Origin of the sequence: Flavobacterium proteolyticum, from assembly GCF_015223105.1 — a bacterium.
Taxonomy (GTDB): domain Bacteria; phylum Bacteroidota; class Bacteroidia; order Flavobacteriales; family Flavobacteriaceae; genus Flavobacterium; species Flavobacterium proteolyticum.
On record NZ_JADFTZ010000001.1, the window covers coordinates 692,059 to 749,729 of the forward strand.

General features: G+C 32.7%; 57 protein-coding genes (2 of these 57 only partly in view). 32 read left to right on the plus strand and 25 right to left on the minus strand.

Annotation, left to right across the window (positions count from 1 at the left end):
- Together IM755_RS03055 and hemH are read right to left on the minus strand one after the other, a co-directional pair.
- Positions 1–465: the 5' portion of a CopD family protein gene (locus IM755_RS03055; protein WP_194093566.1), read on the minus strand. The gene continues 90 nt to the left of window position 1, outside the view; the window shows 465 of its 555 coding nt (coding positions 1–465); it begins with the start codon at positions 463–465; its stop codon lies off the left edge, out of view.
- Between the two features lie 3 nt (positions 466–468).
- Positions 469–1,494 carry a ferrochelatase gene (gene hemH / locus IM755_RS03060; RefSeq protein ID WP_194093567.1) on the minus strand — a complete coding sequence of 342 codons (1,026 nt, stop codon included), beginning with the start codon at positions 1,492–1,494 and terminating at the stop codon, positions 469–471.
- A 214-nt stretch (positions 1,495–1,708) separates the two neighbouring features.
- Between hemH and IM755_RS03065 the strand changes: the two genes are divergently transcribed.
- The 6 genes from IM755_RS03065 to IM755_RS03090 all read left to right on the plus strand — a co-directional run bounded on the left by IM755_RS03065 (position 1,709) and on the right by IM755_RS03090 (position 6,575).
- Entirely contained in the window at positions 1,709–2,437 is a 729-nt protein-coding gene (locus IM755_RS03065) for a hypothetical protein (RefSeq protein ID WP_194093568.1), read from the plus strand.
- 32 nt (positions 2,438–2,469) lie between these two features.
- A complete protein-coding gene (locus IM755_RS03070; RefSeq protein ID WP_194093569.1) occupies positions 2,470–3,255 on the plus strand; it encodes a hypothetical protein in 786 nt (261 codons plus the stop codon).
- 11 nt (positions 3,256–3,266) lie between these two features.
- Positions 3,267–4,091, plus strand: coding sequence for a hypothetical protein (locus tag IM755_RS03075; RefSeq protein WP_194093570.1), 825 nt, complete (start codon positions 3,267–3,269; stop codon positions 4,089–4,091).
- Positions 4,092–4,203: 112 nt separating this feature from the next.
- A complete protein-coding gene (locus IM755_RS03080; protein WP_194093571.1) occupies positions 4,204–4,959 on the plus strand; it encodes a hypothetical protein in 756 nt (251 codons plus the stop codon).
- Between the two features lie 13 nt (positions 4,960–4,972).
- Entirely contained in the window at positions 4,973–5,743 is a 771-nt protein-coding gene (locus IM755_RS03085) for a hypothetical protein (RefSeq protein WP_194093572.1), read from the plus strand.
- A 10-nt stretch (positions 5,744–5,753) separates the two neighbouring features.
- Positions 5,754–6,575, plus strand: coding sequence for a hypothetical protein (locus IM755_RS03090; protein ID WP_194093573.1), 822 nt, complete (start codon positions 5,754–5,756; stop codon positions 6,573–6,575).
- A 27-nt stretch (positions 6,576–6,602) separates the two neighbouring features.
- On the opposite strand, the gene IM755_RS03095 is transcribed toward IM755_RS03090, so the two are convergent.
- Entirely contained in the window at positions 6,603–7,475 is an 873-nt protein-coding gene (locus tag IM755_RS03095; protein WP_194093574.1) for an AraC family transcriptional regulator, read from the minus strand.
- 229 nt (positions 7,476–7,704) lie between these two features.
- On the opposite strand from IM755_RS03095, the gene hemA reads away from it, so the two are divergent.
- The 9 genes from hemA to hemF are packed head-to-tail and all read left to right on the plus strand — an operon-like array spanning position 7,705 to position 16,630.
- Positions 7,705–8,961 carry a glutamyl-tRNA reductase gene (gene hemA / locus IM755_RS03100; RefSeq protein ID WP_194093575.1) on the plus strand — a complete coding sequence of 419 codons (1,257 nt, stop codon included), beginning with the start codon at positions 7,705–7,707 and terminating at the stop codon, positions 8,959–8,961.
- Entirely contained in the window at positions 8,958–9,878 is a 921-nt protein-coding gene (gene hemC / locus IM755_RS03105; protein ID WP_194094453.1) for a hydroxymethylbilane synthase, read from the plus strand. The genes hemA and hemC overlap by 4 nt, the downstream gene beginning before the upstream one ends.
- Before the next feature lie 12 nt (positions 9,879–9,890).
- Complete coding sequence (locus tag IM755_RS03110) at positions 9,891–11,633, plus strand: TrkH family potassium uptake protein (protein ID WP_194093576.1); 1,743 nt, start codon at positions 9,891–9,893, stop codon at positions 11,631–11,633.
- A 10-nt stretch (positions 11,634–11,643) separates the two neighbouring features.
- The gene (locus IM755_RS03115) at positions 11,644–12,351 is read left to right on the plus strand and encodes a potassium channel family protein (protein WP_194093577.1); all 708 of its coding nucleotides are present in this window, start codon (positions 11,644–11,646) and stop codon (positions 12,349–12,351) included.
- A gap of 1 nt (position 12,352) precedes the next feature.
- Entirely contained in the window at positions 12,353–13,012 is a 660-nt protein-coding gene (locus IM755_RS03120; RefSeq protein WP_194093578.1) for a uroporphyrinogen-III synthase, read from the plus strand.
- Positions 13,013–13,041: 29 nt separating this feature from the next.
- Entirely contained in the window at positions 13,042–14,067 is a 1,026-nt protein-coding gene (gene hemE / locus IM755_RS03125) for a uroporphyrinogen decarboxylase (RefSeq protein WP_194093579.1), read from the plus strand.
- Between the two features lie 12 nt (positions 14,068–14,079).
- The gene (locus tag IM755_RS03130) at positions 14,080–14,616 is read left to right on the plus strand and encodes a GNAT family N-acetyltransferase (RefSeq protein WP_194093580.1); all 537 of its coding nucleotides are present in this window, start codon (positions 14,080–14,082) and stop codon (positions 14,614–14,616) included.
- Between the two features lie 6 nt (positions 14,617–14,622).
- Positions 14,623–15,726 carry a tetratricopeptide repeat protein gene (locus IM755_RS03135; protein WP_194093581.1) on the plus strand — a complete coding sequence of 368 codons (1,104 nt, stop codon included), beginning with the start codon at positions 14,623–14,625 and terminating at the stop codon, positions 15,724–15,726.
- Between the two features lies 1 nt (position 15,727).
- On the plus strand, positions 15,728–16,630 hold the full coding sequence (gene hemF, locus IM755_RS03140; protein WP_194093582.1) for an oxygen-dependent coproporphyrinogen oxidase: 903 nt from the start codon (positions 15,728–15,730) through the stop codon (positions 16,628–16,630).
- A 49-nt stretch (positions 16,631–16,679) separates the two neighbouring features.
- Here the strand turns inward: hemF and IM755_RS03145 are convergent, their stop codons facing one another.
- Both IM755_RS03145 and IM755_RS03150 read right to left on the minus strand, forming a co-directional pair.
- Complete coding sequence (locus IM755_RS03145; protein WP_194093583.1) at positions 16,680–18,593, minus strand: hypothetical protein; 1,914 nt, start codon at positions 18,591–18,593, stop codon at positions 16,680–16,682.
- A gap of 7 nt (positions 18,594–18,600) precedes the next feature.
- A complete protein-coding gene (locus IM755_RS03150) occupies positions 18,601–19,083 on the minus strand; it encodes a hypothetical protein (protein ID WP_228063885.1) in 483 nt (160 codons plus the stop codon).
- Between the two features lie 253 nt (positions 19,084–19,336).
- On the opposite strand from IM755_RS03150, the gene hemB reads away from it, so the two are divergent.
- Both hemB and IM755_RS03160 read left to right on the plus strand, forming a co-directional pair.
- Positions 19,337–20,335, plus strand: a complete 999-nt coding sequence (gene hemB, locus IM755_RS03155; RefSeq protein ID WP_194093585.1) for a porphobilinogen synthase — start codon at positions 19,337–19,339, stop codon at positions 20,333–20,335.
- 69 nt (positions 20,336–20,404) lie between these two features.
- Entirely contained in the window at positions 20,405–20,818 is a 414-nt protein-coding gene (locus IM755_RS03160) for a c-type cytochrome (protein ID WP_194093586.1), read from the plus strand.
- Positions 20,819–20,821: 3 nt separating this feature from the next.
- Here IM755_RS03160 and IM755_RS03165 read toward each other — a convergent pair whose 3' ends face one another.
- Both IM755_RS03165 and IM755_RS03170 read right to left on the minus strand, forming a co-directional pair.
- Positions 20,822–21,508 carry a response regulator transcription factor gene (locus IM755_RS03165; protein ID WP_194093587.1) on the minus strand — a complete coding sequence of 229 codons (687 nt, stop codon included), beginning with the start codon at positions 21,506–21,508 and terminating at the stop codon, positions 20,822–20,824.
- Positions 21,501–22,772 (minus strand): sensor histidine kinase, encoded by a 1,272-nt coding sequence (locus tag IM755_RS03170; protein ID WP_194093588.1) that lies wholly within the window; start codon positions 22,770–22,772, stop codon positions 21,501–21,503. The genes IM755_RS03165 and IM755_RS03170 overlap by 8 nt, the downstream gene beginning before the upstream one ends.
- 147 nt (positions 22,773–22,919) lie before the next feature.
- Between IM755_RS03170 and IM755_RS03175 the strand changes: the two genes are divergently transcribed.
- From IM755_RS03175 to IM755_RS03190, 4 genes are all read left to right on the plus strand, one after another.
- On the plus strand, positions 22,920–23,405 hold the full coding sequence (locus tag IM755_RS03175) for a DUF1573 domain-containing protein (protein WP_026725581.1): 486 nt from the start codon (positions 22,920–22,922) through the stop codon (positions 23,403–23,405).
- A 72-nt stretch (positions 23,406–23,477) separates the two neighbouring features.
- The gene (locus IM755_RS03180; RefSeq protein WP_194093589.1) at positions 23,478–23,951 is read left to right on the plus strand and encodes a methylated-DNA--[protein]-cysteine S-methyltransferase; all 474 of its coding nucleotides are present in this window, start codon (positions 23,478–23,480) and stop codon (positions 23,949–23,951) included.
- A 61-nt stretch (positions 23,952–24,012) separates the two neighbouring features.
- Complete coding sequence (locus tag IM755_RS03185) at positions 24,013–25,191, plus strand: serine hydrolase domain-containing protein (RefSeq protein WP_194093590.1); 1,179 nt, start codon at positions 24,013–24,015, stop codon at positions 25,189–25,191.
- 20 nt (positions 25,192–25,211) lie between these two features.
- Positions 25,212–25,925, plus strand: coding sequence for a 3'-5' exonuclease (locus tag IM755_RS03190; RefSeq protein ID WP_194093591.1), 714 nt, complete (start codon positions 25,212–25,214; stop codon positions 25,923–25,925).
- Between the two features lie 45 nt (positions 25,926–25,970).
- Here IM755_RS03190 and IM755_RS03195 read toward each other — a convergent pair whose 3' ends face one another.
- Positions 25,971–28,931: a S8 family serine peptidase gene (locus tag IM755_RS03195; protein WP_194093592.1), complete on the minus strand. Its 2,961-nt coding sequence runs from the start codon at positions 28,929–28,931 to the stop codon at positions 25,971–25,973.
- A gap of 197 nt (positions 28,932–29,128) precedes the next feature.
- Between IM755_RS03195 and IM755_RS03200 the strand changes: the two genes are divergently transcribed.
- Together IM755_RS03200 and IM755_RS03205 are read left to right on the plus strand one after the other, a co-directional pair.
- Positions 29,129–30,568: a nucleoside recognition domain-containing protein gene (locus IM755_RS03200; protein ID WP_194093593.1), complete on the plus strand. Its 1,440-nt coding sequence runs from the start codon at positions 29,129–29,131 to the stop codon at positions 30,566–30,568.
- A 321-nt stretch (positions 30,569–30,889) separates the two neighbouring features.
- Positions 30,890–32,491: a fumarate hydratase gene (locus tag IM755_RS03205; RefSeq protein ID WP_194093594.1), complete on the plus strand. Its 1,602-nt coding sequence runs from the start codon at positions 30,890–30,892 to the stop codon at positions 32,489–32,491.
- A gap of 64 nt (positions 32,492–32,555) precedes the next feature.
- On the opposite strand, the gene IM755_RS03210 is transcribed toward IM755_RS03205, so the two are convergent.
- From IM755_RS03210 to trhO, 11 genes are all read right to left on the minus strand, one after another.
- Positions 32,556–32,993, minus strand: coding sequence for a hypothetical protein (locus tag IM755_RS03210; RefSeq protein WP_194093595.1), 438 nt, complete (start codon positions 32,991–32,993; stop codon positions 32,556–32,558).
- Positions 32,994–33,051: 58 nt separating this feature from the next.
- Entirely contained in the window at positions 33,052–33,450 is a 399-nt protein-coding gene (locus IM755_RS03215; protein WP_194093596.1) for a hypothetical protein, read from the minus strand.
- Between the two features lie 106 nt (positions 33,451–33,556).
- A complete protein-coding gene (locus tag IM755_RS03220; protein ID WP_194093597.1) occupies positions 33,557–34,723 on the minus strand; it encodes a class I SAM-dependent rRNA methyltransferase in 1,167 nt (388 codons plus the stop codon).
- A gap of 79 nt (positions 34,724–34,802) precedes the next feature.
- Positions 34,803–35,462 (minus strand): CoA transferase subunit B, encoded by a 660-nt coding sequence (locus IM755_RS03225; protein WP_194093598.1) that lies wholly within the window; start codon positions 35,460–35,462, stop codon positions 34,803–34,805.
- A gap of 2 nt (positions 35,463–35,464) precedes the next feature.
- On the minus strand, positions 35,465–36,166 hold the full coding sequence (locus IM755_RS03230) for a CoA transferase subunit A (protein WP_194093599.1): 702 nt from the start codon (positions 36,164–36,166) through the stop codon (positions 35,465–35,467).
- Between the two features lie 17 nt (positions 36,167–36,183).
- Positions 36,184–38,478, minus strand: coding sequence for a penicillin-binding protein 1A (locus tag IM755_RS03235; protein WP_194093600.1), 2,295 nt, complete (start codon positions 38,476–38,478; stop codon positions 36,184–36,186).
- Between the two features lies 1 nt (position 38,479).
- Positions 38,480–38,977 carry a gliding motility lipoprotein GldH gene (locus tag IM755_RS03240; protein ID WP_194093601.1) on the minus strand — a complete coding sequence of 166 codons (498 nt, stop codon included), beginning with the start codon at positions 38,975–38,977 and terminating at the stop codon, positions 38,480–38,482.
- A complete protein-coding gene (locus IM755_RS03245; RefSeq protein WP_194093602.1) occupies positions 38,958–40,121 on the minus strand; it encodes a PSP1 domain-containing protein in 1,164 nt (387 codons plus the stop codon). The genes IM755_RS03240 and IM755_RS03245 overlap by 20 nt, the downstream gene beginning before the upstream one ends.
- A 181-nt stretch (positions 40,122–40,302) precedes the next feature.
- The gene (locus IM755_RS03250) at positions 40,303–40,533 is read right to left on the minus strand and encodes a ferredoxin (protein ID WP_026725596.1); all 231 of its coding nucleotides are present in this window, start codon (positions 40,531–40,533) and stop codon (positions 40,303–40,305) included.
- Positions 40,533–41,774 (minus strand): peptidase U32 family protein, encoded by a 1,242-nt coding sequence (locus tag IM755_RS03255; protein WP_026725597.1) that lies wholly within the window; start codon positions 41,772–41,774, stop codon positions 40,533–40,535. Before IM755_RS03255 ends, IM755_RS03250 begins: the two co-directional genes overlap by 1 nt.
- Positions 41,774–43,132 carry an oxygen-dependent tRNA uridine(34) hydroxylase TrhO gene (gene trhO, locus IM755_RS03260; RefSeq protein ID WP_026725598.1) on the minus strand — a complete coding sequence of 453 codons (1,359 nt, stop codon included), beginning with the start codon at positions 43,130–43,132 and terminating at the stop codon, positions 41,774–41,776. Before trhO ends, IM755_RS03255 begins: the two co-directional genes overlap by 1 nt.
- Positions 43,133–43,320: 188 nt before the next feature.
- Here trhO and recA point away from each other — a divergent pair, with 188 nt between their 5' ends.
- The 4 genes from recA to IM755_RS03280 all read left to right on the plus strand — a co-directional run bounded on the left by recA (position 43,321) and on the right by IM755_RS03280 (position 47,037).
- Positions 43,321–44,325: a recombinase RecA gene (gene recA, locus IM755_RS03265; RefSeq protein WP_026725599.1), complete on the plus strand. Its 1,005-nt coding sequence runs from the start codon at positions 43,321–43,323 to the stop codon at positions 44,323–44,325.
- A 91-nt stretch (positions 44,326–44,416) separates the two neighbouring features.
- The gene (locus IM755_RS03270) at positions 44,417–44,824 is read left to right on the plus strand and encodes a hypothetical protein (RefSeq protein ID WP_194093603.1); all 408 of its coding nucleotides are present in this window, start codon (positions 44,417–44,419) and stop codon (positions 44,822–44,824) included.
- 12 nt (positions 44,825–44,836) lie between these two features.
- Complete coding sequence (locus IM755_RS03275; RefSeq protein ID WP_026725601.1) at positions 44,837–45,379, plus strand: RNA polymerase sigma factor; 543 nt, start codon at positions 44,837–44,839, stop codon at positions 45,377–45,379.
- Positions 45,376–47,037 (plus strand): hypothetical protein, encoded by a 1,662-nt coding sequence (locus tag IM755_RS03280; RefSeq protein ID WP_194093604.1) that lies wholly within the window; start codon positions 45,376–45,378, stop codon positions 47,035–47,037. The genes IM755_RS03275 and IM755_RS03280 overlap by 4 nt, the downstream gene beginning before the upstream one ends.
- 89 nt (positions 47,038–47,126) lie before the next feature.
- Here the strand turns inward: IM755_RS03280 and IM755_RS03285 are convergent, their stop codons facing one another.
- Positions 47,127–47,867 carry a lysophospholipid acyltransferase family protein gene (locus tag IM755_RS03285; protein ID WP_194093605.1) on the minus strand — a complete coding sequence of 247 codons (741 nt, stop codon included), beginning with the start codon at positions 47,865–47,867 and terminating at the stop codon, positions 47,127–47,129.
- A 159-nt stretch (positions 47,868–48,026) separates the two neighbouring features.
- On the opposite strand from IM755_RS03285, the gene trpS reads away from it, so the two are divergent.
- Together trpS and IM755_RS03295 are read left to right on the plus strand one after the other, a co-directional pair.
- A complete protein-coding gene (gene trpS, locus IM755_RS03290) occupies positions 48,027–48,995 on the plus strand; it encodes a tryptophan--tRNA ligase (RefSeq protein WP_194093606.1) in 969 nt (322 codons plus the stop codon).
- Positions 48,996–49,050: 55 nt separating this feature from the next.
- The gene (locus tag IM755_RS03295; RefSeq protein ID WP_194093607.1) at positions 49,051–49,581 is read left to right on the plus strand and encodes a hypothetical protein; all 531 of its coding nucleotides are present in this window, start codon (positions 49,051–49,053) and stop codon (positions 49,579–49,581) included.
- Here the strand turns inward: IM755_RS03295 and IM755_RS03300 are convergent.
- Genes IM755_RS03300 through dprA form a run of 4 tightly spaced genes read right to left on the minus strand, consistent with a single transcriptional unit; the run spans position 49,569 to position 54,553 of the window.
- A complete protein-coding gene (locus IM755_RS03300) occupies positions 49,569–50,147 on the minus strand; it encodes a hypothetical protein (RefSeq protein ID WP_194093608.1) in 579 nt (192 codons plus the stop codon). The two genes, IM755_RS03295 and IM755_RS03300, sit on opposite strands and share 13 nt — an antisense overlap.
- Positions 50,148–50,152: 5 nt before the next feature.
- A complete protein-coding gene (locus tag IM755_RS03305; protein ID WP_194093609.1) occupies positions 50,153–50,809 on the minus strand; it encodes a hypothetical protein in 657 nt (218 codons plus the stop codon).
- A gap of 30 nt (positions 50,810–50,839) precedes the next feature.
- Entirely contained in the window at positions 50,840–53,413 is a 2,574-nt protein-coding gene (locus IM755_RS03310; RefSeq protein ID WP_194093610.1) for a phosphoenolpyruvate carboxylase, read from the minus strand.
- A gap of 36 nt (positions 53,414–53,449) precedes the next feature.
- Complete coding sequence (gene dprA / locus IM755_RS03315) at positions 53,450–54,553, minus strand: DNA-processing protein DprA (protein ID WP_194093611.1); 1,104 nt, start codon at positions 54,551–54,553, stop codon at positions 53,450–53,452.
- A 251-nt stretch (positions 54,554–54,804) separates the two neighbouring features.
- Here dprA and IM755_RS03320 point away from each other — a divergent pair, with 251 nt between their 5' ends.
- The 3 genes from IM755_RS03320 (at position 54,805) to IM755_RS03330 (ending at position 57,459) form a co-directional block, all read left to right on the plus strand.
- Positions 54,805–55,746 carry an HU domain-containing protein gene (locus IM755_RS03320; RefSeq protein ID WP_194093612.1) on the plus strand — a complete coding sequence of 314 codons (942 nt, stop codon included), beginning with the start codon at positions 54,805–54,807 and terminating at the stop codon, positions 55,744–55,746.
- A 98-nt stretch (positions 55,747–55,844) separates the two neighbouring features.
- Positions 55,845–56,357: an acyl-CoA thioesterase gene (locus IM755_RS03325; protein WP_153201050.1), complete on the plus strand. Its 513-nt coding sequence runs from the start codon at positions 55,845–55,847 to the stop codon at positions 56,355–56,357.
- A 49-nt stretch (positions 56,358–56,406) separates the two neighbouring features.
- Positions 56,407–57,459 carry a ferredoxin--NADP reductase gene (locus tag IM755_RS03330; protein WP_194093613.1) on the plus strand — a complete coding sequence of 351 codons (1,053 nt, stop codon included), beginning with the start codon at positions 56,407–56,409 and terminating at the stop codon, positions 57,457–57,459.
- Positions 57,460–57,499: 40 nt separating this feature from the next.
- On the opposite strand, the gene IM755_RS03335 is transcribed toward IM755_RS03330, so the two are convergent.
- Positions 57,500–57,671, minus strand: partial view of a glycosyltransferase family 9 protein gene (locus IM755_RS03335; protein ID WP_194093614.1) — the 3' portion only. It continues 866 nt past the right edge of the window; the window shows 172 of its 1,038 coding nt (coding positions 867–1,038); its start codon lies beyond the right edge, outside the window; the stop codon is at positions 57,500–57,502.

Consider the following 57,671-nt stretch of genomic DNA (forward strand, 5'->3'; position numbering starts at 1 on the left):
AATCCAATTAATTGCATTTTTTAAAATTACTAAAAAAACTACAGCAAAAAGAATTATAGTAGCGCCTTCGTTCCATATTCTAAAAAAACTAGATGTGTATTTTACCTCATTGTTTTGCAATTTTTTAAATATTTGATGGCATTTTAAATGATACAAATACAATAAAAACACAAATGCTAATTTTACATGCATCCAAGGTTGAGTTAACCAAACTTTGCCTACTTCAGTAAAAAACAACATCCAAAAAGCAAAAACACTCGCCAAAACAGCACTTGGCCAAGTAATGATATACCACAAACGGTATTGCATTAATTGGTATTGTTTTATTAAAATATCTTGCTCAAGCTGAGGCTTTTGTTTTGCTTCGGCGTGATACACAAATAAACGCACAATGTAAAACAACCCAGCAAACCAAGTGATTACAAAGATTAAATGTAGTGATTTTATGTAGTTGTAAAGTTCCATTTTTTATTGATTTTGAAAAGCCCATTGGTCAATCCAACGGCTCATGGTTTTTACCCAGTCGTCACTATCATTTAAACAAGGAATAGATAAGAAATGTTCGCCTCCATTTTCTTCAAAACTTTCTGCAGCTTCCATTCCAATTTCCTCTAAAGTTTCCAAACAATCTGAAACGAACGCAGGAGTTACAACAGCTAAATTTTTAATACCTTTTTGAGCTAATCCATCAATAGTAGCATCGGTATAAGGTTGTAACCATGGATCGCGACCTAGACGTGATTGAAAAGAAGTGCTGTATTTTCCTTCTTCCAAACCTAAAAACTCTGCAACCTGTCTTGTAGTTTCATAACATTGATGTCGGTAGCAGAACTCATGTGCTTTTGAAGGTGTATTACAACAACTTCCATCTATTTTACAGTGCGATTTCGTGACATCTGATTTTCTAATATGACGCTCTGGAACCCCATGATACGAAAACAATAAATAATCCGATTTAAAATTATCTAAAGCCGATTTAATAGAATTAGACAAATCACGAATGTAATCAGGTTGGTTATAAAAAGCTGGAAGAACCGTGAATTCCATCTTTGGGAATTTTTTTTTACGGATTTCCTCTGCTAATACTAAAATAGTTTCAGTAGTTGCCATTGCAAATTGAGGATACAATGGAATTAATAAAACTTCATCTACACCTTGATTGTATAATTCTTTTAAACCAAATTCGATACTAGGATTTCCGTAACGCATAGCTAAACCAACAGGAATACTTACCTGTTCTTGAACTTTATTTTGTAACCGTTTTGATAAGACAATTAATGGTGAACCTTCTTCCCACCAAATTTTTTTGTAAGCTTTCGCTGATTTTTTTGGACGAGTATTCAGAATAATTCCTTTTACTAAAAGCGCTCTAAGTAAATAAGGGATATCTATAACGCGTTCATCCATTAAGAACTCATCTAAATATTTTCTAACATCTTTAGGTTCAGGGCTATCAGGTGAACCTAGATTAATTAATAGTACTCCTTTTTTCATTTTCTTTTTTTTTCAAAAATACTACATAAATATTAAAAAAAATATATAGTAAGATTAATCTTAAATCAAAAGCAACCATTTGTCGTTAAAAATATGTATTTTATCGAAATTATGTTAAAATTATAGTATTATTAACAATAATATTTTTTTGTATTTAAATATTGTTTAATTTAGTAACAGAATTATTGAATTATTAATAATAAAATATTTGGCTATGGAGAAAAATTACATAACTTTTGCAATATTATTAATATCATGTTCTGTCATTTCCCAAACAAAAGGAGTTGGTATTAACGAAACGGATCCTCAACAAGCATTACATCTTGGTTCATCTAATGGAACCATTAGAGTGGATGGCCTCAATAGTACTAATTCCACTTACAATGGCGGTGGTACAGAAACCTATCCTTTGTACGTGGATGGCAATGGTAACTTAACTTTGGAGTTTAAACCGCTATACAATAGTAATGGCTCTGATGCTTTAGATCATGCTACCTTACCTGGTTCAATAGTAACGCTTCCAGCTGGCGATAACGATGGCACTATTACTGGTGAACTCTTTAATTTTACAATTGCTGTTAACAGAGCTTCTATTCTAGAAGTAAAATACAACGTAAGCATGGATGTCTTCAGCACTCCAGCTGAAGCTGTAATAACAGATAGAAGAGCAAGAAGAATAAACACTTTTTTTCAAGTAAATGGAGTTGGTAGAAAATACGGACATGCCGGAAAGTGCTACACCGGAGGCAGTGCTGATAGTGAAACAGGAAAATTATTTAACACTTCTACTTCTTACATCTCTCTTCCAGCTGCTGGATCATATGTAATACGTTTTTATGGTGAAGTTTCATCAGGAATTACAGGAAGTACAGCAAATACGGGTCTTGCAACTTGTGTAAAATTTGCTAGAGGAAATGATTCATTACTTTTTAGACTGCATTGATTTTTTGTTTATAAATTTTAATCCCCAAAATTATGAATAACAAATACTTATACATATTATTATGTTCGTCTATTGGATTTAGTCAAGTTGGAATAGGAACTACAAACCCACAAGAGGAACTACATTTAACTGGAACAACTTCTACAATTAGAATAGAAGGTCTAAGCACTGCAAATAATCCATTAAATGATGGAGTAAAAAATGCTCGTGTTTACGTAACTGGAAATGGAAATTTAACTCTTACTCCTCCAAGTTATGTAGCTGGGGGGAGTGGAAATGGAAATTTACCAATAAATTTTTTAATTGATGTTCCTAACTTTATTCCAGATAATATTGATGGTCTACCTGCGCCATATGATAGCTTAGGAAGAATTATTAATAGTGATTTAACTCAAGAAACGGTTGAAGGTTTTATTTACAGTGTTACTTTCACTGTTCCAGCTGCTTGCACTGTAGAAGTAAAACACGGAGTAACTTTAGTTGTATCTGGAATAAATATGCTTATACCTCCTCGATTGGCTTACATTAACGATAGCAAAACAAGAACCATCCAAACTTACTTTTGTTTTGACATTAATAATGATGGCTTAAGTGTTGCTGAAAAAGCAATACAATACGGAAACAAAGGTCAATTTTATTGCTCAGTAGCTGGCGGCTCATTAGGATATCCTTATATGAATAGTCAAGGTTACGCAACTTTGCCTCCAGGAACTCACTCAATTCATTTTTTTGGAATTGTTCAAGATTCGCCAAACACATTTACAAGCGTAGGTTTTGGAGGAGCAACAGACTACCTAAAGCTTCGTGTATATAACTAAATCCTACTATTATGAGAAAATATTACGCACTATTTATTTTTACATATTCTTCAGTTTTTTTTGGTCAAGTAGGTGTTAATACAACAAACCCTCAAGAAGAATTACATGTAGGTGGTTCAAATTCAACGATTAGAATTGAAGGATTGAATACCCCAAATAATATAAATAATTTAGGCACAGCATCATCAACACCCGTGTATGTTGATGCTGATGGCGATTTAGTACTAGGAACTTTAGCTGATAATGTAGAAATTCTATTTGACTCAGAAAATTACCTTGTTGATGTTCAAGACCCAACTTCATTAATTAACCAAGTTGGAAGTGGTGCTGGATTTAGTCAAGGAGGAATTCCGATTGGAGGAACCGCAATTTCATTTACCTTAACTAAACCAGCTATTGTAGAAGTAAATTATTCTGTTACTTGGAATGTGGGAAAAAACGTTACAGCAACATCTAGAATTGATGATTTTAGAGCTAGAATTGTTCAAACAGCAATGTATTTTAGACAAAATAATTATCTAGGCCCAGCAGTTATAAATGATTATTATGGAAACCCAATAAATGGAGGGCCATGGTGTATTACAAGTAATTGTATGGAATTAGGAGGTCTATTAGCAATAAATGGACAATTTTATAACAATATTATCCAAAACCAAGGTGAGTGGAAAAATTTTAGAAATACTGCTTCTGATTATGTTGTTTTAGGACCAGGTACATATACTCCAATGTTTGCTGCTCAGTTAGCAGTTGGTGACACTGCAGGTACAGGAGCTGTAAAATTATATTTGGGAGTTGGAATGGATGAAGTTCAAATAGTTGCATATTATTTTAACTAAAACTTTTATTAAAAAACACATTTAATCGAAAAAAAATACATTTAATCGATTTTTAACAACATTTTGTTGATTATCAGAAAAATAATTAGATTTTTGAACAAAAAGGTAGAGCATGAAATCAAAAATTATTTTTCTGATAGTTTTTTTTATTGGAGTAAACTCAAAAGCACAAGTTAGCGGTGTCGGAATCAATGAAGACAATCCACAACAGGCACTCCATCTAGGTTCTCAAACGGGAACAATTCGTGTAGATGGATTAAATTCAACAAACAATACATTCAACGGTGGAGGTGCTGACCAAACCTATCCTTTGTATGTTGACCACAATGGAGATTTAACACTTAAAGTTTCCGCATTCCAAAACAGTGATGGATCAGATGCTTACACAACATCAGGAATTAATGGATCTGTTGCAATTACTCTTGCCCAACTACCAAATGATGGTTATGAAACTGTTGAGATAACTTCATACACTTTTACAGTTGCAAGAAATACAACTTTGGAAATAAAATATTCTTTGAGTGTTGAAGTTTTTGCTAATAGCGCATTAACAATAATAAAAGATCAATATGCCAGAAATATTACAAATTTCTTTACATTAGACGCAGCTACTTTAACTTCTACTACGAGAAGATATGCTCCAAGTTCAAAATGCTACTTTAACAGAAATGACATAGTTTCAAATCCAGTGGCAGTTCCGGATGCTGCTACAGGATATATCTACAATAGCGGCACAACCTATATGAATTTAACACCCGGTACTCATACCGTTAGGTTTTATGGAACAGTTTGCTCAGGCTCCGCGAATAGAGCAACATATGTTAGATTTGCTGGTGGACCAGATTCTATTTTCATTCGTTTATACTAATTCTTGACATTCTATGAAAAAAACAGTATTTTATATAACATTAATTTTTTCTTGTAACCTTTCATTTGCTCAAGTAGGAATTGGAACGAATAATCCTCAACAAGAATTACACATAGCTGGATCAAATTCAACTATTCGTATCGAAAGTTTAAATTCAACAAATGAGCCAGCACTAAACGTTCCTCCTAAATTAGCCCCTGTTTATGTAACTGGAGATGGAGATTTAACACTTAACCCTCCAGGTTTTACTACTGGTGGTGGGGTAGGTACAAATGAACCATTAAACTTTTTAATCAGTATTCCAAATTTTGTTCCTAACGGACCTTTTGGAGATGGAACCGTAGTTGCTAACCCAGTTGGTGTTAACTCTGCATCAAATCAAATTGTTTCTGTCCCATTTTCAAGCCCTCAAGAAGCCTTAATTGAAGTTCGTTATGCTATGACCATTGATCTTTCGGACCAATTTTTACCAGCTGCTTCAGCATCTACTTTTAATGATATTTCTGCTAGAGCTGTTCGCTGTTTTTTCTATATAGATTTAAATAGTGATGGGTTAGATGCAACAGAATTATCAAAACGTTATGGATTACATGGTGAAGCTTACACATCTTATACTCAAGGTTCAGTTGGTTATGCTTTTATCCATGGTGTTGGTTATGGAAATATACCGGCAGGAAATCATTCTTTAGTTTTCTATGGTGAAACCGTTGATGGAAACAATAGAGATACTTATGTTGGTTTCGGTGGTTCTTCAGATTATTTAAAAATTCGTATTTACAACTAAAAGATTACTCATGAAAAAAATATTTTCCATTATATCTATTTTTATATCACTAATTTCATTAGGTCAGGTTGGTATAAATAATACAAATCCTCAGGAAGAATTACATGTTTCTGGAACCAATTCTACAATTCGAATCGAAGGATTAAATGCAACAAACAACCCATTGAACTTAGGAATTAAAGAAAACACTCGAGTATACGCTAACTCTAATGGTGATTTGGTTTTAAATAATGCTCCGACTAACATTGAGGTACTTTTTAATCCAGCTAATTATTTAGCCGATCCATTAGATACAGGAGGTGCGGATTCAAACCAAGTTAACCAAACAGGTGTTGGTTCTGGTTATTCTCAAGCCGGATGGCCTCGACAATCAGGCGCAGGCTTATCAACATTCACATTAACTAAACCTGCAATTGTTGAGATTAATTACGCAATATCTTATGAAATATATAAATCAGGAATTCCAATTGATGATTATCATGCACGTACAGCACAATTTTATGTTTATTTAAGACAAACTGGACCATCAGGTGCAATTGTTACAACCGATTATGACGGCAACGCTATAGACTTCGCTGGAAATCCAGGAGCAATGGGATACAGCGGAAATTTTTATACTAACGGAAGTAGTCTAGGCGCTGGTGGCGGAGAAGGATTTGATAAAAAATTCTATGCAACAGGGCATGATTATGTAAAATTAGGACCAGGCACTTATTGTCCAATGTTTGCAGGAATATTATTTGTTGCAGACACAGGAGGAACTGGAGCTGTTAAAATGCAAATGGGTGGTGGAGAAGACGAAGTTGTTATTATAGCACACTATTATAACTAATAAAAAAAGAGCCTTGGGGCTCTTTTTTTATACATTTGAATTAATAGACATCAAATATTTTTTTGGAGTTGTTCCAAATTTCTTTTTAAAAGCAGCAATAAAATGACTTCCTGTACTGTAACCGATTTTCAATCCCACTTCATTTACATTGTACGAACCACTATCTAACAATTGACGCGCATAATCCATTTTGTAGTCAAATAGAAATCCGTAAACCGTATCACCATAAATTTGTTTGAAACCCATTTTTAGCTTTTTAAGACTCAACCCTACTTGTTCTGACAAAACTTCTAAAGTAGGAGGTTCTGACATATTAGCAATGACAATTTCTTTTGCCTTTTTAATCTTTAAAACGTTTTCTTCATCAATTAAAAATGGGCATTGTTCAGCGTTTGGATCTTCGGAACGATTAAAATACAAACTTAAAAGCTCATATCCCTTTCCTTTATAATATAAGTTTTTGATAAACGAATTTAAATTATAATGGAATATTTGACTCAACACAATTGACATTGAAGGACTAATATCGTTTTCTTTATAATATTTTTTATCCTTATTTTCATCACTTAAAAAAGGAATGTTTTCTGCTTCCGAAGAAAATAATCCATGAAATTTTTTTATCGAAACAATTACCGAAATTATCCAAGTATTAGGAGCCAATTCTAAATGAATAGGTAATTCTTTTTGAGGATTATAAAACAAAAGGGATTTCTCTTCTTTCAAATCCAAAGCATAATTACCTTGATTGAAAATAAATTTACCTTTCCCCTTTAAACCAAAATGAAACTGAATAAGTCCTTGATTTACAGGTTTTTCTATTTTAATTGTTTCGTTACTATCATTCTGAAAACGCAATAAAATAAATTCGTTTTCAATTTTTATTTCTTCTAATGAACCCATAGCGATATTTTTTCGTATATACTTTTGGTTAACAATGAAATATTATTTAGAATTATTCTATATAAACTAATTGTTAGGCCTTGAATACATTACAAATTTAATGGAAATAATAGTAAAAAGATAATATTAGCCTAAAATATCTTTAAGCGACACAAAAAGTACTTTTAGCGTTGTTTTTATAAAATTGGAAAATATAATTTTGTTAAACTTTTAGGAAAGAGTGAGTCATATGGAAAACAATACATTCGCAAAGCATCCAACTTTCTATGCAGTAGGATTGAGTTATAAGAAAGCTGATGCTGAAATGAGAGGGAAATTTAGTTTGGATGAACAAGCCAAAACTAACTTATTACATCAAGCTAAAGCTGAAGGTATTGATAGTTTAATTGTAACCTCTACCTGTAACAGAACTGAAATCTATGGTTTTGCTCAACACCCTTTCCAATTAATCAAATTATTGTGCGAAAACAGTCAAGGAACGGTTGAAGATTTTCAAAAAGTTGCTTTTGTATACAAAAATAGTGAAGCAATTTCACATATGTTTCGTGTGGGAACTGGATTAGACAGTCAAATTTTAGGTGATTTTGAAATCATCAGTCAATTAAAAAACGCATTTGTAAAGAGTAAAGAACTAGATTTAGCCAATGCTTTTTTAGAAAGACTTGTAAATGCAGTTATTCAAGCAAGTAAAAAAATTAAAAACGAAACCGAAATTTCTTCTGGTGCTACTTCAGTGTCTTTTGCTTCGGTTCAATACATTTTTAAAAATGTAGAAGATATTGCTTCGAAAAATATTTTGCTTTTTGGAACAGGAAAAATCGGAAGAAATACTTGTGAAAACTTAGTAAAACATACAAAACACGAACAAATAACATTAATCAACCGAACAAAAGAAAAAGCTGAAAGATTAGCTCGAAAACTTGATGTTATTGTAAAAGACTACGCAGATTTACAAATAGAACTTCAAAAAGCAGATGTGGTAGTGGTAGCAACTGGAGCTCAAAATCCAACAGTTGATAAAGCCATCTTAAATTTGAAAAAACCTTTATTGATTTTAGATTTATCGATTCCTAAAAATGTGAACGAAAATGTAAAAGATATTGAAGGTGTTACGCTTGTTCATATGGATGAGCTTTCGCAAATTACGGATGAAACTTTAGAAAACAGAAAAAAACACATTCCAGCAGCCGAAGCAATTATTGAAGAAATTAAAGACGAATTTATGGCTTGGACCAAACAACGTAAATTTGCACCAACCATACATGCTTTAAAAGCAAAACTGAATACAATTAAAGAGGGAGAATTAAACTTTCAACGTAAAAAATTAGCTAATTTTGACGAAGAACAAGCCGAATTAATTACGGCAAGAATCATTCAAAAAATCACGAATCATTTTGCTAATCATTTAAAAGATGATGAAACTATGGTGGATGAAAGTATTGAATGGATTGAGAAAATTTTCCAATTAGAAACAGTTTCAAAATAATGAGCAAAATAATCCGAATAGGAACTCGTGATAGCGAATTAGCCCTTTGGCAAGCACACACCGTACAAAAAAAATTAAACGATTTAGGTTATCAAACGGAGATTGTTGCCGTAAAATCACAAGGAGATATCATTCTTGATAAACCACTTTACGAATTAGGAATCACTGGAATTTTTACCAAAACCTTAGACATCGCCATGATAAACGGTCAGGTAGATATTGCGGTTCATTCTATGAAAGATGTACCAACTGCTTTACCTATAGGAATTGTTCAAGCTGCCGTTTTAGAACGTGCCAACACAGTTGACATTTTAGTTCATAAAGGCAATTTAGATTTTTTAAATTCGGAAGGAACTATCGCAACTGGAAGTTTACGCAGACAAGCCCAATGGTTAAATAAATATCCAAATCATAACGTCGTAGATTTACGCGGAAATGTAAATACCCGCATGCAAAAACTACAAGATAGCGATTGGAACGGAGCTATTTTTGCAGCAGCAGGCTTAGAACGCATCAATTTAAAACCAGAAAATTATATCGATTTAAGTTGGATGGTTCCAGCACCAGCACAAGGCGCAATGGTTGTAGTCGCTATGGAAAACGATGATTTTTGTAAAGAAGCTTTAGCGAAATTAAACCATACTGAAACCGAAATTTGTACCCACATTGAACGTGAATTCTTAAAAACCCTTGAAGGTGGTTGTACAGCTCCAATTGGTGCTTTGGCAACATTTACTTCAGATAAAATTGATTTTGAAGGCGTTTTGTTCTCTTTAGACGGAAAAGAAAAACACACAATCAAAAAAAGTTGTACTTTTGATTCTTATAAAAACTTCGGAAAAAATTGTGCCGAAGAAATTTTAAACAACGGCGGAAGTGCTTTAATGGAAAGCATTCGTCGTGATTTAAAAAAGTAATTTTATTCCAAAATGGAGAAAGAATCGTTACTCAATTATTTATATCGCTTTTTTGATATCATCGTACTACTTTTTATAGTCTTTGACTTTGGATATGATTTCGAAGAAAACTATAATTCGCCACACGTTATAGGATTAATATTTCTTTCAATAGGTCTATTAGCGTTTAATTCGTTTAAATTTTTTACTTATAAATACAAGAGTAATAAAAAAGTGGCTCTTGCTAACATGATATTATTAGCAGGCATTATGTTGACTTGTGTAATAATTTCATTACTAAATTTAAACTTTTCATCAGATTACATTCTTCAAAAAGTAAAACCAATTTTAGAAGGAGGGCTTATCTTTTATTTTTTACTACGACTTTTAGTTTTAGTACGTCATATTTATGATATTTACTTTAATCCAGCCATTGTATTTGTTGGAAGTTTTATGATTTTAGCCTTAACAGGTGCCTTTTTATTAATGCTACCGAGTGCTACAACAAACGGAATAACTTTTACCAATGCGCTTTTTACTTCTACAAGTGCTGTTTGTGTTACTGGATTAGCAGTTGTAGACACCTCAACCGCTTTTACGACCGTTGGGCAATCCATAATTTTAGTTTTAATTCAATTAGGCGGAATTGGAATATTAACCTTCACTTCTTTCTTTGCTTTCTTTTTTAGAGGAAGTTCATCTTTTAAAGAAGGATTGAATACTAAAGACTTTATTGCACATGAAGGGTTAAGAGATGTTTTTAGAGCAGCCCTTAACGTAGTAATTTTTACCTTGGGAGTTGAAGCCGTAGGTGCTATTTTCATCTATTCCTCTATATTGGAAATTAATACTATAGAAAACAAATTTTTCTTCTCAATTTTCCACTCTATCTCAGCTTTTTGTAACGCTGGCTTTTCAATTTTGTCTGCCGGATTATATGATGAGGCTATACGCTTTGACTATTTTCTTCAATGGATTATTATGACTTTGATTGTTTTAGGAGGATTAGGACACAACATTGTTTTCAATTTCTATCAATACATAAAAAACTATGTCATTGAACTTTTCGAGAAAAAAATAGTACATAAAAAAATTAGAGTAATTACTTTAAATACTAAAATTGTAATCTACACAACTATTATTTTACTTGTAGGCGGTTTTATATTTTTATACATTTCTGAATACAACAACACATTACTAGAACATAAAACATTATTTGGCAAAATAACTGCGGCAAGTTTTAATTCAGTAACTCCAAGAACTGCAGGGTTTAATGCTGTTGACTTTTCTCAAATGAATGTTCCTTCTCTTTTACTAATCATCTTTTTAATGTGGATTGGTGGTTCGCCAGCTTCTACTGCAGGTGGTATTAAAACCAGCACCTTCGCATTAGCAACTTTAAATATATTTGCTGTAGCAAGAGGAAAAAGCAGAATTGAATTTTTTGGCAGAAGAATTTCATCTGAATCTACTTCTCGTGCATTTGCTATTTTGTGTATCTCGTTAATAACAATTGGGATATCAATTGTGGCAATGTTAATTTTTGAACCAAAAGGAACACCATTATTAACCGTTGCTTTTGAATGCTTCTCAGCATATAGTACAGTAGGATTAAGTTTAAACTATACACCAACCGTTACAGAACCAAGTAAATATGTTTTAATTGCTTGTATGTTTATAGGTCGTATTGGAATGCTCAACTTAATGGTCGGTTTATTACGTAGATTGAATCATCAATTTTACGAATATCCAAAAGAAAATATATTAATCAACTAAACTTGTCCAAATGAAAATTATCGTATTTGGTTTAGGAAACTTCGGAATGTCGCTTGCTATCAGTTTAACTGAAACAGGAAACGAAGTAATTGGTGTAGATAAAAACATCGAAAAAGTAAATTTAGTAAAAGATAAAATTTCGCATGCAATTGCATTAGATTCTACTAATGAATTGTCTTACGAAGCTTTACCTTTAAAAGATGCAGATAAAGTAGTGGTAGCCATAGGAGAAAATGAAGGTGCAGCTATTATTACAACAGCCATTATTAAAAAATTGAGTGATGTGAAAATCATCAGCCGAGCTCTGTCGCCTATACACGACACAGTTTTAGAAGCGATGGGAATTCACAGCATTATTCATCCAGAACAAGAATCGGCAGACCGATTAACGAAGCAAATCAACTTTAAATCAACTTTAGAAAACTATCAATTGGATGATAATTTTACCATTTCTGAAGTAAAAGCTAAACCAGAATTCTTTGGAAAAACATTAGCTGAACTTGATTCTATCGATAAATACCATTTAACATTAGTAACCATCATTCGAAAAAGAGAAAAGCGAAATCTTATCGGAAAAAAATCAGTTATAAAAGAAACGATTGGTAGACCCTCTCCAGAAACTGTAGTGTTAGAAGATGATATTTTAGTAGTTTATGGATACAATAAAGATATTGAAACCTATTGTTTAGGGCAAGAAGAACACCAAATTAGAAGCTAAAATGACCCGAATTCTCTCTACAAAAAAACTTTCAAAAGCATTAAAAAACAAACTTTCTGATGCTAAAATTGAACTTGTAGAAAAGAATTTCATTCAAACTAAATCTATTGATTTTGAAACATCTCAACTTAATGAATACTTGGTTTTTACAAGTAAAGAAGCAGTAAAAAGTGTTTTAAAATCGGATGTAAAAAACGTTCATTCCATTTCATGTTTTTGTGTGGGAAGTAAAACCCGAAATTTTCTAGAAAAGAAAGGATTCATTGTTTTGGAAAGTGCCGATTATGCCGAAGAATTAATTCAAATCATCGAATCAAAATATAAAACTAATTCGTTTACTTTCTTTTGTGGAAATATCAGAAGAAATACGATTCCCGATTTTTTTCAGCAAAACAAAATCGTATATAACGAAATTGTCGTATATAAAACCAAGCTGAAACAACACCAAATTAAAGAACCGTTTGATGGTGTTTTGTTTTATAGTCCATCAGGAGTGAATAGTTTTTTAAAGAAGAATTCATTAGAAAACAAAACCTGTTTTTGCATTGGAACCACCACAGCAAAAGCATTAGAAAACAAAACAAACAGCATAATAATTGCATCGCAACCCACCGTTGAAAATGTAATTACCGAAGTAATAAAATATTATAAACGCTTATAGCCAATTGCTTAAAGCATAAAGTATAAAAAATGATTAAGAACGACTTATTTTTACGAGCATTAAAAGGAGAAACTGTTGAACGTCCACCAGTATGGATGATGCGTCAAGCCGGAAGATATTTACCAGAATTTAGAGCTTTACGCGATAAATATGATTTTTTCACCCGATGCGAAACTCCAGAATTAGCTGCTGAAATTACCGTACAACCTATTCGTATTGTAAAACCAGATGCTGCGATTTTATTCTCAGATATTTTAGTAGTGCCGAGAGCAATGGGAATTCACGTTGAATTAAAAGACAATTTAGGTCCGATAATTCCAAATCCTATTCGTACAGCTGAACAAGTAAACCAAGTTTTTGTTCCAAATATTCACGAAACTTTAGGTTACGTGATGGATGCGGTAAAATTAACTAAAGAAATGTTGAACGACGAAGTGCCATTAATTGGTTTCGCTGGTTCGCCATGGACGATTTTCTGTTATGCTGTAGAAGGAAAAGGTTCTAAAAGTTTTGATACAGCAAAAGGATTTTGCTTTTCAAATCCAGTTGCAGCTCACTTATTATTACAAAAAATCACTGATACTACGATTTTATACTTGAAAGAAAAAGTAAAAGCGGGCTGTAATGCAATTCAAATTTTTGATTCTTGGGGCGGAATGCTTTCTCCGGTAGATTATCAAGAATTTTCATGGCAATACATCAACCAAATCGTAGAAGCATTAGCCGAAGAAACAGAAGTAATCGTATTTGGAAAAGGTTGTTGGTTTGCTTTAAACGAAATGTCAAAATCCAAAGCTTCAGCTTTAGGAGTGGATTGGACATGTTCGCCAAGAAACGCGCGTTATTTAACCGGTGGAAACATCACGTTACAAGGAAATTTCGACCCAAGTCGTTTATTATCTCCAATCCCAACCATCAAAAAAATGGTTCACGAAATGATTGACGAATTCGGAAAAGACAAATACATTGTAAACTTAGGCCACGGTATTTTACCAAATATTCCTGTGGATCATGCGAAGGCGTTTGTTGAGGCGGTGAAGGAGTATAAGAAGTAGTTTTTATAACTAATGATAACAACCGATTCATTTCATATAATCACTTTACAAGCAGATGACGCAAAAAGTTTATCTGAAATGATGGTCTTGAATTTTGATAACTTTAAACGGTACTTTCCAATTACGTTGTCAAAAAATCAATCCTTTGCTGATAGTTTAAGTTATATTGAAGAAAAAAGAAAAGAAAACGATTCAAAATCTGAATTTACTTTTGGAATTAAAGATGTTTCAAATTCAAAAATTGCTGGTTTAATTATCATCAAAGAAATAAATTGGGATACCAAACAAGGTGAATTTGCTTATTGTATAAGTAAAGAATACGAAAACAAAGGTTGGATGTCAAAAGCTATTGTGCTAACCTCAAAATATGGATTTGAAGTTTTAGGATTCAATAAATTTCAAATTATTGCTCATAAAACAAATATTGGAAGTTGTAAAGTCGCAGAAAAATGTGGTTTCGATTGGAAAAGAACACTTTTAAATGAATACACACCTCCAAATGAATCTCCATTGGATATGGAATTATATGAATTAGAACATGAAAAATAAATTAAAATGAGAGCAATTTTAACTGTATTTATTTTATTATTTTCAAACTTTATTAATGCGTGCCTTTGGGATAGAGACACTTATGCAATGGAAAAACAAAAGTTTCCAGATGCTTTTGAATTAATAACTGGGAATTTTGACAGGCACTCCAATTCATATTACCAATGGCGTATAGCTAAAATTCAACCTCAAATTGATAAAGGAAATAAAGACCCTTTACTTTTTGATGATTTAGCAGTGGCGTATTCAAAATTAGGCAATGATAAAAAAGCTATTGAGCTTATGAAGCTTAAGGAAAAATTTGCTCCAAATTTATATGAAACATTCGCTAATCTTGGTACTTTTTATATACATGATGGGCAATTTGAAGAAGGATTAATATATATTAATAAAGCTATAAAAATAAATCCTGAGGCGCACTTTGGAAGAGAAATATATCAAAAATACCTTGTTGAATTTATTCTATCAAATAAAAAAAAGGGGTCTGAATCTAACAATTTTTACACCTTTTTATTAGAAAAATACAAAACCAAAAATAATTCAACGAAAGATTTTCTCCCTGAAGATGAAATTAAAAAAGCCGTAAAAGGAATTTTAGGAATGATGCGTTTTGGTAATTATAACTCTCCTATTCTTTTGAATGCTCTTGGAGATGTTTTGCTTAATGAATCATATAGTGAACCTGGAGCTAAAAGGTTATCAGCTATGGCATATATGGCTTCTGATTTATACAATGCCGGTTCAGTTTCTCTCAAAACCAAAGAAAACATTCAAATGTTTTTGAGCATGCAAGAAAGTGATAAAAACACTTACGAAGAATTGCTTAAAGAAGTTAAAAAAGGTATTCTAATTGGGAAAAGCAGATATGCTGAAATTGAAAAAAAAGAATCAAATTGGGTTATCCAAAACAAAGATTTAGATATTGAGTATGCACAAAATTTTTATGCAAAAACAGATTCTACAAATAAGAACAATGTTGCTCAAAATAATCAAAATAGAATTACTAAAAGCGGAGATAAAATATCTAACAAACTAATCATTGGATTAATCATTACATTAGCTATTGTTGGAATTTTTGTAATTGTAAAACTTCGAAAAAAACATATTTAAATTGAAAAATAAATTCTACACCTACATACAAACCCTACAAAATCAAATCTGTAAAGGATTAGAGGACATCGATGGCGGTACCAAATTTCGAGAAGATTTATGGGAACGACCAGAAGGCGGTGGCGGTCGCACACGTGTTATTGAAAACGGAAACGTTTTTGAAAAAGGCGGTGTGAATATCTCAGCCGTTCATGGAAAATTACCTGATACCATGCAAAAAATGTTCGGTGTAGGAGAAGCCGATTTTTTCGCTTGCGGATTGAGTTTAGTAATTCATCCGAAAAATCCGATGGTGCCAACGGTTCATGCGAATTGGCGTTATTTTGAAATGTATGATAAAAACGGCAACATCATCAACCAATGGTTTGGTGGCGGACAAGATTTAACACCATATTATTTGTTTGAAGAAGATGCAAAACATTTTCATCAAACTTGTAAAAATGCTTGCGACAAACATAATCCTGAATTCTATCCCAATTATAAAAAGAAATGTGACGAATACTTTTGGAACGCACATCGATTTGAAGCAAGAGGAATTGGCGGTTTGTTTTTCGATTATCTAAAAGCAACTGAAGTAATTTCAATGGAAGATTGGTTCAATTTTGTAACCGAAGTTGGGAATTCTTTCTTACAAGCTTATGTTCCCATTGTGAAAAAAAGAAAAGATATACCATTTACAGAAGCGCAAAGAACTTGGCAAGAAATTCGTCGAGGTCGTTATGTAGAATTCAATTTGGTTCACGATAAAGGAACACTTTTCGGACTAAAAACCAACGGAAGAATCGAAAGTATCTTAATGAGTTTGCCACCTCATGTACAATGGGTGTACGACCATCATCCAGAAGCAGGAAGTGAAGAAGAAAAATTACTAAAAGTATTAGCAAAACCAATCGATTGGGTATAAAGAAATCCGCTATTTAAATAGCGGATTTTTTTATTTTATGACATTTGAATTAATCTAAAAAATCGATTAAATCTAACATTTGAAGCACAATGTTTTCATTTGAAAAATTAGAATTAATATCCATTTCTAATTTCATAATGTGATTGTTTATCTTATTTGAAGCTTTAAACTCCATGTTTTTAAACTGATTTCCTAAACGTACCATTTTAGCTGTATCACTTCCTAAATCTTGATTTAACAAATAGGATTTGAAGAAACGTTGTATTTCAAAATTTCCGTAAAAATAATTCTTCGATAAATCTTTCTTCACTTTTTTAGTGAAATCTGATTTTGATCCATTATTTAAATAATCCAAACCATTAGTAAATACCATTACATCTCCTCTCTTAATAATCATGAAATCCCCTAGTTCTTCTGATTGATTTACCAAATAATAGTCATCTACTTTTTGTAAAAGATTTTTTCTAACACCTAAATTCAACAATTTATCTCCCATTGTTGGATGAGTAGAAGTCATAATCATAGTAAAAATTGGTCGAGTTTTGGTAATGGTTTTTTCTTCTTCAACTTCTTCGTAATCTTCATCATAAGTTCGCGACATAAAAGTACTTTCATACGTTTCCATAGCATGTAAAAACATTGAAATGTCACCATCAAAAAGCGTTGCAGTAGCTTCTTCATCAACAATAGTTGAAATTAAATCGGTTAAGATTTCTGTATCTTTTTTGTCAATTGGCATATTACCTAAAATTTGCTCCATGATTTCTGGATAATTTTTAAGCAATTCTTCTGTACTTGAATGATATGAAAAATAAGCTAAAGGCTCTTGTTTTGGGAAGTAATTAAAAATATTTTTATTCGGTTTTCTCGCAACTACTTTTTGCATCACATTGGCAAGAGATTCTGAATATTCTACTTTTTGCTCCATTCGGGCTTTATTATTCTCAAAATAGAAATCAACATTCATTCCTTTAATAGCATTCTTAGAATTGTTTACTTCTCTATTTGAATTAATAGAACCTAACAAATAATAAAACGAACTCATTCTGCCATAAATAGCTTCATAATTAATCCAACAAGCAATGTCGGCCTTTGTATTTATTTTTGAAGATACAGGTGTTACAAATCCATTTTCAAATAAAAGTGCAATTTGTTCCTCTTGTTTTTCATGCTTTTGGATTCGCTCTTGTGCTTGTTCTTTTTCAAAAGAAGCTATCCATTTTTTATACTCTTCATCATTAAAATCCGCTTCTTCAATGTCTTCCTCTTCAGTAACACCTTCTGCAACTCCAGCTCTTTTATCAACTAATTCTTCTATTGGAGCACCTTCTCCAGCTTCAATTCTTTTATCTAAAATAACTTTAGTAGGAACTTCTTCTACAACTTCAATAACCTCAACTGGAGCATCATCATAATATTCTTCATCTACAACCACAGCGGCAGTATCTACGGCTATCGTAGCATCAGAAAAGTCAGTATAAGCAAAGTTATTTCTAGTTTCAATAATTTCATAAATGATTAAATTACCATCATTCCATGCCAGAGTAAAATCATCGTTTTTAGGTGAATAAAGAGCCCATTTATCGTGTTTCTTAATAACTTCTTTAATGGAATCTGCTGTGTTTAAATTGTTTTTATTTACCTTGTTTTGGATGAAAGTATTCCAACCTTTAGCATCTTTTAGTGGAAATGTCATTTGATAATAAGCAATACTATCCGTAAAATTTCCATGAATCGTAACCGATTTTGTTTTATCGATGAACGAAATAAAATCGTTTAATTTAAAATCGGAATTAGCTTCGTTTACACTTTTAAAAACCTTGTGATTAAACAAGCTATCCATATCTACTTTTTTAGCAAATTGAGATGTGTTGAATTGCACAAAATAATCATAGTTTTCCTGTTTGCTTTGGCCAAATACGATAACGGGAAATAGGAATAAGAAATAAAAAATCTTTTTCATAATGGAGTTAAGGATTGAAACTTATGGAATTGTTCATCAGTTTATTGTTGTTTAAAACATTCCATATATTCTGTTTTAAAAACACTGTTTTTTTAGATTTTGAAAGTTTACTGTTTGCATTTTGAACCGTTGCCACATCTTTATCAAAAGTATAAACCGCTATGATATTTGCCTTTAGTAAATCTTCTTTTTTATCTTCGTTCTTGATTAAATTTTTTGGTAACGGATAGGAAGCAATTCGCTCAAATTTTCCATTATTGTTTTTAAAATGAACCAAATTATTTTTTTTATCCATTACATTTAAAACCGCATTCAAGGTTTCTAAAGAATTGTATGAAAAATTGATTTTGAAAATGTAAGTATTAAAATCATACGAAGTAGAAATTTTAGAAACCCCTTTAATTTTTGAAGCTTCTGTTCTAAATTGTGCTAACTTTGATTTGATGTCTTCTTCATTTGGAATACTAACTCCATCAACTTCTTCTAACATTACAGCCGACTTGGTTTTGAACCATGAACTCGAAAAATCCACTACCAAACTATAGTCCCCGCTTTGGTCACTATTATGCTTGATTTTTTCGGTTATTTCGAAACAACTGGTCAACAGCAGGCAAATGCTTAAAATAAAAAGCTTCTTCATGCTACAAAATTAAGAATATTTTTACGGATTTACATAGTTTCCAAAAGAAAGAAATCGGTTAAAAATTAGTAACTTTACGCTCTAATTTTTTGAACAACAAATTATGTTTCCAATACACAGAGGTCGTCGTTTAAGAGTAAACGAATCTATAAGAAGTTTAGTTCGCGAAACCAGCTTGAGTCCGGCTGATTTTATGTTTCCGATGTTTATTATGGAAGGCGAAAACACAAAAGTGGAAATCCCTTCTATGCCAGGAATTTTCCGTCGTACATTAGATTTAACGGTGGAAGAAGTAAAAGAATTATTTGCTTTAGGAATTCGTGCCGTAAACATTTATGTAAAAGTTAGCGATGATTTAAAAGACAATACCGGAAAAGAAGCTTGGAACGATAATGGTTTGATGCAAAGAGCCATTCGTGCCATAAAAGCCGCTTGTCCAGAAATGATTGTAATGCCTGATGTGGCTTTAGACCCATATTCGATTTATGGCCATGATGGAATTATTGAAAAAGGTGATGTAGCAAATGATGCCACCAATGATGCTTTAGTAAAAATGGCGGTTTCTCACGCCAAAGCAGGTGCAGATTTTGTTGCACCAAGTGATATGATGGATGGACGTGTTTTACGTTTACGTCAAGGTTTGGATGCGGCAAGATTTCACAATGTGGGAATCATGAGTTATTCAGCTAAATATGCTTCGGCGTTTTATGGTCCGTTTAGAGATGCTTTGGATTCGGCTCCAAAAGATGCTGATGTAGAAGTACCGAAAGACAAAAAAACCTACCAAATGGATTATGCTAATCGCATCGAAGCGGTTAAAGAAGCACTTTGGGATGTGGAAGAAGGCGCTGATATGGTAATGGTTAAGCCAGGAATCGCTTATTTAGATATTGTTCGTGAAGTGAAAAATGCGGTGGATGTTCCGGTAACAGTTTTCCATGTTTCGGGAGAATATGCAATGATTAAAGCGGCTTCGGAAAGAGGTTGGTTAGATCATGACAAAATTATGATGGAGCAATTAATGTGTATCAAAAGAGCGGGTGCAAGTTTGATTTCAACCTATTTTGCTAAAGAGGCTGCTATTTTATTAAATAAAAAGTAATGTGACAAATGTCACAAACTAAGTGAAATCGATGTTGTAATTTTATCGATATTTCTAAATTATATCAAAATGAAACTTATATTAAAATCATTTGCTGTTTTCACATTAGCCATTTCCTTAACGAATTGTGGTGAAAAAAAGGAAACGGATGCCTACGGAAATCCTGTTCAAGAAAAATCAGAAGTAGCAGCAGAACCCACAGTTGACCCATTACTAGCAAAAGGACAAGAACTTTTTGAAGGAAAAGGAACTTGTACCGCTTGCCACAAAGCTGACACAAAAGTAATTGGACCAGCCATAAAAGATATCGCCAAAATTTACAAGGAAAAAGGAGCAAGTATCGCTTCTTTTATAAACGAAGAAAGTAAAGCGATTGTAGACCCATCACAATACGAAACCATGAAAGCTAACTTTGTTATTACAAAAGCCATGACGGCTGAAGAACGCAAAGCCTTAGAAGTATATATGATGAGTTTCGAATAACCGTTACTCAACCACTAATTTAAAGCCCACGCGCGGAATGTTTTCTATTCTCACGTGGGTTTCTTCTTTTATGATTTTTCGCAATCTTGAAATAAAAACATCTAAACTTCTACCCAGAAAATAATCATCACTTCCCCATAATTCCATCAAGATTTTTTCTCTTTTTAAAACAGTGTTTGGATTATCTAAAAACAATTTTAAAAGTGAGGCTTCTCTTTCGGTTAAAGTTATACTTTGATTCTCGTTCTTTAATAAATAATTTTCGGGTTCAAATTGAAAACTTCCAAATGTATATTGTTTTTGTATAGAATTATCGGTCGACTTTTGACTTCGATTTAAGAAAATTTCGATTTTTAAAATCAATTCTTCTATCGAATAGGGTTTTACTAAATAATCATCGGCACCCAATTTTAAACCTTTAATTCGATCATCTTTCATGGTTTTTGCCGAAAGAAAAATAATTGGAATTTCCTGATTTCGCTTTCTGATTTCAGTTGCAATTTCAAATCCATCCATATCTGGCAACATAATATCCAAAACACACAAATCGAAAGACTCTTTGCAAAACAATTGAAAAGCTTCTTTTCCATTCGCACAATGGGTAACATCAAAATGTTGCTCTAAATTATCGGAAGTTAAAAACGCTAAAGTTTCGTCGTCTTCAACATACAAAATACGCTTTTTACTCATAATCGTTTTTGTTTATTTGGATGGTTATGGTGATTCCTTTTTCTTCGTTGTTTTTGGCTTCTACTTTCCATTTGTGCCATTCACAAACACGTTTTACATACGAAAGTCCAATTCCAAAACCTTCAATGTCTTTGCTATCTTCTCTTGCTACACGATAGAATTTATCAAACACAAATGGTAAATCACTTTCTGGTATTCCGCAACCATTATCGGTAAATTTTAAAGCTAATCCTTTTGAACTTTCTTTTGATTGAATGGTTATTTGTGGTGTTTGAGGCGAATATTTCACCGCATTATCCATGATATTGTAAATCACATTATAAAAATGAAATTCATCTGCCTGAACTACATAATTTTGTTCTAACTGAATATCAATATTGATTTCTTTTTGATGTTTTAAGAAAATATTTTCTCTTACCAATTCTAACAACAACTTCAAATCTACTTTCGATTTTTCCAATTCGATTTGCTTGCTTTCGGTCTTCGCCACATATAGAATTTTCTCTATATGCTGGTTCAATTTATTACTTTGGTTGATAATAATTTGAATGTATTTTGAAAGCTTTGGATTATCAATAATTTCTTTTTGAGTATTCGCATAATTAGAAGCAATCAAAATAGAAGCCAAAGGTGTTTTAAACTCATGTGTCATATTATTGATAAAATCTTTCTGTAAATCAGTATATCTTTTTTGCTTTAACATTAACAAAACAGAATACACATAAATAATCAGAACAAAGAATAAAACCCCAGTAAAAATCCAATATTGTGACAAACTTTTAAAATAGGTTTGTTTAATATTTGGAAAACGAACCGCAAAGTAATACGTTAAATCGCTATTTTTTGAGAAACAATCGGCACAAAATTTTGAAGGCTCTTTTCCATTAGAAGAAACATAATTTCCATACACCATAGCATCAGAACTACAATCATATATGGCATATTCGTAGTCTAATTCTAATTTTACTTTTTCAAACTCATTTTTTAAATATTGTTCTAATATGGTATTTTCAAAAACATCATTTACATTTACAATAAAGTAATTTTCGGAAACTTTTTTTATTTGATTTCCTATCGGAAGTTCTTTTTTATTGTCCTTATAAATTTTATTTACAACATCTTGCAACGCAAAATGGATTTTATCTTCTACATCTTTTTTCTCAAAAATATAGGCTTGATTGAGCAAAAACAACTGCATGATAATTACTCCTACAATTGCTAAAAACCCAGCAAAAATTACGGTATTAAATCTGTTAAACTTCATAATGAGTTCGATATTACGAAAAAAGTAGTTTTAAAAATGCCTGTTAACATGTCATTAACAATCATTAAAATTTAATTAACAACAGAAAAATAAAACTTTTTTAGTTTTGTATCAACAAATTTAAAATAACTAAAAAAATTATACCGTATGAAATCAATTAAATTATCAATTGTAGCTTTATTTATAGCTAGTGCTTCATTCGCACAAACAAAAGAGGTTAAGGTAGAAAATGCTAAAGCGATGCAAGTAGCTCCTACAGAAGTTAAAGCTCCAGTAACTCCAAAACAATCAAACATTAAATGGGATCAAGAAATGCATGATTTTGGAGATATTGAAAAAGGGAAACCAGTTACTTATGAATTTTCTTTTACAAACACTACAAAAGAAACTATCTTAATTACAAATGTAAGACCAGCTTGTGGTTGTACTGCTGCAAATTATACAAAAACTCCAATTAAACCGGGAGAAAAAGGAATGGTTGCTGCAACTTTCAATGCTGCTAGTGGTGGAATGTTTCAAAAATCAGTTACTATTACAACAACTGAAAACGGAGTTGAAGCTGTTAAAACTTTATCTTTCAAAGGAAAAGTATTAGAGCCTGCTACTGACAAAAAAGAAGAGATTAAATCTTAATAATATTATTAATTCAGCTTTTACATCTTATTAAACCACCTTTTATAGGTGGTTTTTTTTTATTTTTACTAAATGAAAACAGTCTTTATAAATACACCTCTCGGCTTCACAGAAATTCAAGGAGATGAAAATGGAATTTCAAAAATTCATGTTATGAATGAAAACGTTGAAATTTCAATTAAAATTCCAGAAGAATTAAAAGAGGCTGTTTTACAACTTCAAGACTATTTTGATGGAAAAAGAACAACTTTTACTTTTCCACTTAACCCAAGTGGAACCGACTTTCAGAAAAAAGTTTGGGAAGAATTACTCAATATTCCTTTCGGAAAAACATGTTCGTATTTAGATTTATCAAAAAAATTAGGTGATGTAAAAGCAATTCGCGCAGTTGCTTCTGCCAATGGAAAGAATCCCCTTTGGATTGTGATACCATGTCATAGAGTTATTGGTACTGATGGATCATTAACAGGTTATGCAGGTGGTTTGTGGCGCAAAAAATGGTTGCTTGAACATGAAAATCCTGTAAAACAAGAAACTTTGTTTTAGTTTGTTGTAAAATCCAATCACTTTTTGCTACTTTTATAACGCAATCTTATAAAATTAGCTCATGAAATTTCTTATAAAATTCTTCAAATGGTTTGCTATTATTTTAGTAAGCATCATCGTTTTAATGTATATTTTTAACGTAGATTATCTTTTACGAGCTGTAAGAACCATTTATTTTAAAGGTTACACAACAGCTTTTCTAGAAGACTATAAAGAATTTCCTAATAGAGAAATTAAGAAAGGAATCGCACAACCTTGGGCAATAGCCACCGATTACAATTCTATTCCTGCCACCGAAGTCTTATCTAAAAACCATAAAGAATTACAAACTATTGCTTATTTAATTATAAAAAACGATAGTATTTGGCACGAAAGTTATTTTGATGGATTTGATAAAAATTCTAAAACCAATTCTTTTTCCATGGCAAAAAGTGTTGTTACTATGGCTATGGGGAAAGCAATCATGGAAGGAAAAATGAAAAGTTTAGATCAAAAAGTAACCGACTTTTTTCCTGAACTAAAAGGAAAATATGCCAAAGAAGTTACTATCGGCGATTTATCTTCTATGGCTTCTGGATTAAGTTGGGATGAGAAATATTACAGTCCGTTTTCTATTGTAACTCGTGCTTATTTTGATGATAATTTGAAGGATGTGATTCTAGGATTAGACATCAAAGAAAAACCAGGGCAATCTTTCAAATATTTAAGTGGTGCTACTCAATTATTGGCGATGTGTATTGAAAAAGCAACAGGAGAACATTTATCTGATTACGTTTCAAAACACTTTTGGCAACCCATGGGAGCCGAAAACGAAGCACTTTGGCAATTAGATGAAGCGCCTGACGGAATTGAAAAAGCCTATTGTTGTATTGCAAGTAATGCAAGAGATTTTGCCCGTTTTGGGAAACTATATTTAAATGATGGAAAGTGGAATGGCCAACAATTATTAGATAGTACTTTTGTAAGAAAATGTATTACCCCACGTTTTGAAAAAAGTCCAGAATATGGTTATGGGTGGTGGATGCACGAAATTAAAGGAAAGAAACTATTTTACATGCGCGGTCATTTAGGACAATTTGTAATTGTAATTCCCGAAGATGATTTAATCATTGTAAGATTAGGACATTTGAAAGGACTTCAAACTAAAACAGACCCACATAGTAACGATTTATATATTTATGTTGAAGAAGCCTACAACATGTTAGCACAAAGGGATAAGAAAAATAACACATTACATTAATTTAAACAACTACTACTCTCATGATTGAAAAAATTAATTTAAACAACATCCTGTTTTTAGACATTGAAACGGTTCCAGAATACCATAATTATCGTGGTTTAGATAATGAAACCCAACAACTTTGGGAACAAAAAACGCAATACCAAAGAAAAGATGAGGTCTCAGCCGAAGATTTTTACGAACGTGCTGGAATTTGGGCTGAATTTGGAAAAATCATTACCATATCTGTAGGTTATTTTGTTAATAAAGCCGATATTCGAAACTTTCGTGTTACTAGTTTTTGGGGTGATGAGAAGAAAATTTTAAACGATTTTTCAAATTTATTGAATAACCATTTTAATGGTGCCCAACATGTTTTGTGTGGTCACAATGCCAAAGAATTTGATATTCCTTTCATTGCTAGAAGAATGATTATAAATGGGATTGCACTTCCAAATAAATTGAATTTATTCGGCAAAAAACCATGGGAAGTACCTCATTTAGATACTTTGGAATTATGGAAGTTTGGCGATTACAAACACTTTACTTCTTTAAAATTATTAACAAAAGTGCTAGGAATTCCATCACCAAAAGATGATATTGATGGTAGCGAGGTAGCGCACGTTTTTTACGTAGAAAACGATATTGACCGAATCATTACCTATTGCGAAAAAGATGTAATTGCAGTAGCGCAAATTTTTCTGAGATTAAGACGAGAAGATTTGTTAGTGGAAGATGAAATTATTCATGTATAAAAAAAGGGAGCTAATTAGCTCCCTTTTTATTTAACTCTAAATAAATTATTTATTAATTACTACTTTTCTAGTAGTTTTTCCTAAATCATTTTCAATAGTTAACATATAAATTCCTTCCGATAGATTTTCAACATTTAATGTTTCAATTGCATTTGAAGATTTTTTAGTAACAACTTGTCTTCCTTGAACATCATACAATATATACGTAGATTCTCCAAAGGTATCAGATGCTAAATTAATATTCAAAATACCTTTTGTTGGATTTGGATATACTTTAATTTCGGCTAATGCATTACTTGGTGTACTTAAAGATTGTGCAATATTACAAATCGATAACGAAACTGCATTAATAGCACCACTATCCCCATTGTAGGAGTCAACTACTCTTAAAATCCAAGTTCCATCTGCAGGTAAATTATTTAAATTTGTTAAATAACCTACAGGCTTAACTGTTCCTGTAATTGAAGGGATCCCTGTTCCGCATGTAAAATTAACACCTGCATCATCTAATGTGCAAATGATATCATCATTATCTCCACAAGGCTCATCAAATAAAGTAATTATTGGACTTCCTATAGCTGCTGGACCTTCCAAATAATATTTCATATCTTGAATGTATGTGTGTGTAATGTCGATTGAAACATTAATATCTCCAATAGTTAAACCTCCAGTAACAACAATTGGAACAGTAGCAATACTATTTGCTGTTGCGCCTATTGTAGCATTAGTAAAATCTGTTGCCGTAAATGTATTTCCACAAGTTACAATACCAGTTCTAAAATTATTTACTATGGAAGAAGATGCTGCTGCCGTCCCGCAACGATTCGATGGAACAACTCTCCAATAGTAAGTAGTTTCAGGTGTTAAACCTGTTACTAAGTAACTATTTTCTACCGTATTCACATTTGAAATTAATGAAGCAAAATTAGACTGAGTAGATACTTGTAAATTGTAAGTTTCAACATTTATATCAGAATTCCAGTTGAAGAAAACAGATGTAGCAACGCTATTCTGTCCACTTGCAGGAGAAGTTAAGACTGTTGGTTGAAAGGTAGGTGAATAAATTTTTAATTGCTTAAATCTTGTTTCTACTTCCGTTCCATTTGAGCCTGTAATTCCAACTGTGTAATTTCCTGGTTGAACAGACGCCAATCCAGAAACTGTCATCGTTACTGTTCCATTAGCACTTAATGATGAAGGGCTAAATGTAGCTGTTGCTCCTGATGGTAATCCAACAGCCGAAAAAGTCGTTGTCATACTACCCGATTGTTTATAATCAAATGTATATACCGCATCTTGATTAGAACAAACAATTAAATCATCTGATTTTGAAATAAGTGCAAAATTAGATGTAATTCCAGTAACTACTAATGAATAATTTTGAGCTCCAGTAACTAAAGTCCCTTTATGCGTAACTGTGATTACATAATCACCGGCCGCTGGTGTATCAATTCTAACTACTTCAATATTGTCAACATTATTATCCCCTGTTCTAACCGCTAAAGCAGTTGGACTTGATTGTAATTTCCATGGATAAAAAGTAGTTGTTCCATCTTTGGTTACTCTAATATCTAAATCATTAACTAAAACTGGTACCGCATAATTATCTCCTAAAGTACCATTATTAGCTGTCCCAGGTAAATCAGTCCAAGTTATAGAAGCTACTAAAGGATTTGAAGCGCCTCCAGTTGATTTAACAGTCATAGTAAATGTTTGACCTTGAGTTAAATTGTTTTCTGAAACCCAAGATGTTAATCCGTTCCCTGTTATCGTTTCGACTGCTTTTTTAGCATTTAACAAACCCCAACCAAATTTAGCATCTGGTCCTACGTTTCCAGCATCATCTGCTGTATGACATGCCAACCCTCTTAAAGTAGCCGACTTCATAAAACTATTGGTTAAATTTTTATTGTGTTGTTGAACCAATAATAAAGTTCCTGCAACATTTGGACTTGCCATTGAAGTTCCAGAATAAGAAGCTGTTGCTGTATTACTAGTAGAAATAGTTGAGGTCAAACCAGTACCATTACCTGTAATATCTGGTTTAATTCTTCTATCATCAGTTGGTCCTTGACTACTAGATGCATTTATAGAAACACTTGATAAAGATCCGTCTGCATTAATAACAGCGTCATTAGCATTAGCAACAATTAGGGTGTTTTTTGATGTCTTATTTCCAGTCAATTTATCATAGCCTGCAGCTATTGGATTTGTATTATTATTATTACCACCATCATTTCCAGCAGACATAACAGGTAAATAATAAGGAGATAAATAGGCAATTTCATCCCATCCTTGTGCAGCATCTGTGTATGCCCCGATGTACCATGCAGGCAAAGAAGTTGTTCCGCTTGTAATAGGCACACCATACGAATGATTTGAAATTAACATTCCACCTAAAACTTCAGATAATGCTTCTGATTCATCATTATCCCAATAAAATGTTCTTGCAGTTGCTAATGTTGCCATTCCTTTTACACTAGCTGAGCCAGCATTCCAAGGTAATGCAAGAATTGTACCTGTAACATGCGTTCCATGATCGCTATATGTTGTTCCCGAAACATCGTCAACGGTTGTTACTCTGCCTCCAAATCCACTATGAGATCTACGCACTGTACCTCCATCCCATACACGAGCCACCATACCTTGTCCGTCTAAGGTTAATCCTAATCCACCACCCGTATTTAAAAAATTAGCTCTAGTTGATCTTGCAGCGGCTACATTCGTTGTTGCATAATAAACAGGAAAACCATCAGGTGTTAATTTCATTAACTCTTGAAATGAACCATTTTCACCTTTAATAATTATTGGCCAACCGTTTTTATTTGCTACTTCTATGGCTTTAGCTCTTTCTGTTTCTTCCAACTTTTGAAAGTAGGTTATTTTCTGTTGGATTTTTTCTACATCATAATCTTTTGTGATTTTAGCAACATCTTCTTTTGTTTGGGAAAAAGAAAATGTACAAAAAAACGCAAAGAAAGAAGCGAATAGTTGTTGTTTTTTCATTTTTTGGGGCTGTTTAGTGTTATTTAATAAAACAAATATATAATTTTTTCACAATCTTAAAAAAATGTTTTAAAAAAATAAACTTTTTTCTAAAACATAACAACTTGAATATATATTATTTATGAATTTTTATCTAATAAAAATAAAATTTTCTTTAAAAGTTAAGATATACTACATTTACGAAAAAATAGCATTGTATGGTTTTAAGTAGATTTTGGTTAGTAATATTTATATCGTCTATCTTTTTTATTGTATTCGGATTGTTTTCATCGCAATATTATTCTATTGATTATGTTTTGAACGGGAAACAAGGCGAACCTCTTTTAATAGGTGAAAAATATTTAAAAGAAGTTCCGAAATTTGTTCAAGATAGTGTCCAAAAAGCGGAAGACAAAACATTCATTATCAATAAAAATGAAAAGGATGCAGACACAACTTATATTTACAACAATCAAACTGTAAAAATCTACAGCGGAAAACAAAAAGCCGATGGTTTGCTTCCTATGACCAAAAGCAGTTTGTTTGATTTAATTCTGCCTTTGATTGCTTATTTATCCTTTTTCTGTGGAATAATGGAACTACTTATTATTTCAGGAGCTTCGGAAAAATTGGCGAAAAAATTAAGTCCTTTGTTTGCGAAAGTTTTTCCTTCGATTCCAAAAAACCATGAATCGATTTCTTATATGACATTGAATTTTTCTGCTAACTTCTTAGGATTGGATTCAGCCGCAACTCCGTTTGGATTAAAAGCGATGCAAAGTTTACAAGAATTAAATCCTGACAAAGACAGAGCTAGTGATGCCCAAATCATGTTCATGTGTTTGCATGCTGCTGGTTTAACATTAATTCCAACATCCATTATTGGTTATCGAGCTGCCGAACACGCTGCAAATCCTGCTGACGTTATGTTGCCATGTATTATTACTTCTTTTGTTGGAACTATTGCCGCTTTTATTTTAGTGGGAATCAAACAAAAAGTAAACTTCAAAAGCGCTTCTTTATTAGCGGCTTTAATGGGAGTTATCGGTGCGATTGTGGGATTATTATTCTACGTAAACAGTTTGGATTTAATCGGAAAAAACTATTTTACTTCTAACCTTTCGGGATTATTGTTAATCTTGATTATCGGCGGAACTTTGATATTTTCTTTCGTTCAAGAGAAAAAATTCGTTGAACAAAAAACAACGATTTTCGATACTTTTGTAACCGGTGCTAACAACGGATTAAAAACCGGAGTAACCATTTTCCCTTATGTTATGGGAATGTTAGTGGCGATTTCCTTATTCAGAAACAGTGGCTTGTTTGAAATTATTGCCAACGGAATTTCCTTTTTATTTGCACATCTTGGAGTAGCTAAAGAAATCACCGATTCATTGCCTGTGGCGATGTTGCGCCCTTTTAGTTCAGGTGGTTCGAGAGGATTTATGATTGATGCGATGAAACAGTTTGGACCTGATTCTTTAACGGGAAGACTAAGCTGTATTTTCCAATGTAGTGCCGAAACGACTTTCTACGTAATTGCAGTTTATTTTGGAAGTATCAACGTAAAAAACACGCGTTATACTTTAGGAATGATGCTTTTAGTTGACTTGATTTGTGTGATTACGGCGATTTTTGTAGCAAGTTGGTTTTTTTAGAACAATAAATTCATGCATAATTTCCAAAGACATTACTAGTAAATGAGTTTTTTTGAAGAATTAATAATTGATTTAGGACAAGAAGGAATGTACTTCTTTTTTAAAAGATTGGGTATGCTAACAAAGTGGATTTTCTACTCAGGAAAAAAAACATTCTCAGAAATTAAAAATGAAAATTGGAATACCAGAATAGGCTTCGTGTTGTTCTTAATAATAGTTGGAATAATAATTTATATTGTAAATTAATTCCTTAAAGTTTTAAAAACCTTGCAGGTTAAAATAACAAAAATCCGTAACTTTACCTTTCAAAACATACACAAAATGGACTTTTTATATCAAGATCCGTATCCAATTTTAAAAGACGATACACACTACAAAAAATTAACTTCCGATTACGTAAAAATTGAGCAACTTGGCGATAGAGAAATCTTAGTGGTTGACCCAAAAGGTTTAGAACTATTAGCTCAAGAAGCTATGGACGACGTTTCGTTTATGTTGCGTTCGGCACATTTACAAAAATTAAGAAACATTATCGAAGACCCAGAAGCAACAGACAACGATCGTTTTGTGGCTTATAATTTATTGCAAAATGCTGCTGTAGCTGTAGAAGGTCAATTGCCTTCTTGCCAAGATACTGGAACTGCAATTGTAGTTGCCAAAAAAGGTGAAAACGTATACACAGGAGTTGATGATGGCGAATGGTTGTCAAAAGGAATTTACAATACGTACCAAAATAAAAATCTTCGCTACTCGCAAATTGTTCCGATTTCGATGTTTGAAGAGAAAAACTCGGGCTCTAACTTACCAGCACAAATCGACATTTATGCAAAAAAAGGAAATTCTTATGAGTTTTTATTTTTAACAAAAGGAGGTGGTTCGGCTAACAAAACGTTTTTGTATCAAAAGACAAAATCGTTGTTAAATGAAAAATCGCTAGACGAATTTGTTCGTGAGCGCATTATGGATTTAGGAACAGCAGCTTGTCCTCCGTATCACTTAGCTATCGTTATTGGTGGAACTTCTGCGGAAGCGAATTTAGCAGCCGTGAAAAAAGCATCAGCAGGTTATTATGACAATCTTCCAACTTCTGGAAATATGTCGGGTCAAGCATTTCGCGATTTAGAGTGGGAAAAAAGAGTACAAATTATTTGTCAAGAAAGTCAAATTGGAGCACAATTTGGTGGAAAATATTTAACGCATGATGTTCGTGTAATTCGTTTACCACGTCATGCTGCATCCTGCCCTGTCGGAATGGGAGTTTCGTGTTCGGCTGATCGAAATATCAAAGGTAAAATTACAAAAGACGGTATTTTCTTGGAACAATTGGAAACCAATCCAGCTCAGTTTTTACCAACAACTGCTCCACATTTAGAGCCAGCGGTAGAAATTGATTTGAACAAACCAATGCCAGAAATTTTAGCAGAATTATCAAAATACCCAATCAAAACACGTTTAAAATTAAACGGAACGTTGATTGTGGCTCGTGATATTGCGCATGCAAAAATTAAAGAATTGTTAGACGCTGGAAAACCAATGCCTGAGTATTTCAAAAATCATCCAGTCTATTACGCAGGTCCAGCTAAAACTCCAGACGGAATGCCATCAGGAAGTTTTGGACCAACAACCGCAGGAAGAATGGACGTTTATGTAGACGAATTCCAAGCCGCTGGCGGAAGTATGATTATGTTAGCCAAAGGCAACAGAAGCAAAGACGTAATGAACGCTTGTAAAAAACACGGTGGTTTCTATTTAGGTTCGATTGGTGGTCCTGCTGCGATTTTAGCGAAAGAAAACATCTTATCGGTTGAAGTAGTAGATTTCCCAGAATTAGGTATGGAAGCGGTAAGAAAAATTGAAGTTAAAGATTTCCCAGCTTTTATTATTACAGATGATAAAGGGAATGATTTTTTTATGAATCTGTAAAATATTAAGATAAAAGAATTAAGTATTAAGACAAACCTGTGAGTTGAAAAACTTGCAGGTTTTTTTATTTAAAATAAGATTCTAATAACGCTATTGATTTTTTGACTTTACTATCAAATGTGAATTTTAAAACAAGGAAAAAAATGAGTAGAAAAGGAAAAAACAACAAAACTTGTAAATCTTCGAATTTATTATAAATAAAAACTACAAATACAAATTCCATAGCAATTATAAGTAAAAATAATCGCTTTAAAAAAGAGCTAATTGTAAATTCTAAATCTATTGATGAACCATGAATTTTTCCTAATATTTCAGGTCGAAATTGTTCTCTTGGACCAAAATCAAAAGTGGGTTTAATGTTAATTTCTCCTCTTAAATTTACATTTCCTTCAAAATCAAATTTAGAATTATCACGATGAAAATTTTCAACCTTAGTTTGAAGAATTGCAATGATTTCTTCTTTTGAAAGTGATGTTTTTATGGAGTGCGATTTTTTGAACATGATTGAAGTTTAAATTCAAATAAACAATTAACAACCTATAGATTTTTAAATGATTTCTCTATTTGTAAAATCTCTTAATAATTTCAAAACATGTTAATTCTATAAAGATGAGAACACTATAAAAAATAATATTAGTTTTAAAAACAACGTCATTAAATCTAATATATAATTCATAATCATTATCATAAATATTCTCAAATATTTCTTGAACCAAATATATTCCTGAAATAAATGCAAATAATGAAACTATAAATAAAAATAAAACTTTCTTAAAGAAATTGATTTTATAAAAATCATAAATTAATATCATTCCAACTATTGATACAAATAGAAAGTTTAAATAATGAAAATCCATATCCATTCCTCCCTTAGCAAACATAGAAGGAAAACTATATGAAATAATTAAAATTAAAACTATAATTATGAATGCCTTTAGAAAATTTGAAATTGATTTCATAAGTAAATAATATTAATATTATGAAAAAAAACTTGAGATTCCTTCGGAATTACAAACTATGCGCAAAATACTGAACACTTCAAACTGACAACTGACCACTTTAAACCTACTCCACAAACAACACCAAACCTTTTAAATAATGACCTTCTGGGTGGTAAATGTTGGTTGGGTGATCGGGTCCTTGTTCTAATTTATGCAAAACTCTGATGTTTCTTCCTGTTTCTATTGCTGCGGCGGCAACGGTGTTGTAAAATAAAACATCGTCAATAACTTGCGAACATGAGAAGGTGAATAGAATTCCGTTTGGTGCTAAGGCTTTTAAACCAGCAATATTTAGACGCTTGTAAGCTTGTGTTGCAGTGTGTTTGCTTTTGATGCTTTTCGCGAAAGCGGGCGGGTCTAAAACAATGACATCATATTGTTGCGTGTGCTCTTTCATGAAGTTGAATACATCATCGGCAACTGCTTTATGATTGGCGTTTGGGAAATTTAATTCCATATTGCTTGCTGCTAAATCCACAGCTTTTTGAGAAATATCTACCGAAGTTACCAATTCAGCTCCAGCGCTCATTGCGTAAATTGAAAATCCGCCTGTGTAACAAAAGGTGTTTAGTACTTTTTTGCCTTTTGAAAATTCGCCTAGTAATTTTCGGTTTTCGCGTTGGTCTAAGAAAAAACCTGTTTTTTGACCTTCAACCCAATTTACCGAAAACAAAATGTTGTTCTCTTTCGCAACTGCTTCTACTTTATTTCCGAATAAGAAATAATCAGTTCCTGTATTGGGTAAAGTTCCAGAACTTTTGCAATAAATAGTTTCGCAATACTCCGAAAAATTCGATTTTATGGCTTCCGCGATTTGCTCCATTTGAAGAAAAACTCCAGTGGAATGCGCTTGAATTACCCAATTTTTATCGTAATAATCAATAATCAATCCCGAAATCCCATCACCTTCTCCGTGAATTACTCGGAACGCATTGGTAACTTCAAAATCCAAAATTTGGGTACGTAAATACCAAGCCGATTGTAATTTGTCCTTCCAAAAGTTCTCAGTAAAAGTCTCTTCTCCGAAAGTCAAAATACGAACCACAATACTTCCTTTGTCGCTGAAATATCCGGTTCCTAAATGATTGTTTTTTGAATCAACTACATCAACCATTTCGCCATCGTTTATTTCGCGACTCACGCCATAAACCGCACCACTGAAAATCCAAGGATGACGACGTTGAATAGATTTTTCTTTACCTGATTTTAAAATTACTTTTGGTAAGCTCATTTTTTTGAATATAAAACCGCAGATTCGCAGATATATAAAATTGTAATCTGTGAATCTGCGGTGAAATTAAAATTTAATATTAATCGATTTTCATTTCTGGAATATCTCCTACAATGATTAAATCGGCTTCTGTTGCTTTGATAATTTCTTCAACTGAAACACCTGGCGCACGTTCTAACAATTTGAAACCGTTTGGAGTGATTTCTAAAACCGCTAACTCAGTAACAACTTTTTTCACACAACCAACACCAGTTAAAGGAAGCGTACATTTTTTCAAGATTTTCGATTCTCCGGCTTTATTTACGTGCATCATGGCTACGATAATATTTTCTGCCGAAGCTACTAAATCCATAGCGCCACCCATTCCTTTTACCATTTTTCCTGGAATTTTCCAGTTGGCAATGTCTCCATTTTCAGAAACTTCCATTGCTCCTAAAATCGTTAAATCTACTTTTTGAGCACGAATCATTCCGAAACTAAATGCCGAATCAAAGAAACTAGCTCCTGGTAAAGTGGTAATCGTTTGTTTTCCTGCGTTGATGATATCGGCATCTTCTTCTCCTTCAAAAGGGAAAGGACCCATGCCTAAAACTCCATTTTCCGATTGAAATTCAACTGAAATATCGGTGCGAACATAATTGGCAACTAAAGTTGGAATTCCGATTCCTAAATTTACATAGTAACCGTCTTTTACTTCTTGTGCTATTCTTTTTGCGATTTGATTTTTATCTAATGCCATGATTAACTTCTTTGTCTAACAGTTCTTTGCTCAATTCTTTTTTCAAATTTCTCACCTTGGAAAATACGATTTACCATAATTCCTGGAATGTGAATTTCGTTAGGATTTAAAGTTCCTGCTGGCACTAATTCTTCAACCTCAGCAATTGTGATTTTTGCAGCACCTGCCATACAAGCGTTGAAATTACGAGCTGTTCCTTTGAAAATAAGATTTCCTGCTTCGTCACCTTTCCAAGCTTTTACGATTGAGAAATCAGCTTTATAAGCCAATTCCATCACGTGCATTTTTCCGTTGAATTCACGTGTTTCTTTACCTTCTGCGATTTCAGTTCCGAAACCTGCTGGTGTAAAAAATGCTGGAATTCCGGCTTGAGCAGCACGACATTTTTCAGCTAAAGTTCCTTGCGGAGTTAATTCCACATCTAATTCACCTGAAAGCATTTGACGCTCGAACTCTGCATTTTCTCCAACATAAGAAGAAATCATTTTTTTGATTTGACGTTTTTGTAATAATAAGCCCAATCCGAAATCATCCACACCTGCATTGTTTGAAATACAAGTTAAATTGGTTACATTTTTACGAACTAATTCAGCAATACTGTTTTCAGGAATTCCACAAAGACCAAAACCACCTAACATGATAGTTTGTCCGTCTTGAATTCCTTCTAAAGCTTCTTGAACGTTATTTACTTTTCTAGAAATCATATTTAGTTTGTTGTTGTTTATAATCCAAATTCGTCCATGTCTGGCTCTTCTGTTGGAGCTACAGCAGTTGAATCAACCACTTTTTTAGGAGTCCAACAATCTACTTTTATTTGTAAATCTTCTGGTTTTTCAAATGGTTCTTTGGAAACATCTAAATCACTATCGGCATAACATTTCTTCATAAAAATTCCCCAAATAGGTAATGCAGTTGTAGCACCTTGACCCATATGAGTCGATTTAAAATGCGCTGCTCTGTCTTCATTTCCAACCCAAATTCCAGCTGCTAAATTAGGCACCATTCCGATAAACCAGCCATCTGAGTTGTTTTGAGATGTTCCTGTTTTTCCTGCAATTGGATTTCCAAAACTATAATCGTATTGGATGAATCCGCCACCACCCCATTTTAAACGAGCTCCGGTTCCTGATTGCGTAACACCTTCCATTAATTTTACAACGGCATAGGCCACGTCTTTATTTACAACGTCTTTTGTTATTGGTGTAGGTTGGTCAATTACAACTCCGTTTTTATCCTCAATCTTAATAATAAAAGATGGTTTTACATATACGCCTTGATTAGCAAACGTACTCATAGCTCCTACCATTTCCTCCACGGTAATATCTACAGCCCCTAAAGCGATTGAAGGCTGAACTGGAATTTGTGAAGTAATTCCCAATTCTTTAGCCATATCAACTACGGCTTGTGGCCCCACTTTATCAATTAATTTTGCTGATACTGTGTTAACCGAATTCGCTAGTGCTTTTTGTAATGTGATGGTACCTCTATAATTTCCATCAGAATTTTTTGGAGACCAATCGGCATCAATTCCCCATTTTCCTTTCGGCATCGTAAAATAACTGTCAATGATAGAATCACATGGCGACATTTGTAATTGTTCTATAACCGTTGCATAAACAAATGGTTTAAATGTTGAACCTACTTGTCTAGCTCCTTGTCCTACGTGATCGTATTGGAAATATTTATAGTTAACACCTCCAACCCAAGCTTTTATGTGACCCGTACGTGGCTCCATTGCCATCATTCCAGTTTGCAAGAAGTGTTTGTAATATATGATAGAATCTTTTGGTGTCATGATGGTATCTTTTTCGCCTTCATAAGTAAAAATTTTCATTTTTGCTGGCACATCAAAAGACTTGATAATTTCTTCTTTAGTTTTTCCATTCAAATCCATTTTTCTCCAACGCTCCGAATTTTTCATGGCTTGGTTCATGATTTGTTGGGTTTGTTCTGGAGTAATATCAACAAATGGAGCATTTTCTTGGTCTTTCTTTCCTTCAAAAAACTCTTTTTGAAGATTTTTAAGATGTTCAAAGACCGCTTCCTCGGCATATTGTTGCATTTTAGAATCGATAGTAGTATAAATTTTTAAGCCATCACGATACAAATCATATTCGGTTCCATCTTCTTTTAAATGATCTTTCACCCATTTTTTCATGTAATCTCTAAGATACTCTCTGAAATAAGTAGCACTTCCTTCGGAATGACTTTCAGGTCTGAAATCTAATTTAATTGGGAGTTTTTTTAATTCTTCTTTTTTAGCTTCAGAAATTACACCATTTTTTACCATTTGTCCTAAAACGGTATTTCTTCTATCCAAAACTAATTGTGCTCTTTTTTTACGGTTTGGATTGTATAACGAAGGATTTTTTAACATCCCTACAAACAAAGCAGACTCTTCAATAGTTAAATCTTTTGGCTCTTTATTCATGTAGATTTTAGCTGCCGAACGAATTCCAACCGCACCATTAACAAAATCTACTTGATTTAAATAAAGCGCAATGATTTCTTGTTTCGTGTACTGACGTTCCAAACGAATAGCAATAATCCATTCTTTTACTTTTTGAATTACCCTAAATAAAATGAATTTCGAACCTTCACCGTGGAATAAGTTTTTCGCCAACTGTTGAGTTAACGTACTCGCACCACCATCTCTTCCTAATCGTACAACTGCACGTAAAGTTCCTTTGGCATCAATTCCAGAATGTTCATAGAAACGCTCATCTTCTGTGGCAACTAACGCTTTTACTAAATGTTGTGGTAATTCTTCATATTTTACAGGCGTTCTGTTTTCTTTAAAGAATTTTCCAATAACCACTCCATCCGAAGAAATGATTTCAGTTGCTACATTTGAATCTGGATTTTCTAAATCATCAAACGAAGGCATTTTTCCGAAAAATCCCCATGATGCAAAAAGGAATAATAAAATTACTCCTAAAAATCCGTAGGCAAATAATTGCCAAAATTTTCTTTTATACTCTGAAAAATCGTTTGTATTTGCTTTTTTGGTAGCCATACTATTTTATTTTTTCAATTCTTAATCCTAATTCTGTAATTCCATTCAGTTCTGACACTCCATCTACTTTCCCAGTTTCTCTCACTGCCTGAACTACCTCAACATTATATTTTCCTGCTCTACTAAATTTGAAGTTCTTCAAATACCACAACTTACTTTCCTTCACATCTGAAAAACCTTCACCTAATAAAGTTCCATCTGGGTTTGCCATTAAATACTCTAATGTATCTACTTTAACTGTTGGTTTTTTCCCTGGTTCTTTCATCGTAACAATCAAATACATATTGCTAAACGGATAATCGTTGTTGTTTCTCACATTTAAAAACAAATGATACGGATTTACCGTGTCTTTTTGTTCAAATGCAAAACGCAACGTGTCTGATTTTTTCCAAGAACCGTCTAACTCTTTGTATTCGCTAAAAAATTGCTTTTCATCGCAAGAGAAAAAAAGCAAAGTGAATAGCATTAACCCAATAAATTTAGTCTTTTTTAGGAGCATTTTTAAAATTTGATGGTTTACGTTTTTTGTTTTTATTGTTGTTCTTTTTCTTTGGCTGATCAAAACGAGTTAAACTGTCTTGTCCTACCACATTTTCGAATTTTTTCTCTACCTCTTGAACCGTTTCCACTACATAATCTTCCAATGCTGCTACACGTTCTTTTTTCTTATTAATAGCTACAATTTCTTTTACTTTTGCAACGGGTAATACCAACCAATGTGCAGGAGCATTAGCATAAGAAAACCACATGATTTCTTTGAAAATATCGATTTTCTGACAATATGCATCGCCTTTTTCGGTATATAGTTTTGTGTCCATGTCGGGCATGTCTTTCAATGCATCCAAATAGGTGTCTAATTCGTAATTCAAACAACACTTTAATTTACCACATTGTCCGGCTAATTTTTGTGGATTTAACGACAACTGTTGGTAACGTGCTGCCGAAGTATTCACACTTCTAAAATCGGTTAACCAAGTTGAGCAACATAATTCTCTACCACAAGAACCTATTCCACCTAAACGAGCGGCTTCTTGACGGAAACCTACTTGCTTCATTTCGATTCTAATCTTGAATTCTTGAGCAAATTCTTTAATCAATTGACGAAAATCCACACGATCATTTGCGGTGTAATAAAACGTGGCTTTTGAACCATCTCCTTGAAATTCTACATCTGAAATTTTCATTTCCAATTTCAAGTTGATAGCAATTTCACGAGCACGCATACGAACCGATTCTTCTTTATTTCGAGCTTCTGTCCAAATATCAATATCGCGTTGAGATGCTTTTCTGTAGATTTTAGCTAATTCTTTATCTGGATTTTCGCCTTTCTTTTTCATTTGAATTTTTACCAATTCACCTGTCAAAGTCACAATTCCAATATCGTGTCCTGGAGAAGCCTCAGTAGCGACGATATCTCCAATAGCCAAAGTTAGTTTTTCTGTATTTCTAAAAAATTCTTTTCTACCATTTTTAAAACGAATTTCTGCCGCATCAAATGGTTCTTGACCACCTGGCAACGTCATGTTTGACAACCAATCGAAAACCGAAAGTTTGTTGCAGCTATCGGTGCCGCAAGTCCCGTTATTATTACATCCTTTTGGTGTGCCGTCTTTAGCACCCGTGGAACAGTTTGTACATGCCATAATTTTGAATATATGTTGATTGTCCGTTTGTTGGACTACGTTTCTAAAATGTTTTTGAGCGTAAAGATATTGATTTTTTATGGAAACTTTCAAATTCAATCTTTGGAAGTTGTACAAAAAGAAAAAACCCATCTCATTATAAAACGAAATAGGTTTTCATATAGTATTGTAAAACAAAAATTTAAGTTTCTTTTACGGTAATAATGTGCACCGGGCAAGCTTTTGCCGCTAATTCACAATTTTCAACAATCGTATGATCAGCCGATTTTAAAGTGTGAAAACCTTTGGCATCAACTGATTTTATTAATACTGATTTTCCGTCTTTTTTAGACATTTGAAATTGTGCGGGTGCCATTTCTACACAATAATTGCAACCAATGCACTTGTCTCTTTGAAGCGTAACAACAACCATTAGTTTTCTACAATTTTATACATTTTGTCCGATAAACGAATGCGGAACGGCACTTTTAAAGTACAACTATCTCCTTTAGTTGCTTTTTCAGAAGTGACATCATTCACAAAGAAATCTTCTAAAATTAATTCTTGCGCTCCTGTTGACGGACCTGTGATTAAAATTTTATCGCCTTTTTTAATGTCGTAAGCTTCAATTTTGAATTCGGCTATACTTGATTTTGGGAAATAATGCATTCCTTTTCCAACATATACTTTTTTCTGAGTGGCATTAGAACCTGGATTGTCTGACCATTCGCCTAATTTTTGTCCCAAATAATAACCGCTCCAAAAACCACGATTGTAAACGGTTGCCAAGGCTTCCATCCAAGTTTGAATTTTTTCTTTAGTAAACGTTCCTTCGTAATAAGAATCGATAGCTTCACGATACGTTTTGATAACAGTTGCTACATAATCAGCCGCTCTACCTCGACCTTCAATTTTTAAGACTTTTATTCCAGAATCGATAACTTGGTCTAGAAAATCTAGCGTACATAAATCTTTTGGCGACATCATGTATTCATTGTCAAGTTCGATTTCAAAACCAGATTCTTGGTCGATAACGGTATATTTTTTACGACAATTTTGCTTGCAAGCACCACGATTTGCTGATGAATTATGCGAATGTAAACTCAAATAACATTTTCCTGAAACCGCCATACACAAAGCACCGTGACCAAAGATTTCAATTTCTACTAAATTACCACTTGGTCCTTTGATTTGCTCTTTTTCAATGTCATCTGTGATTTTCTTTACTTGACGCAGACTCAACTCGCGTGACAACACAATTGTATCGGCAAACATCGCGTAGAATTTTACGGTTTCGATGTTAGTTACATTCAATTGGGTAGAAATGTGCACTTCTATTCCCATCGTACGAGCTGTCATAATCACCGCTTGGTCGGATGCGATTACAGCTGTAATTCCCGCTTCTTTGGCTTTGGTTAAAAGCGTTTTTACAATCGATAAATCATGATCGTAAATAATGGTATTCAAAGTTAGATAGGTTCTAACGTTTTTTTCGTTGCAACGACGCGCAATTTCTGGTAAATCATCTAAAACGAAATTTACTGTTGCTCTTGCACGCATGTTTAATTGTTCGACACCAAAATAAATCGAGTCGCAACCATTATCTAAAGCTGCTTGCATCGATTCGAAATTTCCTGCAGGCGCCATTAATTCTATTCTTCCAGAAGTTGTCATTAGTTGATAATTTTAAATAACTTATCGGATAATCTTACTCTAAAAGGCACTTCGAAGGTTACTTTATCGCCAACTTTTGCAGAAGAATTTTCTATTCCGTTTACGAACATTTTTTCTAAAACCAATTCTTGATTTCCAGTTGTTGGTCCAGAAATTAAAATTCTATCTCCAACATTAAGTTCTTGGTTTTCTATAACGAAAAGTCCTACTTGTGCTTTCACATAATAATGTTCGGCTTTACCAAGCAATACTTTTTTTACTTTTATTTTCTGGCGAATGTCTTTTGTTTTTTCGGCTACAGCCAAAGGTTTATCCGACAATTCTCCTGAATGTTTGAATTTCAAATTTTCCGATTTTCCTTTGCGGAAAACTTTATTTCCAACTTGTTTTCCTCTTCGAAGTTTCACTTGTTCGGCTAATGGCAAATGTGTGATTTCTAAACATTCGGTTGAACAACAATTTTCCATAGCTGCTTTACATTCGTCACATTGAATGAATAATAAATGACAACCATCGTTTAAACAATTCGTGTGATTATCGCATGGTTTTCCGCATTGGTGACATTGTGAAACGATATCATCGGTAATTCTTTCACCTAATCTGTGGTCGAAAACGAAATTCTTTCCGATGAATTTACTTTCTAAGTTTTCTTCTTTGATTTGTTTGGCGTAATTGATAATTCCTCCTTCTAATTGGAAAACATTTTTAAAACCTTGGTGTTTGAAATACGCCGATGCTTTCTCACAACGAATTCCTCCGGTGCAATACATCACCAAGTTTTTATCTTCTTTGAAATCTTTTAATTGTTCGTTGATAATAGGTAACGATTCACGAAAAGTTTCCACATCTGGTGTAATTGCGCCTTTAAAATGACCGATTTCACTTTCGTAATGGTTTCTAAAATCAACAACAATAGTGTTTGGATCTTCTAAAATTTGATTGAATTCTTTCGCTTTTAAATGCACTCCGATATTGGTTACATCAAAAGTTTCGTCGTTCAAACCGTCGGCTACAATTTTGTCTCGAACTTTTACAGTTAATTTTAAAAACGAATGATCGTCATGTTCTACGGCAACATTCAAACGAATGCCACGCATAAAATCATATGCTTCTAAAGTTTCGCGAAAAGCTTCGAAATTTTCTGCTGGAACACTCATTTGAGCATTGATACCTTCTTTGGCTACATAGGTACGACCAAGAGCATCGAGCTTGTTCCATTCGATAAATAAATCGTCGCGAAATTTTTTGGGGTCTTCAATTTTGGCATACGCATAGAAAGATAATGTAAGACGTTGTTTTCCGGCTTCATCAATTAATTGAGCTCTTTCTTCTGCGCTTAAGGTGTTATACAGTTGCATGCTATAAACGTTTAAGTGAGAAATATGTAATGAATTCTAAATGGAAGAATTCGGGCACAAAGGTAATAAAATTGATTAAAAATCAAATCTTTAAATGAATTGGAAAACATATTAACATTTTTTGGCACAATTGAAAAAAGCTGTATTTTTACAAAAAAAGAATTGTAATCAATTTAAAGCCAAATATTATGAGCTCAGACAAAGAAGCAAAATTAAAAGCCTTACAACTAACATTAGACAAACTTGACAAAACATACGGAAAAGGAACCGTAATGAAACTAGGTGATAGCGCTGTTGAAGAAGTAGAAGCTATTCCTACAGGTTCGTTAGGTGTTGATTTAGCACTTGGAGTAAATGGATATCCAAGAGGAAGAATCATAGAAATCTACGGTCCAGAATCGTCAGGTAAAACTACGTTAACATTACACGCCATAGCTGAAGCTCAAAAAGCAGGAGGAATTGCAGCATTTATTGATGCAGAACATGCATTTGACCGTTTTTATGCTGAGAAATTAGGCGTTGATATTGACAACTTAATTATTTCACAACCTGACAATGGTGAACAAGCATTAGAAATTGCTGAGAGTTTAATTCGTTCAGGAGCGGTTGATGTTGTAGTAATTGACTCGGTTGCTGCTTTAACACCAAAAAGTGAAATTGAAGGCGATATGGGTGATTCTAAAATGGGATTACACGCACGTTTAATGTCACAAGCGTTGAGAAAATTAACAGGAACGATTCACAAAACGAATTGTACAGTTTTCTTCATTAACCAATTACGTGATAAAATTGGAGTAATGTTTGGAAGTCCAGAGACTACAACTGGAGGAAATGCCTTGAAATTCTATGCTTCGGTTCGTATCGATATTCGTAAATCGACACAAATTAAAGATGGTGAAAACGTTATTGGTAATAGAACTAAAGTTAAAATTGTAAAAAATAAAGTAGCACCACCATTTAGAACGGCAGAATTTGATATTATGTATGGTGAAGGAATTTCAAAAGTAGGTGAAGTTTTAGACTTAGCTGTAGAATTTGAAATCATCAAAAAAAGTGGTTCATGGTTTAGTTACGGAGAAACTAAATTAGGTCAAGGTCGAGATGCTGTAAAAGCATTAATCAAAGACAATCCAGAATTAATGGATGAACTAGAACAAAAAATTAAAGAGCTTATCAAAGAAAATAACGCTTAAAAATTAAATCACGCCTTGAGCGTGATTTTTTTTACAAATAGACGCAACCTTTTAATTAAATTTGAATCTAACAATTAAATAAGAAATCAAAATGAAGAAATTTGTATTACTGTTAAGTGTTTTGTTTTTATTTAACTCATGTAACATGGACGACAATGGTGATGATTTTCAATATGTATTATTACCTGTTGCGTCTGTTGAAATTCCGGCAGAATTTGTGTTAGGGGAAACCTATAATATTGTTGTACGATACTACAGACCTAGTACTTGTCATGCCTTTGATGGCTTTTATTATGAGAAAGATTTAAACATACGAACTATTGCGGTGCAAAATATTGTTTTTAACCAAAACAATTGCGAACCATTAACTGATGTGTTAGTTGAAGAAAATTTAGAATTTCATGTAACGAATAATGGAAGTTACATATTTAAGTTTTGGCAAGGTAAAGATAGTAACGGACAAGATATTTTCTTGGAATATGAAATACCTGTAATTTAAAAAAATAAGCTTTTGATAATCGAGCAACTCATACATGAATGTACTAAGAATAATATCAAATCGCAAGAGCAACTTTATAAATTATTAGCGCCGAAGTTGTTTGCTGTGTGTTTGAAGTATTCGCGTAATTATGAAGAAGCTCAAGATAATTTACAAGAAAGTTTTTTAGTAATTTTTGAGAAAATTGGTCAATTCAAAAATACAGGATCATTTGAAGGTTGGGCAAAACGTATAGTAATTAATTATGTTTTACAACAATATCGAAATCAAAAAATATTTGAAATAATATCTGAAAAAATCGCTGTTGAAGAAGAAGTTGAAATTGACGATGAAAATGTAAGTTTAGAATTTTTAACTAAGATAATTCAAGAATTACCAGACCGCTACAGATTGGTTTTTAATTTATATGTGATTGATGATTATTCGCATAAAGAGATAGCAGAAATGTTGGGTATTACTATTGGAACATCAAAATCTAATCTAGCCCGAGCGAAAGCAATTTTAAAACAAAAAATCGAATTGAATAATAGCTATTCAATTAAGAAGACAAAATGAAAGAGCAAAAAAATATAGAACGTTTATTCCAAGAAAAATTCAAAGACTTTGATGCCATTCCGCCTCAAGGATCTTGGGACTCAATTGCTTCTAAATTAAATGAGAAGAAAAAGAAAAAAAGAGTTGTACCGTTTTGGTTTCAAGTATCCGGAATTGCTGCTTCATTGTTAATTATTGGAACGCTAATTTGGAATTTTCAATCAGAAGACAATGAAATTATACTAAATAATAATGAAACTGTCGTTGGCGTTGATAAAGAAAATACTACTCGTGGAAATTCAGAAAAAAATAAAATTTCATCAGACAACGAAAACAATCAAAATACAATAAAAGAAAATCAAACTAATGCTTTAGAAAATAATAAAAAGCAATTTGATTCTAATTTGATAAATCTAGAAAAATCGAATACTAAAGTGGTTTCGAATGAAAATCAAAATACTCGTTCAAACAAAAAAAATAATAATATTAATTTATCTGGAAACAAAAAACGATTTTACAACAATATAAAAGAGTCAAATAATATAGTTGTTTCTAACTCTAAAACTAACAAAACAAAAAGAAGTAAATCATCAATTAAAAATAACGATAACTACAATCTAATTGCTGATAATGAAGACTATAAAAAAACTAAATTAGTTTCAAACAAAAAAACAAAGAACATTATATCTAAAAAAGAGACCATAGATTCTGAAAAAATTAATTCTTTTTTTGATAAAACTGAAACCATAACAAATTACGTAAATACAACTAATGATTCTCTAACAGAAAAAACCAGTAACAGGGGAAGCGCAAATGTTATATTAACTTCTGTTGAAGACATTATTAATAACGATAGTACGCTAGTGGCTGAAATTTCTTCAGAAATTAATACCCTAGAAGTATTGCTCAAAGAAAAAGAGGCTGGGAAAAATGAAGATGAAAAAGAAAAGAAAAAGAGAGATAAATGGGCGATAAGCACAAACGCATCGCCTGTTTATTTCAATTCTTTAGCTGAAGGGTCGTCTTTAGATCAAGAATTTGAAACGAATAGTAAAAACTATTCAACCACTTACAGTTATGGCGTAACGGGAATTTACAGCATTTCTAATAAAGTAAGTATTAGAACGGGAATAAATAATATTTTATTTAGCTACAATACAAATGATGTTGTTTATGAAAGTAAACTAATTACTTCTGCTGCTAGTAACAATGTAGAAACAATCACAAGAAATGCGCAAGGAAATAATATGAATTTTTATTCTAAAAACAGCAATCAAAATAGTTTAAACGGGGATGTAGAAAACTTTACTCAAGAAAACATTGGTGCTTTAAAACAAAATGTAAACTATATTGAAGTACCTGTTGAATTAAGTTACAAATTACTAGACAAAAAATTTGGAATAGAAGTAATTGGGGGGATGAGTACCTTGTTTTTAAATAACAATACAGTTTTACTAGTTACTGACGGAATGGAAATGAATGTAGGAAAGGCAAACAATCTAAACAATATACATTTTAGTAGTAATGTCGGTTTGGGTTTTAAATATAATTTTTGGAGAAGTTTTAATGCTAATTTCCAACCTATGTTTAAATACCAAATCAATACTTTTAGTGAAAATTCCGGTAACTTCAAGCCTTATTTCATAGGCTTGTATACCGGGGTAAGTTTTAGTTTTTAAGCTTTATTGGTTAAGCTTAAATTTTTAGTTAAGTTGTTTCGTTTCTAGTTAAAATGAAACTGAGAAAGTCCAAATGCGTTTGGACTTTTTTATTTTAAATCCTCGAGCAACGGTTGTAAAATAATTTCTCTTACTTGTTGTTTCAATGCATTTTTATCTTCTAAAGTTTTTCCTTTCGTTTCAATTATTGGATAAATTTTAGCACGCATCTTACCCGGACTTCCGCTGAAAAAAGTATATGAAAAACGTTTTTTATTATCAAAAAATACCATTGGAACTATTGGTAAACCGTGTTCAATAGCAATTCTGAAAGCACCATCTTTAAATTCATCTAAAACAATATGTTCTTCGGGAACACCGCCTTCTGGAAAAATACAAATACTCAATCCTTGATGAATTCTTTTTTGTGCACGTTCAAAAACCGCATAGCGACTTTTACTACTGCTTCTATCAACCAAAATACAAACGCGTTTATAGATAAATCCAAAAATCGGAATCTTCGCCAATTCTTTCTTTCCAACAAAAACAAAAGGGTGATTTTTAACCGCAATCAACATCAACATAATATCCGTCATTGAAGTATGATTGGCAACTAACATATAACTTTTGCCATCTTCAAAAACTTCATCACCTTCAATTTTGTAATGGAATCCCATTCCAATTAAAATGAATTTGGCCCAAATACGCGCAATTCTAAAAAATATTGGATAGGTTTTTTCACTTAAAATTGTAGCAAAAATGAAAGGAAATAGTACAATAATGGGAACTAAAACCAAGATGTAAAACCAAATACGATATAAAAGGGTAAACGGATATTTTAAAAATTTCATTTAGCAAGATTATTAGAATTCCAAAAGTAATCATTTTAATAAAACCTATCTCTTTTTACTTTTCTGTTTTTGGTTTACATTTGCAATTCAGAATACTAATTAAAAAACTTAGCGAAGCTTTGCGAATAACTTTGCGATTCTTTGCGTTAAAAAACAACAATGGCAAAAATCTTAACCGGAGTTCAAAGTACAGGAACGCCTCACTTAGGTAATTTATTGGGAGCAATTTTACCAGCAATTAAAATGGCTGAAAATCCTGATAATCAATCATTTCTTTTCATTGCTGATTTGCATTCGATTACGCAAATCAAAAATGGCGCAGAATTAAGACAAAACACCTACAGTACGGCGGCAACTTGGCTAGCTTGTGGATTAAATACCGATAAAGTAATTTTCTATCGTCAATCAGATGTGCCTCAAACAGCAGAATTGTCTTGGTATTTGAGCTGTTTCTTTCCGTTCCAACGCTTAACATTAGCGCATTCGTTCAAAGACAAAGCAGATAGATTAGAAGATGTAAATGCCGGATTGTTTACTTATCCAATGCTAATGGCTGCGGATATTTTATTATACGATGCCAATATTGTTCCCGTTGGAAAAGACCAATTACAACATATAGAAATTACAAGAGACGTTGCTTCAAGATTTAATCATCAAATGGGAGAAACCTTTGTTTTACCAGAAGGAAAAACGAGTGAAGAAACCATGTATGTTCCAGGAACAGACGGACAAAAAATGAGTAAATCGAGAAACAATTTCATTAATATTTTTGTGGACGACAAAGCGCTTCGCAAACAAATTATGGGAATTCAAACCGATAGCACGCCTTTAGAAGATCCAAAAAACCCAGATACTTGTAATTGTTTTGCTTTGTACAAATTGTTAGCAACACCAGAACAAACGGAAGTAATGAAAGCCAACTATTTAGGTGGAAATTACGGCTACGGTCACGCAAAACAAGAATTATTCGAATTAATCGTTGAGAAATTCAAAACCGAAAGAGAAAAATACAATTACTACATCAACAACTTAGAAGAAGTAGATAAATTATTACTCGAAGGTGCCGCAAAAGCAAGTAAATTAGCTAATGGTGTTTTAAAAAGAGTTAGAGAGAAGTTGGGATATTAATTAATATCATTTAGAAATGAATGAAAACTCCATAAAACTCTTCAAACATTGTGAATTGTGTAAAAACAAATCTCAAAATCTTGAAATAGGCGTTTTTTGCAGTTTGACCAACAAAAATCCAAATTTTGATATTTACTGTGATAAGATTTCATTTAATGAAAATCTTGAAAAAAAGATTACAGAGATTAACATCGCTTTTGAAAAAACGAAAAGAGAAAAAAAATGGGTTTATTCTTATTTTGTAGTTTTCTTAATTATGAGTCTAGCTATGTTTCTTTTTACCTATAAATTCAACGATTATATCGCAAACATTTTAAGTAAAGCAAGCGGTAAACCTATATTTATTGCCTCATCAATTATAATAATTTTCATTTGTATTGGAGTGGTTTTGCTTGGTTATGCTTTTGGTGCCTTGAATAGATATCGTTTCGATAGTAAAAAGAACACTGAAGACAAACATGAATTAGATGCCATTTTAAAATTATACAATATCGAATATGATTTTAAAATATCTTTTAAAGACCGTATGTTAATGCCGACTGATATTGTAACAGAATTAAAAATAGAAAAAAATTATTCTGATTGAAATGGGCATGATGTCCACGGATAAGCACATTGGTCTTTTCTTTGTAACCACCCTGACATACTAACTCCATTAATCACAAAATTTACTTTTGCCCATAGACCAATAATTTCAATCAATTCTGTTTCTAAAAATTTATCTGATTTATAAACTATATTAGAGTTTAAGTTTGGATTTTCAAAAAACTTAATAAGACTTCTTGATTCGACATCTAAATCGGAAATATTAATTTTTAAGTTTTTTGCTAATATCCAATTACCTTTATATTGTTCGAAATTATTATTAAACTGTCTGTCATTGCATTCTGGTAAAATTAAAATATTTTCGATTTTCAACCAGCCACTCTTTGATTCTGATATAGCAAATTTGTACCAACTACTATCATTAATTAATGGTTTGAGTTCGTGAATTAATATTCCATTTGGATAATTGTAAATTAAAATTGGTTCATTTAAATTTTTTGAATAATAACATTCAACAAAATTTTCAAAAAAAATTTTATTATTAAATTCCTGAGCTGAAATTTTTGATGAAATTAATAATATAATAATCAAATAAATTTTCTTCATACATTCTATTCTCTTAAAGTATTGCCATCATCAGGAATTACTTTTCTTATCTCCCATTTGTTGTTTTTTATTTTTCTACAATAAACATGATAAGTACCAAAAAATTTAAAAACAGAAAAAAAAGAATTTTCTGCTTTTTCGTCCATTAATACTCTTGTAAAAAACAAAACTTGTTCTCCAGAATTTCTATCTTGTCCTTCAAAAGTATTTGAATATGGAACTAAATTAACACTAATATTTGAATCATTAAATTCATCTAATCCAACTTTTCTTGAATCTAATTCATTTTTTAAATAAACAGTTTCATCAGTAGATAGTTTCTTAACATACAACAAAGTGTCTAACACTTTTTGTTGCACTTTCTTATACTTTCTTATTTTAGATAATTGACTTTTATAATAAACTTTAAATTCTTTTAAGTATCTATCCCATGACAAACTATCTTGTCTACGAATACTATCTAATTGTTTTTCATTATATTTTAACGAATCTAATATTTGAGGTGGTGGAATTCTCACCGAATAAAATTTCAATTCTCTTTCTAAAACCTCCGGCAACACATCGCACAAAACTTCCGCTTCTAATTCTTCATAGGTTTTTTCTTTCTCAGTGCAAGAAAGTATAAAGAAAGAAAAAAATGTAAGTAAGATTAGTTTTTGCATAAACCTGAATTTATAAATCAACAACAAAAACTAAGCCGAATTTCTGCTCGCATTAATATTTCCAAACAACGAACGTGTTACTATTTTTTCATAAACCGCAATTAACTTTTCGTCTGGTGTTCGACTTTCTCTCAACGCTTTAATTTTTAACAAGGCATATTGCTGAATCGTTAATAAAGGAACCACCATTTTTTCACGCATTTCTATGGAAGCTTTTCCGTCGGGATAGTTTTCCATTAATTCTTTGAAACCTGAAATTTTCAATAACAAGCGTTTGGTTTCTAAATATTCATCGTGAATTATTGTCCAAAAAGCACCAAATTCCGCATCGTTTTTCATGTAAGCCGTTAACGGAAAAAACGATTTGCATAACGCCATCATACTGTTTTCCAATAAGGTTCTAAAAAACAATGAATTTTGATATAAGTTACTTACTTCGTCCCAACGGTTTTGTTCTTCAAAATGTTTTAAAGCCGTTCCAAGTCCGAAAAAACCAGGAACATTTTGCTTTAATTGACTCCAAGAACCCACAAACGGAATGGCTCTTAAATCATCTAAATTTAATTTCGCTTCTGATTTTCTTTTGGATGGTCGGCTACCAATATTTGTTTTTGCGTAATAATTCAACGTGCTCATTTTTTCCAAATAAGGCACAAACAGCGGATGATTTTTAAAATCAATATATTTCTTAAAACTAATTGTTGCCAATTGTTCTAAAATAGCATTTTCAGAAAGCGTTAATTCATTTTGATTGGTATTGAAAACTTGATTTTTCGCACCCGCACTCACTAAATTTTCCAAATTGTAGCGACACGAATCCAACGTTCCAAAATTAGAACTAATCGTTTGTCCTTGCACCGTTAATTGCAATTGCTGACTTTCAATTTTTGGACCTAACGAAGCATAAAACTGATGCGTTTTTCCGCCACCACGCGCTGGAGGTCCGCCACGACCGTCGAAGAAAATGACTTTAATGTTGTATTTTCTGGAAATTTCGGTCAACGCTTCTTTTGCTTTATATATGGCCCAGTTTGCCATTAAATAGCCACCATCTTTTGTTCCGTCTGAGAAACCTAACATGATGGTTTGCTGATTGCCACGATTTTTCAAATGATTCGCATAAACCGAATTCGTGTACAATTGTTCCATCACTAAATCGGCTTTATGCAAATCTTCCACCGATTCAAAAAGCGGCACCACATCAACCGTTGGATTGTTCCAATCGCACAAATGAAACATCGCCAACGTTTCCATGACGTTCAAAGCACTTTCGTTGTTACTAATAATGTAACGGTTACAACCTAATTCGCCATTATTCTGTTGAATCGTGCGAATGGCTTCAATAGAACTGATGGTTTCTTTCGTAATTTCATTCTCAAAATCTGAAGCTTTTAATTGAGCTGAAGCTTTGGATAAAATATCAATTTTTGCTGTTTCTGATAAGTTAAAATAATCTGCTGGAAACAAACTTTTCTCTTTTTGAACAATGTCTTGAAAAACCGCTTTGTGAATTTTGCTGTTCTGGCGAATGTCTAAAGTCGCAAAATGAAAGCCAAACAAATTGACTTTATTCAATAACAAATCTACTTCGTCCACATAAAGCGATTGGTGTTTTTCAATAATGATATTTTTAATGTTTTGTAATTGCGATTTGAATTCCTCCAAAGAAATAAAAATGTCTCCTTGCGAATAAAAAACCGAACGGTATAACTTGTTTTCTAATTCGGCAATAATCACGTCAACACCTGTAAAAGTTAATTTTCGTTTTAATTTTCGAATATCGGTGTAATAACATTTTAAGATAGAAGTTCGTAAACGTTCGGCAACTTTCAAAGTAATTTCAGTAGTTACAAACGGATTTCCATCTCGATCGCCACCGGGCCAAAAACCTAAATTGAGCACATCATTCTTGAGTTCGTTTCCTTTAAAAATATTTTTTTGAAGGTAATGCACCATTTCGCTTGCTGTTGGATAAAATACATTTTCCAAATACCAAATCAAACTCACAGCTTCATCAAAAGGAGTTGGTTTTTCTTTTTTGAAGAACGGCGTTTTACCCAATTGCGCCAACAAATCTTTAATTACAATATGATTGTTAGCTTTCAAAGCTTCCGTCAAATCGGTAATAATTCCTAAAACCGAACCTGGATAAAACTGTGTTGGATGTGCAGTTAAAACCGTTCTAACTTTGAAATTTTCTAAAAATTCTTTCAGTTCTTTGCTTTTTCCTTCCGATTCTGCCGTTTCTTTAATAGCACGAAGCGAACTTTTGCCTTCCATATTGTTCACTATTGGAAAAGCAGCATCTTCAATCGCATCAAAAAGCACCACTTGACGCTCCACATATTGAATAAATCGAAACAACAAACTGATTTTTTCTTCTTCGGAAGGATTGTCTAAATATTTCGTTACGAAGGTTTCAAAAATCTCCGCTGGACTTTGCTCATTTTTATACCCATTTTCGCAAACTTCCGAAAACAAAGGCAACAAAACTCCCGTGTTATTAATCTCGTCAAAAGGCAACGTGATAAAAACACTGTTATAAATGGTATATTTTGAAGCCACATTTTGTTGAAAGCGTTCAATTTTTGGAAGCGTGTACATGGTTTTTAATTTTGACACTAATTTACGAGTTTAAAATTAAACCACCTCAAACATTTTTCCAGGCAAAGGACGAATCACACCTTTTAATTCCATATTTAATAAAATCGAGGAAATGCGATAAATTGGAAAATCGCATTCTAAGGCGATGATGTCCATCATTTCTTTACCTGTTTTTTGAAGGTAATCGTAGATGATTTGCTCTTCATCGGTTAAGGTAACGAACAATTGTTTTTGTACTGCTTTTTGCGATTCGCGTTGTAATTCCCAATTTAAAATATAGACTAAATCTGCTGCCGAAGTGAGCAAATTGGCGCGTTGTGTTTTAATCAAATTGTTGCAGCCTTGACTATATTTATCACTCGTTCTTCCTGGAACTGCGAAAACATCTCGGTTGTAATCGTTAGCCAAATTAGCGGTGACTAATGAACCACCTCTTTCAGCACTTTCAATTACGATGGTAGCTTCGCTAATGCCAGCAACAATACGATTTCTTTTGATGAAATTTTCTTTATCGGGATTGCTGGTGCTCCAAAATTCCGTCAAAAAGCCGCCGTTTTGTTCCATTTTTGCCATGTACTTTTTATGGGTTTTCGGATAAATTTGATTTAATCCATGTGCTAAAACGCCGATAGTTTGTAAACCACAATCCATTGCCATTTGATGGGCATAAATATCCACGCCATAAGCAAAACCGCTAACAATTATTGGATTTAATGGTGAAATTTCTTCAATCAATTTCTTAGTAAATTCCATACCATATGTCGTGATTTGGCGTGTGCCGACGATACTAATGATTCTTTTATTTTCTAAATCGATATTTCCCGCTTTGAATAAAAGTACAGGGCTGTCGTAGCAATTTTTTAATCGTTCAGGATAGTTGTTATCTTGAAAATAAGTGGTAGAAATATTTTCTTGTGCAATGAATTGGAGTTCAGCTTCCGCTTTTGCAAATACGGATTTATCTTGCAAATTTTTAATTATAATCGAACCAATGCCGTCAATTTTTTGAAGTTGGGATTTTTTTGAAGCGAAGACTTCTGTAGCGTTTCCGCAATGTTGGAGGAGTTTTTTTGCGATTACATCTCCTACTCCTTCCACTTGCATGAGCGCAAGCGTGTGGTATAATTCTGACTGTGTCATGGCGTGTATAAAATTTATTTGGCGTATAATTGAAGAACAAAAATAGTTCTTTTTAGCAATAATCCAAAAAAGAAAATGGAAAGCTAACTAGCCCTAATGGGAGCGGCACCATGTAGAGCGGACAGCAGGAACAGGGAAACCAAGAAAGCCCAAGCCATTCGCTTCCAATTATTTACAGTAAAAACCACAATTGTTAATAATTTTTGTTGATAAAATTTTGATATTGCTATTGATTATCTAACTTTGTTGTTATGCTTATAGAAAAACACATATCCGACTTATTATATCGTTATCAGTGCGTTACTGTTCCTGGCTTTGGTGCGTTTTTAACCGAAACTGTGTCCGCTCACGTTACTGGAAGCGCAAGTTCGTTTTTTCCACCTAAAAAAATGGTTTCGTTTAATGCGAATGTAAAAAATAATGATGGTTTATTAGCGAATCATGTGGCATTACAAGAAAAAATGTCCTACGAATTAGCGGTAATCAAAATTGGTGATGTGGTAAACGAATGGACGTATTTGTTGCAAAACCGTAATCGTGTAGTGTTGAAAAACATTGGCGAAATTTCGGTTAACAATGAAATGAATTGGGTTTTTGAACCAGCTAATACTGTTAATTACTTAACGGATTCTTTTGGATTAACACCTTTTGTTTCTCCAGAAATTACTAGAGAAGTTTTAAAACAAGAAGTAGAAGCTTTGGAAGAAAAAGCACCAATTATTTTTACTCCTGAAAGAAAGAAAGATTACTCGTATTTGAAATATGCAGCTGTTTTTGTAACGATGTTGGGCGCTGGTGGTATTGGATATAAAACGTATTACGACCAACAAATTGAGACTAAAACTTTAGCTGTTCAAAAAAACGTTCAAGAGAAAGTACAACAACAAATTCAAGAAGCTACTTTTGTAATTAGTGCTCCGGTTGAAGCCGTTGAATTAAGTGTTGCTGCTCCAGTTGAAGAAAAAACGCCTTATCATTTAGTAGCTGGTGCTTACAGAAGTGAAGAAAATGCTAACAAAGCAATTACTGAACTAAAAGCCGCTGGTTTTGAAAATGCTAAATTGCTTCCGATGAATAAACACAACTTGTATCCAGTAGTTTACGGAAGTTTCAAAAACTTAAACGAGGCTCAAACGGAAAGAAAAAATATTCAAAAATCGCACAATGCGGAAGCTTGGTTGTTAATAGAATAAATTTTTAACACTTTGCGTAATAATTATTGAAATCCCAATTTTGGGATTTTTTTTTGCATTTAATTATCAAATTCCTCTTTATCTTTGCAAAAAAAACAATGCAACCAAAATTTCCTTCAGAATCGGTAACTACTTTAACCGACTTAGTTTTACCAGGTGAAACGAATCCATTGAACAATTTATTTGGTGGTGAATTGCTTGCTCGTATGGACAGAGCAGCGAGTATTACTGCTAGAAGACACTCACGCAGAATTTGTGTAACAGCATCGGTGAACCACGTAGCGTTTAACAGAGCTATTCCGTTAGGAAGTGTGGTAACTGTAGAATCTAAGGTTTCCAGAACATTCAATACTTCTATGGAAATCTTTATTGATGTTTGGATTGAAGACAGAGAATCAGGAATTAAAAATAAAGCGAACGAAGCTATCTATACTTTTGTAGCCGTTGATGAAACCGGAAGACCAATTCCAGTTCCACCAATTGTTCCAGAAACTGATTTAGAAAAAGAACGATTTGCCGCAGCATTAAGAAGAAAACAACTAAGCTTAGTCTTAGCTGGAAAAATGAAACCAAGCGAAGCAACGGAATTAAAAGCGTTGTTTATGGAATAAATTAAGAACCTTCGGGTTCTTTTTTTTATTTTTGTAAAAAATAAATCACATGTCATCATTTTATAAATTAAGCATTAAAGAAATCATCAAAGAAACAGCCGATGCGGTTTCGATTCTTTTTAATGTTCCCGACGAATTAAAATCGTATTACCAATTCGTTGCTGGACAATACGTAAACTTAAAAATCACGCTTGACGGACAAGAGATTAGAAGAGCCTACTCGATATGTTCTTCTCCAAAAAGTGGCGAATTACGAATTGCTGTTAAAGCTATCCAAAATGGTTTCTTCTCCAAGTTTGCCAATGAAAAATTAGCGGTTGGAAATGTAATCGAAGTAGGAACTCCAGAAGGAAAATTCACTTTCGAACCTAAAGCAGAACGTCAGAAAAACTATGCAGCTTTCGTGGCGGGTAGCGGAATCACGCCTGTTTACTCGATTTTAAAATCGGTTTTAGAAGAAGAACCAAACAGTACTTTTGTTTTGGTTTACGGAAATAAATCGGAAAAAGATACCATTTTCCACAACCAATTACACGATTTGCAATTGCAATATGTGGGGCGTTTATTTGTGCAATATGTGTACAGTCAATCAACTGCTGATAATGCTTTGTTTGGTCGAATTGATAAATCAACCGTAAATTTCATCTTGAAAAACAAACATGCCGAAATGGAGTTTTCAAAATTCTATTTATGTGGACCTGAAGAGATGATTAATTTGGTTTCGGATACATTGAAAGAAAATAATATTTCCGATTCAGATATTAAATTCGAATTGTTCTCTACCTCATCAAGCGAAGGAGAAACCGTCGCAAGCGCTGATGGGCACACTAAAATTTCTATTTTAGTTGATGATGAAGAAACAACTTTCGAAATGAGTCAAAAACAAACGTTATTAGAAGCGGCTTTGAAGCAAGGTTTAGATGTTCCATATTCTTGTCAAGGTGGGATTTGCAGCAGTTGTATTTGTAGAATTACAGAAGGTGAAGCAGTCTTGAAAAAGAATCAAATTTTAACAGATGCAGAAATCGCGGAAGGATTAACTTTGGCATGTCAAGCACATCCAACAACACCTACGATTAAGATTGATTTTGATGATGTTTAATCTTTAAGATTCCAATTAAAAATACAAATTCCAATTTTATCTAGGTAAGATTGGAATTTATTTTTTTAATAACTTGAGAAGGCAAAATCGTTCGCATCACATCTGCATAACCTTCCACTTTTTTATTTCCATAAATGGAAGTTGGCAATAACGGATATTGTACTCTGTCTGAAGTCAAACAAAAATCGTCCGGCTGATTGAAAGGTTTAAAA

Bases quoted from the DNA above. Each gene is read 5' to 3' on its own strand.
- IM755_RS03325 (WP_153201050.1), top strand. From the start codon at position 55,845: ATGCAACCAAAATTTCCTTCAGAATCGGTAACTACTTTAACCGACTTA.
- IM755_RS03090 (WP_194093573.1), top strand. From the start codon at position 5,754: ATGAAAAAAATATTTTCCATTATATCTATTTTTATATCACTAATTTCA.
- IM755_RS03300 (WP_194093608.1), bottom strand. From the start codon at position 50,147: ATGAAGAAAATTTATTTGATTATTATATTATTAATTTCATCAAAAATT.
- trhO (WP_026725598.1), bottom strand. From the start codon at position 43,132: ATGCAACTGTATAACACCTTAAGCGCAGAAGAAAGAGCTCAATTAATT.
- IM755_RS03255 (WP_026725597.1), bottom strand. From the start codon at position 41,774: ATGACAACTTCTGGAAGAATAGAATTAATGGCGCCTGCAGGAAATTTC.
- IM755_RS03150 (WP_228063885.1), bottom strand. From the start codon at position 19,083: ATGTTAGAAGAAGTTGATGGAGTTAGTATTCCAAATGAAGAAGACATC.
- IM755_RS03135 (WP_194093581.1), top strand. From the start codon at position 14,623: ATGAGAGCAATTTTAACTGTATTTATTTTATTATTTTCAAACTTTATT.
- IM755_RS03250 (WP_026725596.1), bottom strand. From the start codon at position 40,533: ATGGTTGTTGTTACGCTTCAAAGAGACAAGTGCATTGGTTGCAATTAT.
- IM755_RS03170 (WP_194093588.1), bottom strand. From the start codon at position 22,772: ATGAAGTTTAACAGATTTAATACCGTAATTTTTGCTGGGTTTTTAGCA.
- IM755_RS03210 (WP_194093595.1), bottom strand. From the start codon at position 32,993: ATGTTCAAAAAATCGCACTCCATAAAAACATCACTTTCAAAAGAAGAA.
- hemE (WP_194093579.1), top strand. From the start codon at position 13,042: ATGATTAAGAACGACTTATTTTTACGAGCATTAAAAGGAGAAACTGTT.
- hemH (WP_194093567.1), bottom strand. From the start codon at position 1,494: ATGAAAAAAGGAGTACTATTAATTAATCTAGGTTCACCTGATAGCCCT.
- IM755_RS03225 (WP_194093598.1), bottom strand. From the start codon at position 35,462: ATGGCATTAGATAAAAATCAAATCGCAAAAAGAATAGCACAAGAAGTA.
- IM755_RS03330 (WP_194093613.1), top strand. From the start codon at position 56,407: ATGTCATCATTTTATAAATTAAGCATTAAAGAAATCATCAAAGAAACA.
- IM755_RS03235 (WP_194093600.1), bottom strand. From the start codon at position 38,478: ATGGCTACCAAAAAAGCAAATACAAACGATTTTTCAGAGTATAAAAGA.
- IM755_RS03190 (WP_194093591.1), top strand. From the start codon at position 25,212: ATGATTGAAAAAATTAATTTAAACAACATCCTGTTTTTAGACATTGAA.
- trpS (WP_194093606.1), top strand. From the start codon at position 48,027: ATGGCAAAAATCTTAACCGGAGTTCAAAGTACAGGAACGCCTCACTTA.
- hemA (WP_194093575.1), top strand. From the start codon at position 7,705: ATGGAAAACAATACATTCGCAAAGCATCCAACTTTCTATGCAGTAGGA.
- IM755_RS03195 (WP_194093592.1), bottom strand. From the start codon at position 28,931: ATGAAAAAACAACAACTATTCGCTTCTTTCTTTGCGTTTTTTTGTACA.
- IM755_RS03145 (WP_194093583.1), bottom strand. From the start codon at position 18,593: ATGAAAAAGATTTTTTATTTCTTATTCCTATTTCCCGTTATCGTATTT.
- IM755_RS03320 (WP_194093612.1), top strand. From the start codon at position 54,805: ATGCTTATAGAAAAACACATATCCGACTTATTATATCGTTATCAGTGC.
- hemB (WP_194093585.1), top strand. From the start codon at position 19,337: ATGTTTCCAATACACAGAGGTCGTCGTTTAAGAGTAAACGAATCTATA.
- IM755_RS03095 (WP_194093574.1), bottom strand. From the start codon at position 7,475: ATGGGTTCATTAGAAGAAATAAAAATTGAAAACGAATTTATTTTATTG.
- dprA (WP_194093611.1), bottom strand. From the start codon at position 54,553: ATGACACAGTCAGAATTATACCACACGCTTGCGCTCATGCAAGTGGAA.
- IM755_RS03085 (WP_194093572.1), top strand. From the start codon at position 4,973: ATGAAAAAAACAGTATTTTATATAACATTAATTTTTTCTTGTAACCTT.
- recA (WP_026725599.1), top strand. From the start codon at position 43,321: ATGAGCTCAGACAAAGAAGCAAAATTAAAAGCCTTACAACTAACATTA.
- IM755_RS03310 (WP_194093610.1), bottom strand. From the start codon at position 53,413: ATGTACACGCTTCCAAAAATTGAACGCTTTCAACAAAATGTGGCTTCA.
- IM755_RS03230 (WP_194093599.1), bottom strand. From the start codon at position 36,166: ATGATTTCTAGAAAAGTAAATAACGTTCAAGAAGCTTTAGAAGGAATT.
- IM755_RS03175 (WP_026725581.1), top strand. From the start codon at position 22,920: ATGAAATCAATTAAATTATCAATTGTAGCTTTATTTATAGCTAGTGCT.
- IM755_RS03280 (WP_194093604.1), top strand. From the start codon at position 45,376: ATGAAAGAGCAAAAAAATATAGAACGTTTATTCCAAGAAAAATTCAAA.
- IM755_RS03180 (WP_194093589.1), top strand. From the start codon at position 23,478: ATGAAAACAGTCTTTATAAATACACCTCTCGGCTTCACAGAAATTCAA.
- IM755_RS03070 (WP_194093569.1), top strand. From the start codon at position 2,470: ATGAATAACAAATACTTATACATATTATTATGTTCGTCTATTGGATTT.
- IM755_RS03160 (WP_194093586.1), top strand. From the start codon at position 20,405: ATGAAACTTATATTAAAATCATTTGCTGTTTTCACATTAGCCATTTCC.
- IM755_RS03270 (WP_194093603.1), top strand. From the start codon at position 44,417: ATGAAGAAATTTGTATTACTGTTAAGTGTTTTGTTTTTATTTAACTCA.
- IM755_RS03130 (WP_194093580.1), top strand. From the start codon at position 14,080: ATGATAACAACCGATTCATTTCATATAATCACTTTACAAGCAGATGAC.
- IM755_RS03285 (WP_194093605.1), bottom strand. From the start codon at position 47,867: ATGAAATTTTTAAAATATCCGTTTACCCTTTTATATCGTATTTGGTTT.
- IM755_RS03120 (WP_194093578.1), top strand. From the start codon at position 12,353: ATGACCCGAATTCTCTCTACAAAAAAACTTTCAAAAGCATTAAAAAAC.
- IM755_RS03220 (WP_194093597.1), bottom strand. From the start codon at position 34,723: ATGAGCTTACCAAAAGTAATTTTAAAATCAGGTAAAGAAAAATCTATT.
- IM755_RS03065 (WP_194093568.1), top strand. From the start codon at position 1,709: ATGGAGAAAAATTACATAACTTTTGCAATATTATTAATATCATGTTCT.
- IM755_RS03215 (WP_194093596.1), bottom strand. From the start codon at position 33,450: ATGAAATCAATTTCAAATTTTCTAAAGGCATTCATAATTATAGTTTTA.
- IM755_RS03075 (WP_194093570.1), top strand. From the start codon at position 3,267: ATGAGAAAATATTACGCACTATTTATTTTTACATATTCTTCAGTTTTT.
- IM755_RS03245 (WP_194093602.1), bottom strand. From the start codon at position 40,121: ATGGCATGTACAAACTGTTCCACGGGTGCTAAAGACGGCACACCAAAA.
- IM755_RS03115 (WP_194093577.1), top strand. From the start codon at position 11,644: ATGAAAATTATCGTATTTGGTTTAGGAAACTTCGGAATGTCGCTTGCT.
- IM755_RS03200 (WP_194093593.1), top strand. From the start codon at position 29,129: ATGGTTTTAAGTAGATTTTGGTTAGTAATATTTATATCGTCTATCTTT.
- IM755_RS03240 (WP_194093601.1), bottom strand. From the start codon at position 38,977: ATGCTCCTAAAAAAGACTAAATTTATTGGGTTAATGCTATTCACTTTG.
- IM755_RS03080 (WP_194093571.1), top strand. From the start codon at position 4,204: ATGAAATCAAAAATTATTTTTCTGATAGTTTTTTTTATTGGAGTAAAC.
- IM755_RS03205 (WP_194093594.1), top strand. From the start codon at position 30,890: ATGGACTTTTTATATCAAGATCCGTATCCAATTTTAAAAGACGATACA.
- IM755_RS03185 (WP_194093590.1), top strand. From the start codon at position 24,013: ATGAAATTTCTTATAAAATTCTTCAAATGGTTTGCTATTATTTTAGTA.
- IM755_RS03165 (WP_194093587.1), bottom strand. From the start codon at position 21,508: ATGAGTAAAAAGCGTATTTTGTATGTTGAAGACGACGAAACTTTAGCG.
- IM755_RS03110 (WP_194093576.1), top strand. From the start codon at position 9,891: ATGGAGAAAGAATCGTTACTCAATTATTTATATCGCTTTTTTGATATC.
- IM755_RS03305 (WP_194093609.1), bottom strand. From the start codon at position 50,809: ATGCAAAAACTAATCTTACTTACATTTTTTTCTTTCTTTATACTTTCT.